Here is a 55990-nt window from a genome sequence, read left to right as displayed (position 1 = left end):
CAGGCCAAGGCGAGCAGAGTTCCAACGCTCAATGATAGATGAGGGACGAAGCCCCCCTCGGGCTCTGTCCGGATGCTTCTCAGCACGACGAGAGCGTAACAGAAGGTGCCGAGCAGCATCCCCAGCGTGAGTTGATTGCCGCGATCGCGGGTGAAATTGCGCAGCAGTCGCGGCCCCATCTGACCTGCAGCGAGAGACAACGCGGCAATGGTGATCGAGAACACGGTTCCCGCGACACCGATCGTCGCGCCAGCTACGGTGCCGAGCAGGGTGCGAGCGCCGGTCGCGCCGCCGTCGTACATCCAACTCTGTAGATTTGAGAGGTAGACCGTGTTGCTCTGGTCAATATGAACGAGCGTGAAGGCACCGATCAGGCTGCAAAGCACCACGACCATAGGCACCAGCCAGAATGTCTCACCAAGGTCAGCCAGCAGTTTTTCAGCGCGGGCGAGCATATTTTGAGCCGCATAACCACGTCGAACCTGGAACCAACAGCCGGGAGGTGCAGCGGTTCCGCCCAACCGCTCCATCTCAGAATATTACCCGTTGCTGGGGTACTTGAATTCAGGCGCCGACTTCAACTGGTCGGCCGTCGTGTCCATGGTCGCGGTCCACTTGTTGACCGCATGATCAAACTTCAGATTGATTGCGGAAGGCCGCACCGCAACGTAGTGGTCGCCAATGCCAAGGAACCCTCCGACCGAGAGGATATAGCCGTCGATGCCGTTCTCGTTTAGCGCGACGTCCTTGATCGTGCCAATGTCCTGTTTGGTGTTGTTGTACACCTGCAGACCCATCAACTGCGAGCTCAGGCCGTCCTTCGGCGGCACCGAAGTGAAGGCTCCGCCGGGGCGATCCGAAGTTGCGTTAGCGCTGTTGGTGGACGAGTTTGTATTCGAAGAAGATTTCTGCGCGTTAGCGCCGATCGTTTTCACCTCGGCGAAAGTATTTGGACCAACGAACATTGTCACCGGATTTCCTGACCGATCTCTGGCCTCCACCAGGAACGACTCCGGCCGTACCTTGACGTCGGTGAAACCTGCCTGCTGCAGGTCGCTGACCATCTGCTGCCGAACGCTCGCTTGACTAGCGTCGGACTGGACCGCGTCGCCCTTGTTGCCCCCCTTGTTTGCCATGCTGTTTTCCGTGCGTTGGTCGGCCGACTGATTGCGGCTCGAGCTCTGCACGGCGCTATGGTCCCCAGGACCGGTAGCTTGCGGAGAACTTTGTGCCATCGCAAGCGATGATGCGCCGACGAGAGCTGCCGCCGCCAAGAATGAGGTCGCTTTCATGTATGGATCTCCTTGCTCGAGTTCAAAAGTTGATGGCGTTCGTAATGGCCGGCCCCGGCAGAACGCCGTGTTGCTCAGGGACATGGATGCCGTACGCCGTCGTAACCCCTGTAAGTCCCGGAGCTCGGGTCGTACGACTTGTATCGCTGGGAGCAGTAGGCGTTGTTCTCGGCAGCTTGCGCCCGGCTGTTGGCGACGGCGCTTCCAATCGCCGCACCTGCCACGAAGCCGCCTAACGCTGGACCCCAGCCGCCGCGATAGCGGTGCCTGTAGCCGTCGCGCCAGTTATGACGATGCCAAGCATGGTCACGGTCATGCCTCCATTGAACTTCCACCAGGCTCGGGTCGTTTTTGGCTATCCCGCTCGCAGCCAACATGGGTGCGGCTTGCGCAGTAGTTCCGACCGGGATCGCGAGCGCCAATACGGCCACGGCGACGTGCCATCCGCTTGTTTTCATAAACTCATCTCCTCGTTTTCATTTGCCTGAAGGAAATGCGCGAGCTGCTCTGCCGTTGCAGAGACAGTTGGTACATAAGTGTACCCCGGCCGGGAGCACCTGTTTACTGCAGCAGGAGTAACGCTGCGGTCAAAGTACTACTGGCCCCGTGCGGCAGCGGACCAAGTTATGCGTCTACGATTCGGGTCCAGGTTGATCACCGCGGCATCACTGATAGGATAAGCGAAAATCTCGCAGGGGCTTGCTGCTACGTCATTGGAGTCCCAATGCGAATAGCCATAATCGAAGACGAATACTTCATCGCCGACGATCTCGCGACCGAGATCCGGCGCAGCGGTCATGAAACAATTGGCCCATTTGCCGAGCTAAGCCCTGCTTTCCATGCAGCGGGTAGCGCAGCTATCGACGCCGCGCTTCTCGACGTCGACCTGCACGGGCGGGCGTCCTTCGAATTCGCAGATCTCCTTTTGAAAAGAAGCATCCCGTTTCTGATTTACACGGGATACAGCCGCGAAGTCATACCCGGCCGATTTGCCCCGTACGTGGTTGAAAAGCCGATTCCAGCTCGCGATGTGGTTGATAGACTATGTCGCCATGTGCTTGTGCACGGCTCGCTAGGACCGGTACGTCGTCCGTGATTGCCCAGACATCAGCCGATAGGGTTGGGTGCAGCAACGCTACGGCGAGACTTGCTTCATGAGTTCAGCTGAAAAGGACTTGAGGCGCGCTCGCTTGTGATCCACGGACAAAGCTGCGTTTTGTCGCACCAGAGGGCAGTAGAGGGTTAATACAAAATTGGTGATCTGTGCTGCCGACGCATTCGGATGAGCCATGCGCACGCTGCTGACGATGCTGCGTGTTGCACGATCGCCGCGCGCTGCAAGCGTAGCTTCGAAGGTCTCCGTTTGTGCTCTTGTTTCCTTGATCGCGGCGTCGGTATCGCTCGGATGGTAAACGGGGCATTCGAGTGCGGAAGCTGGGGTTGGGTGGCCGAGCAGGAGTGCGGTGGCGAGGGCCAGCCAGGGAAGAACGCAATCAGAACGAAACTGCATCTGGGACTGCCTCGCTCGTTGAAGTTAAGAAGATAATACGCATTCACTTGTCAAAAAAGACGTCGAGACCCCGATGACTGTCCAGTCGCGGACAAACATTTCAGTTCGCTTGGCTTCTGACGCAGCGCGTACGCAGGCGTGCCGACTTTCTGTCGGACATGAAACGTTCTGATCGGAACGCCGAATGCCTGGAACGATTGTCGGCAGAACGATTGTCGCTAGGCAAGTCCGAGAGCACCTTCGAACTGGGTGGGATTGCAGACTTGTGCGTACCTCAACTGTAGATAAGGCCGCAGGAGCTTGGCATGCTGAAGTGGGCATTGATCTTCTTTGTGATATCGATCGTAGCCGGATTGCTCGGATTCAGCGGAATCGCTGCCGGTGCGTCCACTATCGCCAAGTGGCTATTTTTCGCAGCTGTTGCGATTTTTCTGGTGCTCGTGCTCCTCGCCTTTTTCGCGGGGGAGGTGATTTTTTAGGCTGATCGACGGGCGCTCGGCGCGGCCGGTAACCGCGAGGGTCTGCTCCGAAAGGGGGCCCACTTCGGTCTTGGAGAGACGGCGGGGCGATGGCCGGCGGTGCCTCCGATCTGCCAAGACGCAACTACTTTGGAGCCTGAACGGTTGCCACTGTTGAAGCCGCCTGGCGTTTCATTTCAAGAAAAGAAGTATGCTAGGGCCAACACGACGTAAACTCCAATGAGCATTACGCCCACGAACCAGGTCGTCTCGGCGTCTCTCGTGATGGCATTCACGATGAACGCGGTGCCGGCGATTGAAAAGAGGTCGACGGGATTCCGGAAGACAAGGGTCATCGGCTTCCCGATCACCCCTGAGAAAATGACGAGAAGCGGGGCAACAACCAGCGCAATCTGAATGGCGGATCCGATGCAGAGCGTCATCACAAGTCCCATCCTGTCGCGCCGAGCGAACCAAACGGCCGCAAAGATGTCCGAGCTGGTGCCCACAAGAGCGAGCACGACGACGCCAAGAAAGAGTGGTGTCACACCCCTCGATTTGGCCGCTTCGGTCAGAGCGCCCGAGACAAATTCGCTCTGAAGGGCCGCCGCGCCGGTGCATGCCAATAACACGATCAACATGTGGTTGTAGACCACGCCGATCTAGCTGAAGCCTCCTCATTGGTCGCGAAGACATTCCGGTGAGTGATGAGGGTGAAGACAAGATTCCCGGAGTAGAGAACTAGCAGCACCATTGACACAGCCAGGCTAAGCAATTCGTCGGAGGCATTCACGTGATTGACATGACGGATGTTGCGACCCGCGTAGTCGAACACTGCGGGCAGAATGAGAGCGATCACCGACAGGACGAGCATGCTCGACAACAACCCAGCGCGCGCTTGGGTGAAGCTCTGGCGCTCGCGATTGAACCCGCCGGCAACGATGGCCAGACCCAGCCCCAACAAGGAGGTCGCCGCTATGGACCCGGTGATCTGGGCGTGAACCACCTCGACATGGCCGCGCGCGAGAACAAATAGCGCAAGAATGAGTTCGGCCAAGCTTCCAAGACTGACGGTCAGGAGACCGCCTATGGCAGGACCGGTGTGGGAGGATAGCTGGTCGGTTGCTACGCGAATCCATTCAGCGAGTACAGCTATTGCGAGAACGCCGGATCCGAATATCCAGATCGGAGAAAGGTGAAAAACGTACTCGCCCATCGGGGTGAGCAGAACCAAGACCAGCGGCGCAACGCGCGCGATGGTACCGTACTGCCCAAAGATAGTCGTTGCTCTGGAGACGTTAGACTTCGGCAAGCTGGCGACTCACTCCTGGCGATCCCGCAAGGCTCCTACCGTCGATTTTAGCGGACAGATCGGGCCATTCCGCCGCCGACAGAGCGTGGCTTCTGCACCCAAAGCGCCTCGCATTCGATTCCCGGGCAGCTTGCGACGATTAACGAGGTGGGACACTTAGGGTTCGCTGCGCCGGCCTGAACTCGGTACGCAACCGGGCAAGGGAAGCGCATTGCGATGCCCAAGCCCTCATTCTCTTGAGCCATCATTCACCAATTGCTTGTGTATCGGGCATTGGCTGCACCAAGGGAGTTCTCATGCGCAGATAAAATCACGCGATAGCAGCTGCAGGACAATTGCTCGAGCTGCGACTGATCCAGAATCTCGACTTGAGCGCGGCCTTGCTTGATGATGCCTCGCGCTTCCATTTCGCCCATTGTCGACGTGATACCTGCGCGGCGAACTCCAAGAGCCTGTGCAATGCATCGATGCGTGAGCGGGATTTCGCGGGAGAACAACTTATCCTCTGCAACGAGAAGCCACCGAGCCAATCGTTGCTGCAAGCTGTGACGCGAGTTACATGCAGCCAACTGCGAGCTTTGGATCAGGGTGGCCTGCACGTACCGTAGCAACAGCTTCTGGATCTCGACATCCCCCCTCAGCAGCTCGAGCAAAGCATCGACCCCGATGCGCAAGGCTCTCCCGGCAACCTGAACCATGCAACGGTGAGGGGAAACGCGCATGCCAAGGATCAGGGGGATGCCGATGAAGTCCTTCGCTCCAACAGTCTGTATCTCGACGGGGAGGCAATCTCCAGCCCTAGCGGTCAGCGAGGCCGCGCCATGTTCCACAAAATAGGCATACTGCAGTGGTTGATTGCGCTCCTGCAGCATTTGCCTTGGTCTCAGTGTTACCTCCTCGCAGAGCTCGACTAGCCGGCGGCGTGATGATTGTGGGAGGTGGCGGATCAGATCGTTGTTTGCGGGGTGCGCGTGCGGCGTTTGATCGCGCTCTCGTGACCGTTGCAGAGATGGCGTCGCACTGTGCGTCCGCACGACGTGTTCGGGTTCGTTGCTGAGCATTTCGCGTCTCCTTGGAAACGGTTATTCACCAAGATGTGGGGCGCGCGCGGGCCTCCTCACAGTCAGGCTTAGGTGAAGACCCGTCAGGAGAAGCCTGACCAGCTCCTCAAGGCCTGGATCGTGAGCTGCCTCTGATGCGCGAGCAACGAACGAAGTACGTCGGCCGAGGCATGTAATAGCGTTTGCCAGGATGTGCACGCGTGGATCTGCGGTGCGTTTTCCAAGGGCCAGGTATCCGATTGATCGCTGCACCTTTTCGTTGGCACGGCAGCGGACCATTCGCTTGATGGCCGGCCAGAACTTCGAGCTTCGGAAATGATTATACGAGCAATGATATTGTTGGCACGTGGATCGCAGGAGCGTTGAATGGACGCAAAGAGCAGGATCACCCTTGCAATTGTCGTAGGTACAATCTCGACCTCCGTTCTGTTGGGTCCCTCATGGGCAGAGACGGCGACGCAGACTGCCACGGAACAGTCGGCGCAGTCCGAGCAGTTCGTCAACACGGTCTATAATGGCTACCGTGCTTCGCGACTGCTTGGGAGCGCGGTGTTCTCGTTGAAAGGTGAGTATTTGGGAGCTGTCCGGAACGTGACCTTGGCAGACGCCGGGCAGATTGATTCTTTGCTCGTCGAAGGCTTCAGAACGAAGGATGAGCCGGAGTTCATCTCCCGAATTCCTTTCAACCGGGTGCTGCGCCCGCTTCACGAAGGAGCTATCGTGGCCGACTTTTCCGATTTGAGGTCGCGAGAATACGGCCTCTTTGTTGACCCTGATCAGGCCCAAGCAGAGCCGCACGAATTCTCGGTCTCCAAGGTCATCGGGGATTATGCGCGGCTGCAGGCAGGCCAAGGCTATGGCTATGTCTCCGACCTCGTTTTCGACAGCGGCGGAAAGCTCGCGGCGGTTGTGATATCCCGCGAGGCGTCCGTTGGCGGGGGCACCTATGCCTTCCCTTACCCGGGCCAAACGGGGCGATGGAGCCCGAACCTAAGCTATTATGGTCTGCCTTACGTCACAGCAGAGCAAGCAAACAAAGCCGGTCTGCGGCTCGATATGAAGGAGTTTCAGAACTCGTGAGCCACCAACGTCCGCCTGATGGTCCCCGGCGGTGTGCCTCACGGAGAGGCGCATGGCTTCACGAGCGAACTGGTGCAGTCACCTTTTTGAGCGCAGCGAAAGTTCTCCTCTCCCAAGCTTGCGTTCGAAGGTGGCTGCATCAGAGCGCTTCAATGCGTGCGGGGTAGCAGAAGGTATCCAAAAGTGAGGGCTCCCGTGCGTTAGATGCGTACGAGAACATCAGCGAAGGTCAATGCGAACATCGCGATCACGAAAACAAGCCCCGAGATCGCCGCGATCCGGATCAGCGGCTTCGCTGAGGCGAGTTGCATGAAGAGCAAGACGACGAGGGTCGATTTCACCCCCGCAATGATGATGCCGCTGGCTGTTGTCATTCGGCCCATGGGAACATAGGCGACGACGAGGCTGAGCAAGAGGAGTGCGAGGAGCGCTGCCCAGATCAAGAGGTTCCTCGCCCATAGGCGGCGCACAATACCGCCTGATTCACCTTGCCTGTTCATGATGCACGCCCCGGCAAATAGATCAGCGGATAGAGGAAGATCCACACGATATCGACCAGATGCCAGTAGAGGGCTGTGACCTCGATCTCGGGATTGTCTTTCGCCGGGAGTTGGTGCCGGAGCAGCACCCAGAACAAGCGGCTCACGAGAGCAATCCCGATGGAAAGGTGGATCGCGTGGACGCCCGTGACCAGCCAATAAAATCCATAAAACAGCTGCGCTCCTGGCAGAGACAACGCAAACCCGGCTCCCGGTACGAGCTGCTTATGGATGTCCTCCTTGTACTCGAAGCCCTTGATGACGATGAACGCGAGCCCGAGCAACGCGGTCAGCATGAGGCACACGAGGACGAGCCGTCGCAGTCGCGCAGACGTTTCGGACGCTTGCGAAGCCATGGCCATGGTGAGGCTGCTCGTCAACAGCACGGCGGTATTGATCGTGCCGTACCAGATATTTGTCTCCCTCCCGGCTGCAGCGAACGCCTCTGGATGCTCGATTCGACAAACCGTGTAAGTCAGCATCAGCGCCCCGAAGAACAGCGTCTCGCTGGCGAGGAAAACCCATATGCCGAACTTGCCTGCCTCGCGCTGCCGGCCGAAATCCAACCAGGGTTCTCTCAGCAGTGCGCTTTCGTCGCTCATCGCGTTTCTCTTGCGTTTTGCATTTCGGGGGGATCGGTTCCAGCCGACATGCCTTCGGCGTGGTAGTCATACGGCGCGCGATCTACTCGGGGCTTCCTGTCAAAATTCTTCGGGGGAGGCGGAGAACCCGTGGTCCACTCCAGCCCTGTCGCGCCCCAAGGGTTCTTCGCGGCCTTTCCGCCGTAGAACAGGGACCAGGTGAGATATCCCAGAGGCAACAAGTAGGCGATGGCGAGGACCGCCGCTCCCGCAGACGACATGACATTGTAGATCTGAAACTCCGCCGGATAGGTATGGTAGCGGCGTGGCATGCCGAGGTACCCGGCGAAGAATTGCGGCAGGAATGTCATGTTGAAGCCGGCATACATGAGGATGGCCGCGAACTTCGCCCAGCTCTCCGGATAGAGCTTGCCTGTGACCTTGGGCCACCAGAAGTGGAGCCCGGCAAAGAAGGCGGACACCGATCCGCCCACCATGATGTAGTGGAAGTGCGCGACGACGAAGTAGGTGTCGGTGACATGGATGTCCACCGGGATCGAGGCGAGGAACAGCCCGGAGAGCCCGCCGGTCGTAAACAGACCGACGAAGCCAAGCGCATACAGCATCGGCGATTCGAAGCTGATCTGACCGCGATACAGCGAAGCGGTCCAGTTGAAAACCTTGATTGCCGACGGCACGGCGATGATGAAGGAGAGGAAGGAGAACACGAGGCTGGCCAGGGCTGACTGTCCGGAGACGAACATGTGGTGGCCCCAGACGAAGAATCCGACGCCCGCAATCGCAAGCATGGCATAGACCATGAAGTCGTATCCGAAAATTCGCCGCCTCGCGAAGCATGGGATTATTTCGGACACGACGCCCATCGCCGGCAGGACCATGATGTAAACCGCCGGATGCGAGTAGAACCAGAACAGGTGCTGGAACAGGATCGGATCGCCGCCGCGAGCCGGATCGAAGATCGGCAGGCCCAGCACACGCTCCGCGATCACGAGCAGGAGCGAGATGGCGAGCACCGGGGTGGCAAGCACCATGATCAGCGACGTCGCGTAGATCGCCCAGACGAACAGCGGCAGCCGGAACCAGGTCATGCCGGGAGCACGAAGCATGTGGGTGGTCGCGATGAAGTTCACTCCCGTGGCGATGCTGGCAAAGCCGACAACGAACACGCCCGCGGCCGCAGCGAAGACGTGGCTGTTGGAGAACATCGACGAATAAGGCGTATAGAACGTCCAGCCGGTGTCGACGCCTCCGGCGACGAGGGCATAAACGGTGAAAGCCCCGGCCGCGACGGTCAAATACCAGCTGAAAAGATTGAGGCGCGGAAACGCGACATCGGGCGCGCCGATCATCAGCGGCAGCAGGAAATTGCCGAACGTATTCGGGATCGACGGCACCAGGAAGAACCAGACCATGATGATCCCGTGGAACGAGAACAGCTTGTTGTAAGTGTCCGACGCCAACAGCCATCCGTTCGGCTGGAACAGCTCGAGCCGAACGGCGGTGATTGCGGCTCCTCCCATGAAAAAGAAGAACGTAATGGTGATCGCATAGAGGATTGCAATGCGCTTGTGGTCGGTCGTGGCAAGCCAGGACGAGATCGTCGAGCCGTGGCGGAGATAATCGGGGCGTGGCGGAAGCGGCAGCTCCCCGGCGAGCAGGGCGTCAGTCATTTTGCTGCTCCTCCCTGAGCGAGCGGATGTAGGCGGTCAGGCTCTGGATCTCTCCGTCGTCGAGCAGCCCTTTGAAGCTCGGCATGATGGGCTCAAAGCCGGCCACGACGTCGCGGTTCGGCTGCAGGATCGAATCGCGGATGTAGGCATCGTCCGCGGAAACGGTGCGTCCATCCGCCAGCTGCACCGCGCGGCCGTAGAGACCCGTCAGGCGCGGCGCGTGGACGTTCGAGGAGACGGCGTGGCAGCCCGAACATCCCTGCGACACGAACAGCCTGGCGCCCTCATGGGCAAGATCGTCGCCCTCCGGCTGCTGGACCAGCCATTTGGCATAGTCATCCTGTCGCATGACCACGATCTTGCCGCGCATCATGGAATGGTTCGTGCCGCAATACTCAGCGCAGAGCAGTGGAAAGGTGCCGGTTTTGCTGGCTTGAAACCAGATGTCAGTGTCGCGGCCAGGCAGCACGTCCTTCTTGACCCGAAACGCGGGGACGAAGAAGGAATGGATCACGTCCTGCGAGCTCATCAGGAGATGGACGGGCTTATCCAGCGGCACGTGAAGGGCATTGATCTCACGCGCGCCGTTCGGATGTTGCGTCTTCCACATCCACTGCTTGGCGATGACGTGGATTTCAAGTGCGCCCGTGGGCGCGGCAAGGCTGCTGAGGTCAGCGGAAGATGCCCACCAGAATAGGAAGGCGAACGTCAGCAACGTCGCGACCGTCCAACCGATTTCGAACTCACGGCTGAGAATCTCAGGCATCGGGCCGCGCTTGGCGGGAGATCCGCGCCGATATCGAACGGCAAACAGCAGGATGAGCCCGAAGACGAGGACCACGGTCGCCCCGGAAAGGAAGAGCAGAAGATAGAAGATGTGATCAACCGTGACGGCGTGTGTGCTCGCTTGCGGCAGCCTGAATAACGAATTCATGCCGAGGCTCCCCGACGCCTGCTGCGGACCAGCATCAGCCCGACGAGGGCGGCCATGACGGCAACCGTGGATGCTCCGAAAATCTGCAGGACCGTTGTGATCCTGCGGGTGTAGATTCCGTGTACCGCGTCAAATCCATAGCAGAGCAGCGCGATGCGTCCGGAGAGTCCACCGATCCGCCCGTCACCGGCATCCAACAGAGCGAGGCGAAGGTCACCGGGCTGCAGCGCGAGGCTGGACAGCGCGCGGACGACCCGTCCGTCGGGCGCGAGCGTGACGAAGGCTGCCGGATGCGCAATCGCGTTATGCTTGTCGTCGGTTTCGGTATGGTATCCAATTGCACCGAGCAGCGCGGCAACAGTCTCCTGCGATCCTGTCAGGACCGATGTTCCCGTGCCCCCGATCTGTCCCTGGGTAAAGCGGCGGGCGTCGTCAATGGTGTCGCGCGGATCGATGCCGACAACGACGAGGCTGTAGTCGCGTCCTGCGATAAACCCGGTCTGCTGCAGCGCCGAGCTTGCGATCGTCAGCGCAGGCCCGCAAATCTGCTTGCAGGTGAAGTCCGCTGGAAGGAGCAGGGTCGGACGTCCGTCGATCGCATCGCCAAGGGTGACGGTGTAACCGCCGACGGCCCTAAACTGCAGGGATAACGGAACGCGGGCGCCCTGAGGAGGATCGAACCCGACGCGCCCGATCTGCTCCTCGGTCAAACCGGCATGCGCGAGCCCCGGCCAGAGCGCAAGGGCCATGATGAAGATGGACCGCCTCATGGATTGCCTCCACTCGCACCTGGCGGAGGTGCGGGTGCAGGTCGAAGGGCGTCGTAGGCGTGCCGGCCCCGTCCTGCGACCAGCTGCATCGCCTGATCGATCGGGATGCGGGCGATGTTGTGGTCGCGATCGACCCAGGCATAAGTGGTGAGCCTCGCTCGCTGGGCGGCCTCGAACCGGGTCAGGTCGTCCTCCGGCGAGGTCTGGAGCTCGGGCGAGGGAAACCGGCTTTCTGCGCGGGGCGTGAATGCGCCCGGCGCCTCGCTATTCAGGAACAGCAGAATTCCCGCAATCGCGGCGCCCACGAAGAGCAAGAAGCTGCCGACGATGGCGAGAACGGCGCGGTTGTCTATGCCGGCCGTTTCTGGCAGCGCGCGGCTGCCCATCTCCTCATTCGGCATGGCGCACCTCTGCGAATGGGGTGCCCTGCCCAAAGAGTACCGAAGCAACGGTCAAGGTGAGGAGGGCGCCGAGAGCGGTGAGTGCAACATGAACTTGCGCGGAAAATGCCGGCACCAGGAGCCAAGCGAAGTGCATGACAGTGCCGAGGAACAGCAACAAGCCGACTATGCGCAAGCCTGCAGGGCTGCGGCGCACGTCCTCCAACAGCAACATCGCAAACGGAAGCACGGCTCCGGTGACGAATGCCACGAGCAGAATGTTGGTCCATACGTCCGTGCTGCGCCTCAGGAACCACTCGGCCTTGTGAGGTAGATCGCCGTACCAGGCCACCACATATGTCATGTATTCGAGGTAGACGACGCCCAGCAGCGTTGCGATCAAAAGGCTGCCGATATCGCTCAGCGCTTTGCCATCGACGTTCGACGTTGCAAGCACGGCGACAACGGCCAGCGCGGCGAGCAGCTGCTGTATTGCAATCATGAAGGCGAAGGCGGTGGAAACGTAATGCGGTTCGACGGAGAGGAACCAATCGACCGCAACCATGCTGATGGTAAGCCCGAAGAACGCAAGTCCGAGCGCGGCCAGTAGCCGTCCACCTCGTTTAAGACCGAAAGTCACTCCGAGCACGGACCATCCGATCAATGCGATCACGGCACGCAGGACAAACCACGGCTGGCTGAGGTACCAGCGCGCAATGTCGGGCTTGATCTGGCTAGCATCCGCGGCCCAGGGGTAGATGTCAGTCAGTCCGGCGAGAACGGGGATGAAGGCGATGGCGACGAGGGGCACCATAAGTGAGAGGGGTCGCAGCACGGGTCCGGCCGCAAAGCCCCAGCGGCCGCCGGTCAAGCGATGAATCAGCAGCAGCGTCATGCTGCCGATGGGGGCGCAGCTCCAGATCGCAAATCCCAAGAGCCAGCCCTGGAGCAGGCTCGGATAGGGGCCGAGTCTCCCGGCCGCGAGCACGAGGCCAGAGGCGAGCAAGATCACCACGAGGCCCGCTGCAATTCGCGGCGTCCAAATTGCTCTGAGGGCAGGGCGGCGGAGCACGGCGGTCACGGCAGCTTGCTCCTCAGCTCCGGGACGTCGGCGACGTCGGCGTGTTGCGACTGCTGCAGCGCGCGGATATAGGCGATGATCGCCCAGCGGTCGCGCGGCTCGACGCGCGCAGCGTAGGAATACATCACGCCGTAGCCATGAGTGATCAAGTCGAAGAAGTGTTGAGCATCGGCCGAGCGGAGGCGCGCGGAATGGTAGGACGGGGGTGCGGGAAAGCCACGCTGCACGATCATGCCGTCGCCGTGGCCGGAGAACCCGTGACACGGGGAGCAATAGATATCGTAGCGCTCGCGGCCGCGGGCCAGCAGCGCCATGTCGACCGCGGGCGGCTTGGTGATCTGCTGCAAACGGTCGAGATCGCCCTGTGCAACGACCCCTGCCGGTAAGGTCTGGGCTTCGGTGCCATCCTTGAACAGCGCAGCCTTCGAGAACGTGCCGTAGCGATTCTGCTGAGACATGGAATGATCGCCACAGCCGGTGAGCGCCGATGATAGCAACAGCAGCCATGGCAGCGCGCGGGCGGTCATGGCGTGCGCAGCTCCGTGATCGCGACGGCGCCGGCGTCGCGGAGGACCGTCCTCAGCTCGTTCGGGTCGCCGTCAGAAGCGGCCAGCAGGAAGTAGCGATCCTGCGTTGCGCGTTCGAAGCCCGGAATCTCGAACATTGCATCGTGGAGACGAGGCAGGCGGCACGACCAAAAAAAGGTGATGGCGCCGGCGAGCGCGGCCGCGAGGACACCGACCTCAAACGGCACCAGCAGGAACACCTGCCAGGAGTTCAGTGGCCGGCCGCCGCTGTTGATGGGATAGTCGATCACCGCGCTGTACCATTGCAGCACGAAGGCGAATGCCGCAGCTCCGAGGCCGCCGGCGAGCATCACAACGCGAATTGCGGATCGGCCCTCAACAAGCTGTTCGGCAAGCCCTTCGATCGGATACGGCGCGAATGCTTCGAGTGCGGCGTGTCCCGCCGTACGCACGCGCTGCAGGGCCGCCTTCAGCGCTTCACCGTCGAGGAATTCGCCAACAAGCTTTGCCGTCATGCCGCGGCCTCCTGATGAGCGAGCTTGCGCACGTCGAACATTGAAATGCTCGGAACCAGCCTCACGAAGATAAGGAACAGGAAGGCAAAAAAACCGAGCGGCGCGACAAGAAAGCTCCAGTCCCAGAACGTGAAGTGAAACGTGCGCCACAGGGACGGCATGTAACCGTGCGAAAGCGTGTTCCAGATGATGAGGATACGCTCCAGCCACATTCCGATGTTGATCGCAATCGCGATCGGAATCAGGATGAGCAGCGATCGCCGTGCGAATGGCCACCAGAGTAACTGCGGGATCAGGCAATTGCAGGCCAGCAACGCCCAGAACAGCGGCGCGTACGTTCCAGTGAACTCGAAGCGAACCACCTCACGGTCGGTATGCTCACCGCCGTACCAGCCCATGAACCATTCCGTCGCATAGGAATAGAACATGACGATCGAGGCCATCAGCAGGATGCGGGCTATGACGTCGAAATGGCGGCGGGTGATGATCGCCTGAAGGCTGAGGCCCCAGCGGATCGCGGCGGCCAGCACCACGACCATCGCGAATCCGGAATACATTGCCCCGACCACGAAATAGGGTGGGAAGATGCTCTCCTGCCAACCGGGCATCAGGCTCGCCGCGAAGTCGAGACCGACGATCGAGTGCACCGAGCAGACCAGAGGCACGCCGAGGGCGGCCATCGTGGTATGCAGTGTCTGCAGGCGCGACCACTCGCGCGACGAGCCGCGCCATCCCAGCGCGAAGGCGCCGTAGAGCAGCTGGCCGGCACGGTAGGGCATGCGGTCGCGCATGGTCGCTAGATCAGGGATCAGGCTGACATACCAGAACAGAATAGAGAACAGCAGATAGCTGACGATGGCCCAGAAGTCCCACACCAGGGGGCTGCGCCATTGCGGCCAAAGCGCCATGGTGTTCGGATATGGCGCGAGCCAATAGGCGTAGATCGGCCGACCGAGGTGAACGATCGGCATCAGCCCGGCGATGGCAACCGCAAACAGCGTCATGGCTTCCGCGAAGCGGTTGATCGAGGCGCGCCATCTTTGCCGGGTCAATAGCAGCATCGCCGAAATCAATGTGCCGGCATTGCCGATTCCGATCCACCAGACGTAGTTGGCGATCGCGACTCCCCAGACAATGGTGGAGTTGATGCCCCAGATGCCGATGCCCTCATAGAACAGCCACGCGATTGCAACGAACAGCCAGAGCACGAACGGCAGGGTGATAAGCAGGGCCAGCCACCATGTTTTGCCGAACCCGGTGAAGAGCGGATCTGCCACGGCCTGGGTAACTGCGGCGTCTCCTGCCCGCGCGGCCGAGATCCAGCGGTGCGCCGGGGGATGCTGGGGAAGGAGAACTTCGCTCATGTCCGCCCCTCCGGCTCCGAAGGTGCGGGATTGCGCACATCGGCAAGATAGGTGGTGCGCGGCCGCGTGCCGAGGTGGCCGAGCAAGGCATAGTGGCGCGGGTCGGCTTTCCTGTGGTTGATCTCTGCGTCAGCCTGGTTCAGGTCTCCGAAGCTGATGGCGCGGGTCGGGCACGCGTTCTGACACGCCGTCTGCACCTCGTGTGGACCGAGCGGCCGGTTCTCGCGTTCCGAGGCGCGACGTGCGCCGCTGATGCGCTGGACACAGTAGGTGCATTTTTCCATGACGCCGCGGGCGCGTACGGTCACCTCCGGGTTCTTCTGGCCGCGATAGGATTCCGCGCCGAGATTGCCGTATTCCTCGCCGTCGGCATAACCGAAGAAGTTGAAGCGACGAACCTTGTAAGGGCAGTTCGCCTCGCAGAAGCGGGTGCCGATGCAGCGATTATAGACCTGCGCGTTGAGGCCCTCACTGTCGTGAACGGATGCGGCGACAGGACAGACAGGCTCGCACGGGGCGTGCTCGCAATGCATGCAAGGTACGGGTTGAAAGCCGATCTGCGGACTGTTCGCCGAGCTATGATCGTAGCCATCGACGCGCATCCAGTGCATATCGCGCCCCATCGCAACCTGCTCGGGACCCACCACAGGGACGTTGTTCTCGGCTTGGCAGGAGACCACGCAGGCATTGCAGCCGATGCAGACCGAGGTATCGATTACCATCGCCCAGGCGTGCCCGTCGCCGGGCTTCACGCTGGGCGGCATCAGGCTGGGTGGATCCGGGTGGACTGGCCCTGGCAGCGGCTGGCCGAGCCGATACAGCGGATAGAGTTCGCGCACGTCTTCCGGCGACCGGACGATGTTCTGAGTCGTAAGGACCGGCTCACGGCGCCCCGTCGGCTGGATCGAGACCTGCGGAAGGTGCCATCGGTTCCCGGATGTCCGGAGTGTATAGGCGTTGGCACCGACGCCATTGCCGATCGCGCCGGCCTTCTGCCGCCCCCCGCCGAGCGTGAGCGCGCCGACGCCCATGGCCATCCCGGGTTCAGTCAGAACGGGTACCTCGATCGATCGGCCGTTCGCGGCGATCGTGACGACGTCGCCGGACGTGAGACCGAGGCGGGTTGCCTCATCCGGATGCAGCGCGAGCGCATTGCCCCAGACCTGCTTGCTGAGCGGTTTCGGACACTCCTGGAGCCAGGCGTTATTGGCGTATGAGCCATCCCAGAGGCAAGGATCAGGACGCAGAACCAGGCTGATCTCGTCATCACGCAGATCGTGAGGTTCGGCGTCCGCGAGCGCCGGTAGAAGCGGAGCAGCCGTCGAAGCAGCAGTGGCGCCGCTTCCCGCAATGATCCCTTCGTGCAGCACGCGCTGCCACCATCCCTCGAAATCCGCAGCGGCCGCGCTCCGCCAGGTCTGCCGCACCAATTCGTAAGCGCGCGCGTCATCTGCGCCGTTCAGCCAGGCGAGAAGCTCGTGCTCGCTGAAGCTCTCGTAGAGGGGATTGATCAGGGGCTGGGAGATGCTTGCCGTCCCGTCGCCGGCCCGCAGATCCGACCACGTTTCGAGCCGATGACTTTGCGGGACATGCCAGTTGGCGATAGCCGCGGTTTCGTCCAAGTACTCGCCCATATGAAGGCGAAAGGCTGCTTTCTGTGCGCGGGCCCCGAAGTGCAAATCGGATGGTGCGTCATAACCGGGATTGACGCCGATCATGACGAGCTGACGCACGCGGCCGGAGTCCAGATCACCAGCGAGCTGTTCAAGCGTTCCCGCCTGCTTGCCGGACGGCGTACGATCAATGGGATCGATGAGCCGAACGGGCGCATTGAGCTGGGCATTGATCCAATGCACCAATGCGTGAACTTCCCGGGACATTGCCGGGCCCGCGATAACGAGCGCCTCACCCTTGTGCGAGTTCAAGTCGGCGGTGATCTTCCGAAGGAGCAGACGCTCGCGCTCGGCAAGTTCGGTGACGCTTGCACTCGCGCCGAGCTCCCGCGCGAGGCTCGCTGCAAACCGCTCGATCGCCTCGGGACGAAGCGCCAGACGCTCGTCCGCCTTTGCTCCCGTGAGAGTGAGTGCGCTCTCAAGACAATAGAGACGCGAAAAGGCATTCGCGTCGCCGCGGCCGGTTGCGTAACCACGGCCAATGCGTATTTGATCGGGGCCATGCCCGAGCGGATCGGCATCGAGCGCGACGATCACCCGGGCCTTTGCGAAATCGGCAATGCTGCGCACAGGCTGGCCATAAGCGAGCTGCGCACCTTGTTGCGCGTTGTCGTCGTCCGTTGGATCGTACGCGTGCCACGATGCGGCCGGGAACGCCTGAAGCAGAGCATCGATCTGGCGCAGCAAAGTCGGGGAGGTGGTGCGCCCGGTCAACAAGCGCAGGCCTTTACCCTGGCTGCTGCGGGCCTCGGAGAGTTCGGTCACCAGCGCTCGGTTCAACGCTTCGCGCGGCGCTATCGCGGCATTGTGCAGGATCGTGCGCGAGCGGTCGGGATCGTAAAGCGAAAGAACGGCTGCTTCAGCGAAAACGTCGGTGGCACCCAGGCTGCCCGGATGACGCGGGTTGCCTTCCACTTTGATCGGCCTGCCGTCAATTGAAGTCACGACCACGCCGCGACCGATCCCCGCCAATGCGAGCGTCGTCGCAAATTTCAGCGGTTCGCCGGGGACGATCCGCTCGGGCATCCTGACATAGGGCAGGATCTGCTCGTCCGGCTTGCTGCAGGCCGCTAGTCCACCCGCCATGCCGGTTGCCAGCAAGCTGAGGGCCTGACGGCGATTGAGCTTGCTACGTCCGACAGGACTTGGCCGCGTCGGCAATTCCTTCAGCGGTGGCATATCGTGCAGTCCGTCAAATGACCCGTGTTGATGTGATAGCCTGCGGCAAGCTTGGGCCCGATCTCGGCCTGATTCTTGGGCGCCTGCCAGTTCGGATCGAAAACCGCTTCGCGTGGACGCAGGAAACGTTCAGGAGAGCGGTGGCAATCGAGGCACCATTGCATCGTCAGCGGCGCGGCCTGGCGCATCAGCCGCATCCGTCCGACGTCGCCATGACAGGTCGTGCATCCGACGCCTTTCGCGACGTGGACGGAATGATCGAAATAGACGTAGTCGGGAAGCCGGTGGACGCGTTCCCAGGCAATCGGCTGGTTCTTGGCAAGACTCTCGCGCACCGGCGCCAGCATTTGCGCGTTGGTCCATATCTGCGAATGGCAGGTCATGCAGGTCTCGGTCGGCGGGATGCCGGCAAAGCGCGCCGTCTCCACCGAGGTGTGGCAATAGCGGCAGTCCAGGCCGAGACCGGAAACGTGATGCTCGTGACTGAACGGCACCGGCTGATTTCGCGTGATGTTCAGGTTGGTCACGTAAGGGGATCGCATCACCTCATAGGACAACCCAACTGCAAGCACTGGCGCTGCTCCAATTGCCGCGATCATCACCGTCGCAATCGTGTTCGCGCCGGGGCGGAAAACCTGCATTCATCGGCCCCCTTCCGCGCCATCGCTCACGCGCGGATTCGGACCGGCACCGATTTAGCGGCCGGCGTCTTCGAATGGATGTCGTGGTGCGAGAGCGGGATCAGGGGGTTCATTTCCGGGTAGTAGGCCCCGACGCAGCCATCCGGCAGTTTGAACGGGGTCACCTTAAGAGGACCCACCTCGCGCAGGATGCCATCCTCCGCGTCGCTGACGAGGGAAACCATTTGGCCCTCCTGAAGTCCGGCGCGTGCGATTTCATCGAGATTCATCAGCAATACGTCCCGTGTGCCCTCAATGCCTCGCATCCGATCGCTGTAGCCGTAGATCGTCGTATTGAACTGGTCGTTGCTGCGCATGGTCAGCAGCCGGAAGCGGCCGGGCGCATCGGAAAAGCCGGTCGAGGTGAGGGTTTCGGGCGCTGTAAACTCTGCCTTGCCGCTCTCGGTCTTCCAAATCCGTTCGCGGGCTGAATTGCCACGATAGAACCCGCCCGGCGTGAACATCCGCGCATTGAAGTCGTGGAATTCGTCCGGATAGGTCTCGGCGATCTCGTTACGGATGAGATCGCAGTTGCCGACCCATTCATCCCATTTCAGTTTGGGATTGGGGGGCAGGGTTGCTTTGGCCAGACCTGCGACGATCGCCACCTCGGATCGCAAGTGCTCGCTGGCGGGCTTGCGCAACCCGATCGAGCCCTGGATGCAGCTGAACGTATCCTCCATGGTAACCGCCTGCTGGCCGCTTGCCTGTACATCTTCTTCGGTTCGACCAAGGCACGGCAGCAGATAGGCGGCCTTGCCGTGCACCAGGTGGCTGCGGTTGAGCTTGGTGGCAATCTGGACCGTCAGCTCCAGCCCTCGCCAGGCCGCTTCCATCTTCGATCGCTCCGGAATGGCGCGGAAAAAATTTCCGCCGAGGCCGACGAACGCTTTGACCTTGCCGGCGAGAACGCCCTCGCATGTCTCAACGGTGTTCATGCCCTTCTCGCGCGGCGGTTCGAACCCGAACTGCCTGGCGTATTTATCGAGCGGAACCAGTTCGGGCTTTTCCGAGATGCCCACGGTGCGCTGACCCTGGACATTCGAGTGTCCACGCACGGGCGAGATGCCGGTGCCGTCTCTCCCGATGTTTCCCTTTAGAAGCAGCATGTTGACGAGCATCGCCACGTTTTGGAAGCCGTGTACGTGCTGGGTCAGGCCCATGCCGTAGATCCCGATCACGCGATCAGCCTCGACGTAGACCTGCGCGGCGCCCTCGATAACCGAACGGCTCAGACCGGATGCGATCTCGATCTCGTCCCAGGACGTCGCCCGGACCCTGGCTTCGAACTCTTCGAAGCCATGTGTGTGCTGCTCGACGAAGGGAGCGTCGATCACACGTTTGCCCTGCTGCTTGGCCGCGTCGTCGGCCGCGAAGACGTGCTTGCAGATTCCCACAATGACCGCGATGTCGCCCCCCACCTTCACTTGATGGTACTGGCTGCTGATTTGTGTGGCCTTGCCCGTCAGCATCTCTGTCGGATTCTGCGGATTGATGAAGACTTCGAGACCCTTTTCGCGGACGGGGTTGAACGTAATGATCTGGACGCCGCGCTTGGCAGCGTCCTGTAGGGGATGAAGGAAGCGTGGACTGTTCGACCCGGTATTTTGCCCGAAGAAGAACATCGCATCGCAGTTGCTGAGGTCGTCGAAGACCACGGTCCCAACGCCCGCCCCGATCAGCTTCTTGAGAGCGACTGAGGTCGTTTCGTGGCACATGTTGGAGCTGTCTGGCAGGTTGTTGTTGCCATAAACCCGCGCGAACAGGGCATAGAGGTAGGAGGTTTCGAGGCTTGCGCGGCCCGATGAATAGAATACGACCGATTTCGGATCGAGCGCCCTCAATTGCGATCCGATGGCATGAAATGCCTCGTCCCAGGAGCAGGGAACGTACTTATCAGTGGTACTGTCGTAACGCAGTGGATGTGTCAGGCGCCCCTGCTGCTCGAGGTCATAATCGCTCCATGACAGCAACTCGGTCACGGTATGCTCGGCAAAGAAGTCCGGCGTACAGCGGCGCGACGTCAGCTCCCAAAGGGTCGCCTTGGCGCCGTTCTCGCAGAATTCGAAGGCATGATAATCCGCAGGTTTGGCCCATGAGCAGGAAACGCACATGAAGCCTTTCGGCTTGTTCTGCCGACGGAGGGTGTTCAAGGCCGCGGGCGAATCCCACTCCTTGCCGAAGATCCGCGCTATTCCTTTCAGGGACCCCCATCCGCCAGCTGGGCCGTCGTATTCAACCGTGTCTGGAGTGTGGTCACCAGCTTCGTTGGGTCGCGCCATGATCTTGCTTCTCTTCGGGAACCGGCCAGCCTGTGCATCGGCAACGTATGTTCCCCGCGCGGGTTCCTGAGCAGCCGCTTCTCGGCGGGACGGCGGCTTGAGCGGCAAGCGCGTGAAAAAACTCAGCACCTGCAAGACCATCGACGGACGGGCGACACACGCATTCTCCGCTCAGGAAATCTGTGCGCGGTGCCGTACCAAGGGAATGGTTTTGATCGCGCGATGTTGAACAGCGGGAGCGGGGCCCGACAATGGATGATGGCCAGGGAACGCGGCCCGATGGCTGAGGTTGCCAGAAGCCAACCTCGGAGCGGGATATGCAGGATCGTTGTACGCGCGACAAACCAGAGCTGGTGTGGCGCGGGCGTAGCCCGATTCCATCCTCTCGCAAGGTCGCAGAGGAACGGCCGATAGCGCTCACGTACAACGGCTCGACTTACGCGGTGATGATGGCCTCTCCCGTTGACCTCGTGGATTTCGGCGTAGGCTTCAGCTTGAGCGAGGGCATTGTGGAGCATGGTGGGGACATCATCAGCATCGAAGTCGTCGAGCTCGAGCTCGGTTGCGAAGTGCGGATCTGGCTAGACGATTCCTATGGTGACCTCCTCGCCAACAGGCGGAGGGCGATGGTCGGGCCGGTCGGCTGCGGCCTGTGCGGAATTGAAAGCCTAGAACAGGCTTGCCCGCGGCCGACGCGCGTAGTCAGCGAGGGCGGGTTTCGCCCCTTCGACCTTCTGGAGGCGATGCGCTCCTTGCGACCGCTCCAACATCATAACCAGGCGACGGGCGCGATGCACGCTGCGGCCTTCTGGGACGGCCATGACATCCGATTGGTAAGGGAGGATGTCGGACGCCACAATGCACTGGACAAACTCGCTGGTGCGGCGGCCAGAGCCGGCCTCGAAACGTCCCGGGGGGCTGTCCTCATAACCAGTCGGGTCTCCGTCGAACTGGTCCAGAAGACGGCCCGAATGGGCGTGCCGTTGCTCATCGCCGTGTCCGCGCCGACTTCGCTGGCGATCGAGACCGCTGAGCGTGCCGGCGTAACGCTCGTCGGGGTCGCGCGCGATGATGGCTACGAAATATTTAGCCACGCAGGCCGACTTAGCTTTGGAGAGGAAGAGTTGGAGTCCGCCGCGCTGGCCGGCTCTGAATTGTTTTCCGCGAGACCTTAAGAACCAGCTCCGTCCCAAAGAACGTCGTATGCCTTCGTCCGGTCTCGTACCGACATCGCATCGCTCCAACTCCTTGGGTCGGAACGTCTGAAGCCCTCCGGCGCTGTGGTGGTATTCCGTCCAACAAAACCGAAGGAGACAGCGATGAAGACCACGCTCTTGGCGGCCCTGTTGCTCGCCGCAACGGTTTCCGGTCCGGCGCTCGCGCAAAGTGGCACTAACTCCACGAGTACCTCGCAGTCTGCCGCAACCTCGGCCCAGACTACGGCAGCACAGAAAATTCAGGATGATCTTAAGAAGGCAGGCTTCACCGACATCAAAGTCGTGGCCGAATCCTTCGTTGTTCAGGCGAAGACGAAGGATGGCAACCCCATGGTGATGACCATCGGTCCTCATGGCATGTCGGTGTTTGAAGCGATGAACACGACCACGACTGGATCTGGCTCGGCAAACAAATCTCAGGGCACCACCGGCTCCAGTCCGTCGAACGATGGCGCTAACTCAAAATAGGTTCCCGCACCCGCGCCGAACATTGCGGTCCACCAGAACGAGCCCGCGATGTTCGTCAGGTGGTGCGAGCATCGATGAGCAAAGCTGATGCGTACGCGAGCGTACGAACATCCAGGGCACGATCAGGCAAGCTCCGAAACGTTCTGATTGTCTGATCGTTGCTCCAGCGCAGCGCGCGAAAGAACATGAGAAAATCCAATGAACGTCAGCGAATTTGTTTGGCATCGGCTCTCGGAATGGGGTTTGAGCCGGGTGTATGGGTACCCGGGTGACGGCGTCGGAGGACTAGATGTCGCCCTCGAACGCGCGAAAGACAAGATCGAGTACGTGCAGGTCCGGCACGAAGAGATGGCGGCCTTCATGGCTTCCGCTCACGCGAAGTTCACGGGGCAGGTGGGCTTTTGCTATGCGACCTCTGGGCCTGGCGCAATTCACCTTCTCAACGGACTGTACGACGCCAAGATGGACCACGTTCCGGTGGTTGCGCTCGTCGGCCAGCAGGCAAGGAGTGCAATCGGGGCGAGCTATCAGCAGGAAGTCGATCTGCAAGTCCTGTTTCAGGACGTCGCCGAATACGTCGCGCAGGCAAGCGTCCCCGAGCAAGTACGTCACCTGATCGATCGGGCCGTACGCATTGCAGACAACAAGCGCGCCGTCACCTGCGTGATCCTGCCCAAGGACGTGCAAGAGTTGGACTACCAGGACCCGCCTCTCGCACATGGTGCGACCCACACCGGCATCGGCTATGCCGAGCCGGCGAAGCAGCCGCGAGACGATCTGGTACGCGCGGCCGCCGAGATCCTGAACAACGGTAGTAAGGTTGCCATGCTGGTTGGCGCGGGGGCACTGGATGCCACCGATGAAGTCATTGCGGTGGCCGAGCGCCTCCAGGCCGGGGTGGCCAAAGCCCTGCTTGGAAAGGCAGTCCTGCCGGACGATCTCCCCTTTGTGACGGGTTCCATCGGATTGCTCGGCACAAAGCCCAGCTGGGACCTCATGAAGAACTGCGACACCTTCCTGATGGTCGGCTCGGCGTTTCCTTACAGCGAGTTCCTGCCGAAGCCCGGATCGGCGCGCGGCGTTCAGATCGATATCGACGGCGCCCGGTTGGGCCTGCGCTATCCGATGGAGATCAACATCGTTGGAGATAGCTCTAAAGCCTTACAGGCACTGCTGCCACACCTTCAGCAGAAGCAAAACTCGTCGTGGCGACGGGCCATAGAGGAAGGCGTGCAAGAATGGTGGCGCACGCTCGAGAAGCGCGCCATGGATTCAGCGGAGCCCCTCAATCCGCAACGTGTATTCTGGGAACTCTCGCCCCGTCTGCCTGAGAACGCGATCATAACCGCGGATTCGGGGTCGGTCGCAAATTGGTATGCCCGCGATCTGAAAATGCGCCGGGGAATGAAGGCGTCGCTTTCCGGAGGTCTGGCTTCTCTCGGTGCGGGGACACCTTACGCCATGGCCGGCAAGATGGCTTATCCAGACCGGACAGTGATCGCGTGCATGGGCGACGGCGCCATGCAAATGAACGGACTTAACGTCCTGATCACGATCTCGAAATACTGGCAGACGTGGTCAAATCCACACCTGATCGTCCTTGTTCTCAACAACCGCGATCTCAATCAAGTCACGTGGGAGGAGCGGATTCAGCTCGGGGTAGGAAAGACGCTATCGACCCAGAGTATTCCGGACTTTCCGTATCACCGCTACGCCGAGCTGATCGGCCTCAAAGGCATCTTTGTCGACAATCCGGAACGCGTCGGTGCCGCCTGGGATGAAGCGCTGTCGGCGGATCGTCCCGTCGTGCTCGAGGCGTACACGGATCCAAACGTGCCGCCCCTGCCGCCCCACATCACCCTGAAGGATGCCAAGAACTTCATAAGAATGATTCCTTCCGAACCGGAGCTTGGCAGCGTTCTGAAGAACAGCGCCAAGGAGCTGCTGACGACCGTCCTACCCGGGAAGGAATGATGGCCGATCTCTCCATCGATGCTGTAAAAGCGCGCACCTTCCAAGTTCCAACCGATAGGCCCGAGGCGGACGGGACCATGAGTTGGAATTCCACGACTCTCGTCGTGGTCGAAATCGCCGCCGGCGCCAAGTCAGGGATCGGCTACACGTATTCCGATCGCAGCATTGCCGCGCTGATCGCAGGCAAGCTCGCGTCGATCGTCCGTGGCAAGGATGCCTTGGCACCTCAGGCCGTCTGGAGGGCGATGCAGCGCGCGGTCCGCAACCTGGGTCGCGACGGTCTGGCTGCAAATGCGATCTCTGCCGTCGATTTAGCTCTCTACGATCTGAAGGCGCGGCTCCTGGATGTGCCGTTGGTTCAATTGCTCGGAAGCTACCGTACGACTGTGCCGATCTATGGAAGCGGAGGCTTCACGACTTACTCTGACGGCGAGCTGGCCCGGCAGCTCGGCAGCTGGGTTGCCGACGAAGGGTGCAAGGACGTCAAGATGAAAGTGGGCTCCGAGCCGGACCTCGATCCTCACCGCGTGCAGGTCGCATGCCGCGCGATTGGCGAGCGCGCCAATCTCTTCGTCGATGCAAACGGCGCCTACTCGGTGCAGCAGGCGCTTCAGCTTGCGGATGCATTCGGGCAGCACGGCGTCAAATGGATCGAGGAGCCGGTGTCATCCGACGATCTCAAAGGTCTGCGCGCGGTTCGCGCCCGTGCCCCGGCAGGCATGGAAGTCGCTGCAGGCGAGTATGCCTATACGACCGACTATGTGCGCGAGATGCTCGAATCCGGCGCCGTCGACGTGCAGCAAGCGGATATTACACGGTGTGGCGGCGTGACGGGTTTCCTGCAGATAGCCTCGCTTTGCGAGGCGCACCACATCGACCTGTCAGGTCATTGCGCACCCGCTCTGCATCTTCACGCCGCTTGCGCGGCGCCGCGGCTGCGGCACCTGGAATGGTTTCACGACCACGTTCGCATCGAGCACATGCTCTTCGAGGGCGCGCCGACGCCACGTGATGGGGCGATCGAGCCCGACCTGGCGCGACCAGGGAATGGTTTGATATTCAAGGAAGCGGACGCTGCACGCTATGCGATCTAACCGAGCCGAAATTGAGAGAGCGCGCCGTGTCCCCCACGTCGCGGGAAGCAAAGCAGAGCGCGCACGGGTGCAATCGTCGTTAACTCGTCCGGCCTCGCGTCTGAGATGGGGCGAGACAGAGACCGTCATGGCGGCGCGGCGGTTGAATCGAGCGGCGGGTACGCTGGCTGCATCGGTGCTTGCAGACAGTGCCGTTGAGCATTACCGGGGGTCGTTCAAGAACAAGGCGATGTTCACCCCGCTCGTCGTTGCCGGGCTGACACTGGCCATGAGCCTGCACGGCACGGCTGACATGCGTCCGGCCGCGCATAGGGCACGCGATACATCGTATCTGTTGGCAGCTGCCACTGGCCTGCTTGGAACCGGCTTTCACATCTACAACGTGAGGAAGAAGGTGGGCGGGTTTAGCTGGCAAAATTTCTTCTACGGGGCCCCCCTCGGAGCTCCCATGGCTATTCTGCTTTCCGGGCTGTTGGGCTTCTGCTCGGAACGGGTGCGCGCCAATGGACGTCAACGACCTCACCGGGTGTTCAACCTTCCTGCGGGCGAGACGGTCGCTACCGTAACTGCGCTGGGCCTGCTCGGCACCACGGGAGAAGCAGGTCTGCTCCATTTTCGCGGTGCCTTTCACAACCCCTTCATGGCCGTTCCCGTCACTATCCCGCCCATCGGGGCCGGTTTGCTCGCCGGTGCCGTGTTAAACGGCGGAGGGCGGACGCGCGGCCTCGCGCGATGGTGGATGCGATTGCTTGCCGCAATGGGTTTTATCGGCGTTGGCTTCCACGCGTATGGAATCTCACGAAACATGGGAGGCTGGCGCAACTGGAGCCAGAACATTCTCAATGGACCGCCCTTGCCGGCGCCCCCCAGTTTTTCAGGCCTTGCACTGGCGGGGCTCGCGGCGCTCGAACTGATGAGAGAGGCGCGGGATGCTTGACAGGAAGGCGGAGCGCCGCGCTGGGGACCCTTACCCTGGCTACGACGTCCTTGCGAAATGGCGGAGCCCGTCCTGGAATGACAAGACCCGGCAGGTGGTGGCAGCTCGCCTGAGGGTAGCTGACGAGCCGCGCTTTTTCACCAGGGAAGAATTCGAAACCCTCGCCGCTGTCGCCGACCGCGTCGTACCGCAACCTTCATCAAGATCGCCGATTCCCGTTGCTGCGCTGCTTGACCGAAAGCTCGACGATGGTGTCATGGACGGTTATCGGACCGCCGGTCTGCCACGCGACGACGAAGCTTGGCGAACCGGGCTGAAAGCTCTCGATGCGGAGGCGCGGGCCCGCTATGTGAATCGCTTCACGGAAATCGATGACCCCGAGCAAGACTCTTTGCTGCGCTTCTGCGAAGCTGGGGAGTTGAAATCACCCGAATGGGCGGGCATGCCGTCGAGAACCTTTTTCAAGCACCGACTTCTGCGCGACATCGTTCTGGCGTATTACGCACACCCGATCTCCTGGAGCGAGATTGGCTGGGGCGGACCGGCCAGTCCGCGCGGCTACGTGCGCCTCGATTTCAACGATCGGGATCCGTGGGAGGCGGCCGAAGCAAAGCCGGGTCGCGAGGCTGACGCTCTGAGGGTCAATCGCAATGTCCGATGATCCCCGGCACACTCCCCGCGCACGCCACGGTCGCGCGCCCGACGTCTTCCGGCCCGGCGGCTGGGTGAGCATGAAAGGATATGCCGACCACGAAACGGTCGACTTCGTGATCGTCGGGACGGGCGCCGGCGGTGCGACACTCGCCTGCAAACTGGCCGAATACGGCTTCTCGGTGGTTGCCCTGGATGCCGGACCCTACTTTCGCCCTTTGGAGGATTTCGCCTCCGACGAGTCCGAGCAAACCAAGCTTTATTGGACCGATGATCGTATCGTCGATGGCGACAATCCCCTGCAGCTCGGAAGGAATAACAGCGGCAAGGCCGTTGGGGGCTCGACGGTGCATTTCGCAATGGTGTCGCTTCGGTTCCGGCCGGAATGGTTCAAAGCAAGGACCAAACTCGGATACGGTGCGGACTGGCCCATCGATTGGCGCGAGATGTGGGCTTACTATACGGAGGTCGAGCAGGCCCTCAAAATATCCGGACCTGTCAGCTATCCTTGGGGGCCGCCGCGTCCGCGCTATCCCTATCGCGCCCATCCGCTCAACGCTGCAGCCCGCGCGCTCGCGCGCGGCTGTGAAGCCCTCGGTATTGCCTGGACGGAAACACCGCTTGCAACCCTCTCTGCGCCGCGTGGTCTCGCGCATCCCTGCGTCTATCGCGGCTTCTGCGTGACCGGTTGCTCGACCAATGCTAAGCAAAGTGCCCTTGTGACCTGGATTCCGCGCGCTCTGTCTGCCGGCGCCGAGATTCGCGATCTCGCCATGGTCGGCCGGATCGAGACCGACGCGAATGGCCTCGCCGCCGGTGTCCATTATCACCGTCAAAACAAGTGGCACTTCCAAAAGGCACGCAACGTGGTGGTGGCTGGCTATGCGATCGAGACGCCGAGGCTCTTGCTGAATTCGGCAAACAACAAGTTTCCTGACGGCCTGGCAAACAGTACCGGACTTGTTGGCAAGAACCTCATGGCACAGGCAAACCAGGCCGTGTGGGGCGAGATGGACGAAGAAGTTCGCTCGTACAAGGGACCTCCGTCCCTGGCAATCACCGAGCACTGGAATTACGAGGACGAAGGGAAGGACTTCTTTGGCGGTTACGCCTACATGAGCCAAGGCCCTTTGCCGCAGCTCTGGGCCAACACACAGGCAACGGCGCACGGTCTGTGGGGAGCACGGCTGGTCGAGGAGATGAAGCGCTACAATCACGTTGTCGGCTTGAAAATCGTGGGCGAGATGCTGCCCCAAGAAAACAACCGCGTCACTCTGGCGGACGAACTAGATCAGTACGGGCTCAGAATTCCGCGCGTGACCTATTCCTGGTGCGACAATGACAAGCGCCTGATCAATCATTCGATCGCCTTCATGAGCCGAGCTCTGGGCGCAATTGGCACCAGAAACATTTGGGTCCAGGAAGACGACACCTGTCACCTCAATGGAACGGCCCGGATGGGCGATCGACCGGACAGCAGCGTTGTCAACGCAGATTGCCGCAGCTGGGACATCCCCAATCTGTGGATCTGCGATGGCTCCGTTTTTCCCACCGTGGGCGGCGCGAATCCTTCCCTCACGATCCAGGCAATTGCATGCCGCACGGCAGACCGAATCCGTACCCTGTCCCGACTGGGAGAGATCAGATTGAACTAGGAGGATGAGGATGAGGCACAAGCTTCTCAATGACGGCCCGCAGCGAACCTTTGCGGTCGTCCTCGACAGCGGCGATGAGGCGATGGAAAGCCTCAAGTCGTTTGCGGCAGAGCAGCGGCTTTCTGCAGCGCAAGTGACCGGCATCGGAGCATTCAGCGGTCTGATGCTGAAATACTTCGATTGGGAAAGTAAATCTTACCTCGAGAACCGTGTGGACGAACAGGTAGAAGTTGCCTCGCTTGTCGGTGATGTCGCGGTTTCGCCTTCGGGCGAACCGTCCGTGCACATTCATCTTGTCGTCGGCCGGCGCGACGGTACGGCTCTCGCCGGCCATCTGGGATCGGGCTGGGTGCGTCCCACCCTCGAGGTGATCGTAACCGAAAGCCCCACGCATCTTCAGAAGGAGCGCGACCCAGTGACCGGGCTGGCGTTGATCAAGCTGGAGCGATGACAATGCAGAGTATCGGACGCACGCTGTGGGCCATCCCAGAAGGCTATATCCCAAGCGACAGCGTAAGCGATGCGCATGATCTCGTGTCTCACGAAGCTGCTTGCTTTCTGAACGTTGGCGAGAAAGATGCCGACGTTCAGATCACTCTGTTTTTTGAGAACAGAGATCCGGTCGGCCCCTACCGGGTGAAGGTGCCAGCTCGGCGGACGTTGCATCTGCGCTTCAACGACTTGACGGATCCGGCGCCCGTCCCACGCGACACGAGCTACGCCTTCCTGATTGAATCGAGTGCGCCGCTCATCGTCCAGCATACCAGACTGGACTCGCGCCAACCCGGGATGGCGCTACTCTCGACCATTGCCTACCCGGCCGTGCCGCAATGAAGAGGTGTACCTATGCGAAGCGAAGAGAGCGGGCGTGAGGTACCAGGCCGATCACGCCCAGTCGTCGTGATTACCGGGGCATCGGCCGGGGTTGGACGGGCCATCGCCCATCGTTTCGGCCGCGCCGGTTACGCCATCGGTCTGATCGCCCGAGATGCGGACGCTCTCGAAGAGGTGCGGCGCGAGATCGAGGGCGTGGGCGGACGGGCTGTCGTGATGCCTCTCGACGTTGCGGATGCCAGCGCTGTCTTCGCGGCCGCAGATCGTATTGCGTCGACGCTCGGTCCGATCGATATATGGATCAATGATGCTATGGTGACGGTGTTTTCGCCGGTCTGGCGCATGACGCCGGATGAATTTCGCCGCGTCACCGATGTCACCTATCTCGGGTTCGTGCACGGCACGATGGCGGCTCTGGGCCACATGCGGCCCGCCAATAGGGGCACGATCATCCAGATCGGATCGGCGCTGGCCTATCGTGGGATCCCGCTGCAGTCGGCCTATTGCGGTGCCAAGCACGCCATTCGCGGCTTCACCGATTCGCTCCGGAGCGAGCTAAGGCACGAGCAGAGCAGGATCAACCTCGTGATGCTTCAGCTGCCGGCGGTGAATACACCGCAGTTCGATTGGGCAAGGGCGCATATGTCTCATTCCCCCCGTCCGGTGGCGCCCGTGGTTGAGCCCGAGGTGATCGCGAATGTCGTATATGATGCGGCTCAAACGCCCGCCAGGGAGTATTGGATCGGTTTCAGCACTCTCAAGGTCATTTTCGGCAACATGATCCTGCCAGGGCTGCTGGACCGCTATCTCGCCCAAACCTGTATCAGCGGTCAACAGACGGATCGCCCAATAGACGGAAGCCGGCCGGACAATCTCGACCGGCCGCTGCATGGTCTCCATCGTATGAGGGGCAGCTTCGATTCGGAAGCGACCAACAGAGCGTTCGTCGGGTCTGCGAGCATGCTGCGACTTGCTCCATTGGCGGCGCTGCTGGGGGCGGTTGCACTGGCTCTGACTGCACAGAGGCGCGCCTCTCGCAGGCGTGAACGCAATGTGCGGTTTGGATGAGTGCTTCCCGTGGCGGTGAAGCTCATCGAGGACTACGGCCTGATCGGAGACGGCCAGACGGCGGCCCTTGTTCACCGTGACGGCTCGATCGATTGGCTGTGTTGGCCGCGCTTCGATTCGGATGCGTGCTTTGCGGCGCTACTCGGTACGAGCTCACACGGATGGTGGAAGCTCGCACCGGTCGATGCCATCACTTCATCCAGCCGTCGGTATCGAGACGATACCCTCGTCCTGGAGACGGATTTCGTGCTGACAACGGGCCATGTCCGGCTGATTGATTTCATGCCGGTTGAGAACGACGCCTCTGCCGTAATCCGGATTGTTCGGGGCCTTGCCGGGATGGTCAGCTTGCGCAGCGAGCTGGATCTTCGCTTCGACTACGGGTCGTTGAGACCTGCCCTGGAAATCGGTCACGATCGAGCCGTGGCGTTCGTGGGTCCCGATGTTGTCGTTCTACACGCGCCGACGCGGGTTTCGCAGCGGGGCACGTGCATCGTTTCGGAAGTGGAGGTGAGTGAAGGCGAAGAGATCGCGTTCTGTCTGCGATATGGCAGCGCAACTGCGGCACCACCTCCGCCGATTGCGGCGGACGCAGCGCTGCGATCGACAGAAGAATATTGGCGCAGCTGGATCGCGAAGTTCACGATCAAAACGCGATGGCCCGAGGCCGTCAGGCGCTCGCTCCTGACCCTTAAGGCGATGATCTATCGCTCTACAGGCGGCATCATTGCCGCTCCGACTACCTCGCTTCCAGAGGCGCCCGCCGAGGACCTGAACTGGGATTACCGCTATTGCTGGTTGCGTGATGCGGCGTTTACGATAACCGCTCTGCTCGACGCGGGGTATCACGAGAAAGCCAAGGCATTCCGCGACTGGCTTCTCCGGGCCGCTGGTGGCGAACCCGAGAAGATCAGGATCATGTACCGGGTGGACGGCTCGCGGCGGTTGGAGGAGTGGACCGCATCCTGGCTACCCGGTTATAGAGGAGCGAGGCCGGTCCGAATTGGCAACGCCGCCGCCGCCCAACGGCAGCTCGACGTCTACGGCGAACTGCTGGATGCGGTGGCTGCGGCGGCGAAGGCAGGCATTGCCCCGACCGACCGTGAAGGCAATCTGGTTGCGGCCGTGATCGCTCACGTCGAGCGGGTCTGGAACGAGCCCGACCACGGTCTGTGGGAATCGAGAGGGAATCCGCAGCACTACACCTATTCCAAAGTCTCTGCATGGGCCGCGGTGGATCGGTTCGTCCGCCGTGGGGATCTCTACCAATCTACAGACGGCGGCTTTGTTAGGCGAATGAATGGACTTCGGGACCGGATGCATCGCGAAATATGCGAGAAGGCGTTCGACTCTGAACGACAGGCGTTCGTGGAGTGTTACGGATCTGACGGAGTGGATCCGAGTTTGCTCAATCTTCCGCTTGTGGGTTTTTTACCAATCACGGACCGTCGCATCGACAAGACCATCGCGACGATCGAGCGCGAGCTCGTACATGAGGGCTACGTCCACCGCAGGACGTCGGATGGGATTCGTGAGGGAGCATTCCTCACATGCAGCGGATGGCTTGCGGAATGTCAGCTTATGCAAGGCAGGCGGGTGGAAGCGGAGCGCACCCTTGAGCACCTCTTGCGGGCGCGAAACGAACTGGGACTTCTGGCCGAGGAGTTCAGCGTTCGTAATCGACGCCTTGCCGGCAACTTCCCGCAGGGATTAAGCCATTTGGCATTGGTCCGAGCAGCCCTTCGGTTCGAGCAGAAGGCCTCAAACCGGGGTGATGGACACGGACAATAGTTGTAATCCTGAAAAAGGAACCGCCGATGACCCGATGCGTATTCTTCGCAGACCTGTGGACGGTTCCGATCGATCCCGGGGTGCGGGGAGCACAGCAATGCAGGACGGTCAGGCGACAGGCCTAGTTCCGACATCGACTGCACCTGAAGGCCGCGTTCGCCCCTTGGCAGCACGTAACAAGCTGCTGCGCTGCATCCCAGAAATGGAGCTGACAGTGCTCCGGTCGATCGGGATGGATGTCGAACTCAAGCCGCGTCAGGTCCTTCACCATTGGCGCTTGCCGATGGAATATGTCTACTTTCTTGGCAGCGGTCTGGTATCGGTCTCGGCGAAGGTCGATGACGGGCGCTTCGTCGAGGCTTGGCTGGTTGGCTCCGAGGGAATGATCGGCGCCCCCTGCGTTTTGGCGCCGGAGGATCCGATGCCGCCGCACCGTCGGGTCGTTCAGGTGGGCGGAACGGCACTGCGAATTCCGACGCCGGCCTTTCTCGCCGCGCTTGACGATCTTGGGGTCCTTCGTGGAGTGATCCTCTCCTACATCAATCTTGTCTTGTTTCAAACGTCACAGGTGGGAGCCTGCAACTCGCTCCATTCCGTCAAGCAGCGACTTGCCCGCTGGCTTCTGGTCGCGGCAAACGCAATGGACTCTGGAGAACTGTCGATCACGCATGCTGTTTTAGCTCAATTACTCGGGATTCGTCGGGCCAGTGTCAGCGAATGTCTCGAGACGTTCGAACAGGCCGGCATCATCCGCAACACCCGAGCAGCGATAGCTCTGGTCGACCGGGCTCGACTGGAGCATTTTGCCTGTTCGTGCTCTGGATTGATACAGCGCGAGTATGATAGGCAGATCGGCCGCCGTCTGCGGAGTTGAACATCGAATACGACTTCTGCAGAGAGCTCGCTCGCGATAAAGCTCTTGATCCTGCCCAACTCCGAGGCTCGATTTGAACGAAAGCGATCTTCAGAACGTTTGCTTCTCCGAGCAACGGAGGAGCCATGATTCCAATTTGGCTTAGAGATATGGCGCTGGCTAGTCTGGCCGTCGGACTTGTCTGCGCGATCGTAATCGCGATCGACCTGATCCGGCATCCACAGCGCATGTGGATCATGAATGTCGTCTGGCCAGTCAACGGTCTGTTCGGCACCGTACTGACCTTGTGGATGTACTACCAATTTGGGCGGCTTGCAGCGCGTGATGCGGCTGAGATAAATGAGCACTCCGATAGCAAGAAGGGCACTCCTTTCCCTGTCATGGTGGCAAAAGGTGCCATGCACTGCGGAGCCGGATGTACTCTCGGGGACATCATCGCTGAAACCATTGCGCTTGCGTTTCCGGTGATTGCAATCTGGGCCGGATGGAAAAGCCTCTTTTCAGAGAAGATGTTCGCCATCTGGGTGGTGGATTACCTGTTCGCCTCGGGCGCATAGTGACTGTGTCGAACAGCAAGGTGTTCGACGAGCCGGTCTACAACTACACCCGCGAATTCCCGTTCATTTGGGATGAGATTAAACTGCCGGTGCGGTACCAGGATGACCGAGCAAAGGTTGAGCAGTTGCTGGTCGATGCTGCGCAGGCACATACCGCAGGTTTTAGGTCGAGGGCCGAAGAGTTCTCCGACGAGATGAAGCGCGTCTATGGTCACACAATGTCGGACTTTGAGCCCCGCGTTTACTGGCGCTTGACCGACAATTGGCTTGAGCTGACGCTTCGCTTTCTTGCTCCCGTGCACGGTGTTCGCGAGCTGAAAGACGCAATCAGCCGGGAGATCTTATCGGGCCTTGATCAAGAGGGAATCTCCGTGGCGTCCGCAACTTATGACGTTGTGGGAATGCCAGCTTTGCGGATCTCGGCCGATGCTCGTCTCGGCGCCCCGCCTGCTTCTTAGGTGCGCTTCAGCCAGATCTGCTTAGGAACGCGGCTGTTCAGGTGGCGTTGCGTTCGGAGTGGCGTCGAACAGGCCGGCGAGCGGTCGACGGTCGCGGGACGTCCAGTGGTGGCTCCGCCAACGCGAGAGGCTTGATTCCTCGATGTCCCTAGCGCTCACCGCCGGCTTGTGGGGACTGTTGGGAGCCTCGTCGCTGATCGCAGGTGCTGCAGTAGCCTTTCTGCTGAAGATGCCCCGAACTGTTGCCGCCGGAATCATGTCGTTTGGTTGCGGAGTTCTCATATCGGCCGTGACTTACGATCTGCTGGAGGATGGCTTCGGTGAGGGCGGTATTTGGCCAATCGTGGGGGGCGCACTCGCTGGATCGGTCTCTTACGCTGTCGCCGACTGGATCGTCTCCCAGCAAGGCGGCCATTGCCGTAAACATTCCGGCAACGAGCAGAGAAAGGCGGGCGAAGGAGGTGGCCTCGCCATAGCCATCGGCTCACTACTGGATGGAATTCCCGAAAGTGTTGTCCTCGGCCTCGGGCTACTCAGCGGCCGAGGCGTCAGCATCGCCATGCTCGCCGCAATTTTCCTCTCGAATTTTCCCGAAGGGCTGTCCAGCGCGCTTGGAATGCGATCTGCCGGAAGGTCGGCCGGCTACATTTTCGGATTGTGGAGCGCTATTGCGGTGCTTTCCGGGTTGGCATCAATGGCTGGTGCTGCGTTTCTGGGCGGCGCGCCGCCGGCAGTTGTGGCGACGGTCGACGCGGTTGCAGCGGGCGCACTGCTGACGATGGTCGTCAATACGATGATCCCCGAGGCCGTCGAGGGCGATCGCAAACTCACGGGAGTACTGGTCGTTTTCGGACTCCTGGTGGCCTTTGCGCTTTCAAACGGTTTTGGTCCGCCCGACTGAACTGCCAAAGTGGTGGTGCGGATTGACCATCATGAGGGCCGTTCATCGTCCCTGACGTCTAGCAGTGCTGAAGCGCCTGAATGAACCGACTTGAGAACACTGAGAGAACCATTGGATTCGAGCACGACCGCATCAACGTCTTCAATGCGATCGATCCCCCGCGAGCGCACCGCGGCACGGACATCCTGCTCCGCAATCCGGTGTCTCTTCATTTTTGAAGCGATGAATTTGCCGTGACGAAAGACAAGCTCTGGGGGAGGGTTGAATATGACCCGAAGGCGCGGCCAGCGGGTGTAGATGGTGGCGAACATCAGCTGCAATCCCAGGAGAAGAGCAAATGCCAGGGTACTTTGCAGGATTGAAACGCGTGCCGATAAGATGCCCGTTGCCATCGCAGACCCGAGCGCGATGGTGACTATGAATCCGAAGGCATTCCATTTTGCCAGCGCGCGCTGACCGAAGGCGCGGATCAGAATGATGATCACGAAATACGAGAGCACAGCGGCCACTGCGGTGTGGATGAGCGCCTGCCAACTCGGAGCAAATTCAGCCATAAAGTAATTTCCAACAAAGTGCCTGTTGCCCAGCGCATCTCTCCTATGACTGAATGCGCCGGGCACTTCGCTCCAACTGCGGCGCATCACCACCTATGATGAGCGCGGACGACGCCGTGATGATGATGCCGGTGGTACCTTGGCGCCCAGCCGTAGCTATGACGCCAGGGATGTGCGCGCCGGACGGTATATCCCCACGGTCTCGGCGAGGACCAGCCGTAGCTATCGCGCCAGGGGCGCGGGCCCCAGGCGTATGGCCGCGGTCTCCAACCATAGCCACCCCAGTAAGGTGTGTAGGTGTAAGCCGGATAGTACCCACCGTAGCCGTATGGGTATGTGTAACCATAGTACGGCGGATATTCCTCATAATACGGGGTCGCAATGGCGGAGCCGATCAGCGCTCCTGCCAGCAGTCCCGCGCCGATTCCCCAGCCGCCGCGCCAGCGAACCTGCGTGAGACTATCCTGCACTGTCGACGTGTGCTCCGTCGGGCTCGCGGCTGCCGAGAGCGGTGTCAGGGGCGCAGCCTGGGTACTGCTGATAGGAGATATCGCGATCAGGCCGGTGAGAGAAAGGGCAAGTGTGAGTCTCCGCATCTGTGGCTCCTGTAATTTCAGAATGCCGTCTCAACATCAGCCTGCAATCTTGGTTTCTGGAGTCAAGGGTTCGGGACACTATGTCGCGCCGATTGCTGGTCAGACACACGAGTGTACGACACCGTACCAACTCCATCGCCTCCGTACCTTTTCAGTAGTATTCCTGAACTAGGCAGCCTGTTTACTTTCGCGCTCCAGGAAGCCTTCGACGTAGATCATGCGGACAGCAACGAGCAGGACAGCGATCAAGGGCGTGGCAACGATCAGCCCGATCAAACCAAAGAGAGTGCCAAGGATCGTTTGGGAAAGGATCGTGAGTGCGGGTGGCAGCGAGACCGTTCGTTTCTGGATCCATGGTGCGATAACATTTCCTTCCAACAGCTGGATCGTCAAAAACAAGAGCCCGACCCAAGCGGCAAGGGCAGGAGACTGTGCCAGAGCCACAAGGATCGCCGGCACTGCGCCGGCAAGTGCCCCGATGTATGGCACGAAGTTCAGAAGGGCCGCCAGTAGGGCCAGTGATAGTGGCAAGGGCGAACCGATGAGGAGAAGGCCAAATCCGAGGAGCAGACCAACGATCAGCATGTCGACGAGTTGACCAAGAAACCAGAGCCTAAGCGTAGCACCGAGCTCTCCGGCAACTTCTCGGCCGCGAGGTCGCCAGGCCGTTGGAAGCAAACGAAGCGCGCCTTCGAGGTACAATTGGGGCGACGCAGCGAGGAATATCGCTGTCGCCGCCGTCACGACGAGAGTGCCACCTATGCCGAGAACGGAGCCAACGACGCCTGTGACGTAGCCGGTCAGGCCGGTGCGCAGAGACTTTCCGGCGATCTGCAGCTGTTGAGCCAAAATCGAGCCCCACGGGTTGTTTTGCAGTTCGCCCCATATCCGTGCCAGCTGGGTTCTCAGTTGCTGGCTGATCTCGTCGGCTTGATTGAAAATGGCGCTGCCCCTCCACCACAGTAGCGCACCGAGTGCGAGGCCTGTCACGAGAATGACGAAAATCAAGGACGTGTACGGCCCAAGGCGCGTTACGCGACGGACCGCGTTGCTGGCACCCCGCAAAACGCAAGCGATGACCACGGCGCTGAACAAGAGCAACAGTATGTCGCGAAGCAGCCAGACCGAGAGGGCGAGAAATAGAGCCATTGCGCTTACACGGAGGGTGCGCTCGATATGCCTCACATGAACAGTCAATTTGTCTTCCAATTCGTCTCCTTTGTCGGAACAGTCCAGATTCCGAAGCTCGACATTGAAGTTGCGCTGGCGAGACCACTCGGAACATCATCGCGGCGATCGCGTCGCGATGTATGTAATACTCTGTTGCGGCCTCAAATGTTCTTGTAGGCAAACGAATAATTCTCGTCCGAAGACCGCCGAAGCACTAGAGCGAGCTCGGGCATCGTGTTGCTGATCGTCGTTCGCTTCTGAGGAGATGGCATGAACAGCGTTCTAATCTCCGGGGTTGGAATTGCCGGACCCACGCTTGCCTATTGGTTGAAAGCAGCCGGCTTCCAGCCGACGCTCCTCGAGCGCGCCTCCGCTCTACGGAGCGGAGGCTATGTCATCGACTTTTGGGGGCTGGGCTACACCATCGCTGAACGGATGGGATTGATGCCGGAGATCAATCGCGACGGCTACTACGCCAGAGAGCTTCGGATCGTAGATGAAGCTGGCCGTCGGCTGGCCGGCTTCGGTACCGACGTCTTCTCCGAGTTGACGAATGGACGATACGTTACTCTTCAGCGCAGTGACCTCTCGCGCATGCTGTTCGAACGGACCAGCGGCGTCGAAGCCATTTTCGGAGACGAGATCATTCTCGTCGAAGAGAAACCAGATTGCGTCGAAGTCCAACTGAAGCACGGCGGCAGGCGCAGGTTCGACCTTCTCGTCGGGGCAGACGGCCTGCATTCAGCCGTGCGCAGTCGGGTCTTTGGACCACAGGCTCAGTTCGAGCGGCGTCTGGGGTATATCGTGGCTGCATTCGAAGCTCACGGCTATCGACCGCGCGACGAGGATGTGTACCTGATCTACGGTCAGCCGGGCCGCATGGTAGGCCGCTTCACGCTGCGTGACGATCGCACCTTGTTTCTCTTGGTATTTGCCGAGCATCACTCAGTTTTTCCGGAAACGCCGATCTCGCAAAAGGCGCTCCTTCATGAAGTCTATGGCGGAGATGGCTGGGAGTGCGATCAGATGCTCGTCGAACTGGAGCGCGCCGGTGAACTCTATTTCGACACCGTCAGTCAGATCAGGATGCCGAACTGGTCACGAGGTCGGGTGGCGCTCATTGGTGATGCGGCTTTCTGCGTCTCGCTCCTGGCAGGGCAGGGATCGGCGCTGGCGATGATTTCAGCTTATGTCTTGGCCGGTGAACTCGCCATGTCCAGTGGACGATGTTTGGAGGCGTTTGCGGGATACGAGGCGCGGCTGAAGAGCTATATAGGCCGGAAACAGCGAGGTGCGGAGCGCTTTGCCGGGGCCCTGGCGCCGAGAACGCGTGTGGGAATGCTCTTCCGCAACGTCGTGGTCAGAAGTTTCTCGATCCCGGGACTGGCGAGGCTCGCAATTGGGCGGGACATCGCCGACGAACTGGAGCTTCCTGACTACCGCTGGGCGGGGACATGAATCGACGGACAACCACTAAGGGCGTCCAATGGCGGTGACGTGGGGGCTCGGTGGGCGCGGATTGTCGCCATGCCTCTTGGAAGGAACTGCCTTTCGGAACCAGAGTTCATATCGGTGTCTGTGCGCAATAGTGGTCAAATGCCCTCGGTCCTGACTTACGGCACGCGAAAAGCCCTGATCGGCAGCAGCATCAAGCCGTTTGCTGAAGAGCGGAAGGTCAGCCTTCTCGTGCTTTGCGCGCTCGCCTTGGTCATTGGCGTCATGACCGGACTTGGCGCCGTCGGCTTTCGCGCGCTAATCGGCCTCATGCACAACTTGTCTTACAATGGCAGGCTGAGCGTCGTTTACGACGCAAACGTCAGTGAGGGCCCCAGTCCTTTCGGCGACTTTGTTCTTCTTGCGCCTGTGATCGGCGGCCTCATCGTCGTCTTTCTCGTCCGGCGGTTCGCTCCAGAAGCAAAGGGACATGGCGTACCCGAAGTGATGGACGCCATATTCTACAAGCGCGGCAAAATTCGGGGTTCGGTAGCTTTGATAAAGGCGCTGGCGTCCGCAATATCGATCGGAAGCGGCGCCGCCGTCGGGCGCGAAGGCCCTATCATTCAGATAGGCTCAGCCCTGGGCTCAGCCTTTGCTCAATTCATCGGGCTCTCGACCCGGCAGAGGATCACGCTGCTGTCCGCGGGCGCGGGCGCGGGCGTCGCCGCGACCTTCAATACTCCGCTGGGCGGCGTGCTGTTTGCTCTGGAAATTCTTCTGCCGGAAGTTTCAAACCGGACATTCCTTCCAGTCGTCGTGGCCACGGGGGCTGCGACGACGATCGGGCGCATCCTGATCGGTCCGGACCCGGCCTTTTCGGTTCCGGATGTGCAATTCAGCATGGTTGCATCCTTCAATGCGCAGGAAGCTCTCGCATTCGTCCTGCTTGGCCTGTTGTCTGGAGCGGCAGCCTGGGCGTTTATCCGTCTGCTCGTCTTCATGGAAGACGGGTTTCCGAAGCTGTCTGGCAACGAGTATGTTCAAAATATCATCGGCATGTCGTCAATCGGCCTGACGATGCTGGTGCTCACCAATGCCTTTGGCCACTCCTACGTCGACGGAGTGGGCTACTCCGTCATTCAGGAGATACTGGACCACAAGATGACGGCGGCGGGGTTACTGGCCCTGCTGTTTGTGCTGAAGCTGTTGGCAACGACGGTCAGCCTCGGCTGCGGGGCGTCGGGCGGGATCTTCTCGCCATCACTATACCTTGGCGCCACGCTGGGGGCCGCCTTTGCCGCTGCAACCAATTCAATCCTGCCTCATTCAGGGCTAACGCCATCTTCGGCCGCGATCATTGGAATGGCGGCCATCGTCGGTGCAGGTACGGGCGGCGTCATGACGGCGATCGTGATGGTCTTCGAGATGACCCGCGATTACGCAATCATCGTTCCGGTGATCGTTGCGGTGGCGTTGGCTGCAGGCGTCAGGCGTGCACTCGTCAACGAGACGATCTACACGGTCAAGCTGCGCCACCGCGGTCACCGCATTCCAAAGGAGCGGCATATAAACCTCTATCTGGTGAAGCAGGCCCAGGACATCATGGAAAGGCGCTTTATCGTCGCCGGAGTAGGAACGACACTAAAGCAGGCCATGGCTGCGGAAGATATCGATGACGCACTTCCTATCGTGGTTGAGCGCGAAGGCCGGATTGTCGGGCTGATCCCGCCACGTTCCGGATTATGGGCGGAGTCGCAATCGAATCCAGCTCTCATGGTCGAGCAATTCGTCGAGCGGCGGATGGTCATTTGCCGCGATCAGGACCATCTAAGCTTGGTGTTTGCCAGGTTGAAGCGCCATCGGGCCGGCGCAGCAATTGTTGTCCGCTCTGCCTCGCGCCCGCGCGTTAAGGCTATCGTCGGCGTCCTGACCAAACGCGTGATCGCAGATGCGGTCATCGACAGCTATGAGGATTGATCAGTGCAAAAATGAGACGCTTGTCGCCTGCGCTTGAAGGGTCATTGGAGACGAGACCTATTGTCCGACAGTCCGCTTTGCCACCCAGCCTAGAGTCGAGCCTTGAATGATGATGCTGAACAGGACGACCGCATAGGTTGAGGCGAGGATGGCGGCCTTGGCCGGGCTGTCCGGCATTGATAGGGCGAGTGCAACTGAAATCCCGCCTCGAACGCCCGCCCAGGTGAGAAAGGGCGCGTTGCGCAAGGAGAGCAGCCGAGTCCATCCGAATAGAAATGGTTGAACCGAAACAGAAACAAAGCGGGCGAAAAGAACGACTGGCACCGTCGCTGCTGCCAGACCGAGGCTGCGAGGGTCGAAGCGCAGTATCAAGGTCTCCAGCCCGATGAGCAGAAAAAGGACCGAATTGAGAATTTCGTCGATGAGGATCCAGAGCGCGAACAGATATCCTTGTGTCCGCTCACTCATTGCGTATCGAGGTCCTCGGTCGCCGATGAGTAGGCCCGCGGCGACCATGGAGAGCGGGCCACTGACGTGCAGATGCAGCGCAAGTGCGTAGGTTCCAGTGACGAGGGCAAGCGAGATCAGCACCTCGATGGCGTAGTCGTCGATGAGCCGCATCGCGCGATACGCAACATAGCCAGTCAACAAGCCCAACATTATTCCTCCACCAGCTTCGCGAACGAGTAACTCAGCGACATCGGCGGCCGAAACCTGACCGCCGTCTCCGGTGCTCGCAAAGCGAAGCATGATCGTGAACAGAACAATCCCGACGCCGTCGTTGAACAATGCCTCGCCTTCCGTCTCGATCTGTAGCTCTTTGGGCACTTTGGTGTTGCGAAGCGTACTCAGGACAGCAACGGGGTCAGTCGGGCTGATCAGTGCGCCGAACACGAATGCCCAAGCCAAAGATACGGGTAGGTTCAAAAGGCCGCAGATGAACCAGAACATCAGGCCTACGAGGACGGTTGAAATTGAGGTGCCGAGGACGGCCAGAATAAATACCGGAATGGCGCGGCTTCTGAGTGTGTCCAGATCTACGTGCAACGCGCCGGCGAACAGCAGAAATGCAAGCATCCCATTCACCACGACTTCGGCAAAGTCGATCTGCCGGAGCCCATTGGCAAGCTGGTCTAATAGTTGAATCGTGGGAAACGCCGCATCCAAGCCGATCAGGAGCAGTGACGTCAGGACGCTCATCACGAGAAGACCTACGCTGCGGGAGAGCGGCAGGAACTTGTGATTGAGCCAGCCGAAGACGGCACACAATGTAAGCAGAACGGCAGCGATATCCATCAGCGAAAGCACGACAGGCTCCCTTGTGCTCTGGCGAGAGTGCCTGTTCACTCCCTTCCATTAAGGCCGCTGCTCGCTCTACTCATTGAGGGCAGTGCGTTCGAGATGGCAACTTTTGAAACGTGAATAATCAAAAGCAACTTCGGCAGTTCCTGCGGGACATGTAAGCGGACTGAGATGCGCCTCAATCCCAACCCGTCTCCGCGACCGAGTCAGCTGTCGGTTTTGCATCTGCGGCGAAAGATCGCGACGACGATTGTCAGTATCGTCGTTCACTCCGCATTCATTGGACCGACCTAGAAGTGCGGAGGGGGCGTACAACAAGGAAGAACTATGAAGAAAATCGCCTATGGATTTGCGGCCGCTGCTATGCTTGCGGGCACTCAGTTCTTGGTTCCTGCCAATGCGATGATGGCGCCACCTGTCGGGGCCGCGGCAACATCCGAGACGATGCAGGCTGGCTATCACTATCATCATCATCGGAGGGTCTGCACCGTGCGGACCGTAGTCAAGCGCGGCTATCATGGTCGGCGTATCGTCAAGCACGTGCGTGTCTGCCGATAAACGCAAACTTGGAGGGCCGTCGATCGAGGCGGCCCTCACCTTGCATAAGAGCAATCTTTGCGCAGGAGATCGGTGCGCCGCACGTTACATCGGAAGCTGACGCTCAAGAGTCCGGGAAAATCGACGTGCCGCGATCTCCAGCGCCGCGATACAAAGAGCCGTGAACAACATACCGAGGACCAGGAGCACCACGACTGTATCCATGATCGAGCGAGTTCCTGCAAAGGATCGGGGCGACGAATCTGACTTCGTCATTCCTCGATTTTGGTTGCCACACGCCTATTGCCGTCAAGCAATCGCGTATGCCGAGAACAGAAGGCAGGTGAGATAGATGCAAGCGAGGCAAATGCCAGCGGTTCTCGCCGTGCGGGCATCTAGCCGCGAGCTCGTCCGAGTGGCGAGCCCGGGCAGTTTCTGATACTGTGCAAAGAGCTGGCGACCGGCACGTCCTCGAAAAAGTACATTTCTCATGTGTGCCTCCACACAAACCTGATCCGATCCAACAAGGTGCGGAGTGCAGAAGCCGGAAAGAACGGTGTTCCGGCCGGCGACCCGCGTTGGTTCTCTCGTCCGCTTCACGCAAGATAGTGGACGGCGTCCCATCGGGCAGTCAGGAGATGAGCGGGGCTTGTCGGGATAATCCTGACGTCCGCAAGCCACGCAGGGCCGTTTGGCCCACCTACTTCCCGCTCAAACTTGATCCGCACTCTTTCCCGAATGGCACAACCAGCCAAGGGCCACGCCGTAGCGCACTATGTCGGCACGCGTGAACAGTCCGAGCTTTTCGACCGCCCTGGCCTTGTAAGTTTCGACGGTCTTGATGCTGATGCTTAGCTGAGTGGCAATTTCCTTGTTGCTGAAGCCCTGTGCGATGAATCTGAGGACCTCACTCTCGCGCGGTGTCAGCTCGCCGGCTGTGGAAGCGCCGGAAGACGAGTGGGCGCCCTGCGCGGATGGAAGTGCTTTCTCCGCTATTGCTGGATCCAGATACAAACCACCTCCAGCGATCGCGCGAACTGCGCGCTCGAGTTCGTCGGCCGCAGAGCGCTTCAGCAGATAGCCGCGAGCTCCCGCTTGCAGCATCGGCTGAACGTAGGCGTGATCCTCGTGCACGGTCAGCGCCAGAAGACGAACTTGAGGAAGCTGCGTCGCTAGGGTACGAGCAACTTCGAGGCCACTGATACCGGGAAGTGAAATGTCCAGGATGGCAATGTCCGGTGTGGCCTGGCGAATGATGTCTAGGGCGGCCTGTCCATCCGTTGCTTCCCCGACGATCTCGATGTCATGCACGTCCTGAAGCAACGCCTTCATTCCGGCCAGAACAAGCGGATGATCGTCAGTCAACGTGATCCGGATCGGGCACATAGCCCATCTCCTCTATTGGCACCGGTATTCTCATGAAAAGAGAGGTGCCGTGGCCGGGTTCAGATTCAATCGCCAAAGATCCACCGAGCAGCGTGAGGCGCTCCTCGATGACGGACAGGCCCAATTTTGCGTGGCGGCTCTCACCCTGCGAGAATTCCTGAAAGTCGAAGCCGTTCCCGTCGTCTTCGACGACGATCCTAAGCTCAGCTGTGCGTCGGTCGATGACCACGCTGACGTTTCGAGCTTGCGCGTGTTTGACCACGTTGTTCACGGCCTCCTGGACGGCGCGGTAAACCGCGATTTCGACGTCCTGGCCGAGACGATCTCTTCTTCCCAGAGGCTGAAAATCAACGCTGATCCCGAACCGGCGCCGGATCTCCGCGCAGAATGCCTCCAGCGCCTTGTAAAGTCCCAGGTCATCAAGGGCGGTCGGGCGCAGGTCAGAGGCGATTTGATGGATATCGCGCCCAATCCCTCTCGCGAGTCCTTGCAGCCAATTGAGCCTCTCCAATCCAAGCTTGCGTTTGGGGCTCGTGCCCAGAAGCGGCTCCAGGTTCTTCAGACCGAGAAGTAGACCTGTGACCGTCTGGCCGATCTGATCGTGAAGCTCTCTTGCGATTCTACGGCGTTCATTTTCTTCCGCTTCGGAAAGACGTCGAAGCAGTTGCTGTCGCTCCAGCTCGGCTCGCTTGGTCTCGTCGATATCCAGAATGACGCCATACACGACGTCCAAGTTCTTATCATCGATGCGAGACAGCCGCCCGCTGGCCCGCAGCCACCGGCTGTGAGGGGGAGCGGTCCGGAAATCAGCAATCGCCACGTTTCCCGAACGGCAACTCAGCAAGGAAGCCTCAAAGTTCCGCTGGTCGGCGGGATCAATACAGCTCAGTATCCGATCGATCGGAAGGATCGTATCTCCTTCGGAGCGCGAACCGTCTATCCGGAGCATCTCTCGGGCGCGGGGCGACACGATCGCTTCTCTGCTCGCAAAATCGCAGCTGAACACGCCGAGATCTGCGGCATCAATCGTCAGCCTCCGTCGCTCTTCACTTGCGCTGAGTGCCAATGCTGCCTGCGCCTCTTGCTCGCGCCGGCGAAGCGAAATGTCGCGTATGGTGTACCAGGCCAAAGTCAGAGCCAACACGAAGCTCAATACCCCACCCCCGGCAAGGAAAATGGCTGAGCGCTGGACGGGACCATTCAGTTCCTGCGTCGGTATTCCGAAATGGACCGACCATCCGCTGGTTCCGGGTATGACTTTGTAGATCGAGTCGACTTGTTCGCCGGCAGGCGTGGTGTTGACGTAGCTTCCCTCTGGCGCTGAGGCTATCGCCTGGCGGACCGTAGCGCTGGCAGATTGTCCGAGTTCGGATTGTTCACCGAAGGTGCGGGCGACGATGTTCCCCTTGGCATCGACCACGAAACCCACCCAGCCGGCCGGGGCTCCTGCGCTCTTCAAAATCTGGCTTATTGCATCGGGCACCAGGGCCACCGTGAGTACAAACTTCAATTGCCCATCGCGCTCAACGGGGGCCCTGACGGCCACCACGCGTTTGCCGGTGATGGGACCACGTGGCCCAATTCCGCCGATCGCCGGCTTTCTCGTTTTCAGGATCTGTTCGAAATTCTCTCGGTCGGCGGTGGCGCGCATCCCATCTCCGAGTGGACGGCTGACATCAAGCACCTGATTCCCGTCAGGATCGACGAGCTGAATCGTCTGCCAAAGAGGACGTGCTTCGTTGACACGCGTCGCTTCTCGATAGAACGCGTCAAGGTCCGGCTTGTCGAGTGTTGCGGAAGCCGCGACGGTCTCGGCGATCTCGAGCTGGAGGCTGATCTCGGAGGCAAGCCGGTTGACGACGCTATCGAGCGTCTCCACGGCGGCAGCCTGAGAGCCCCTGCGCTGCTGCTGCGCGTTCAGGAAAACGACCCAACCCGCAAAAAGCGCAAGAGGCATCGCTGCCGCGATGAAGACGAGGATCAAGGGGCGGCGGGCTGCGCGCCGGGAGATTGAGGTGGGCGCCTCCTTGCGGGTGGGTATCAAATGAGACAGCAAAACGCCCACGTGCTGGCACTTCCCCGATATTTCTGGTTCTTGTCAGGTTTTTCCCGACAGTTCTATCGGTCACCCTGACTCCCAGGATCGCTCCATCCATCCCATCGTACAGGTAATCATTGTAGCGGTCTAGAATTGGGCTTGACATGGAACATTCTTCATCGCCGCTGCGGTTGATCGAAAACGAATTCAACCCGAAGCGGCTTGGTTTGGACGAGCCCTTCTGCGGTACTAGCCGCAACGAACTCGTCTCCCGACTGTCGGCTTCATCGCAGTGCCGTTTGCTCGAAAGCTGCGAGACGGTGTCTCTGAACAAAGGGCAAATTCTCTACGATCGCGGCACTCCTCTTCGCCATGCCTACTTCATCGAGTCCGGCGGGTGTTCTGTCACGACCCGTGCGGGCGACTGCCTGCCGGTCGAGATCCATACGCTCGGGATGAAGGATTTTGTCGGCGTGCCGTTGGTACTGGGCATGCACGTTTCACCGCACCGCTGCAGCGTGAGAGTGCCGAGCCAAGCGCTTCGGATCCACTCCGATCAGCTGATTTCTTTGATCAAGAAGGACGTCGAGCTTGAAAAGATGCTTTTAGGCTATGTTCAGGCGATCCTGATTCACAGTTCGCAACTATCAGCCTGCAATTCCAGGCACACGCTGCACCAGCGCCTCGCGCGGTGGCTCCTGGTTGCCAGCGACAGGCTCGGGTCTCGCGAGGTACCTTTCACGCACAGTTACATAGCCAATGCTCTCGCGGTCCGGCGCGCCGGCGTTACGGTCGCTCTCGGGAGTATGATGCGCGACGGAGTGATTGGATGTCGCAGGGCGGGGGTCGTCGTCATGGACGAGGCCAGGTTGAAAGCGATGTCTTGCGATTGTCATGGGATCATCCTGTCGGCGCACAACCGTCCTTGTGCGGTGCCGCCCCTCCGCATTTCGTATTCGTGAACGCGATTCCCTGCTGCCGTTAAGGCGACTGTACGGCAGCCAACAGAGTCTAGATATTCTTGAAGCGATAGAGGCGGAGATGTCATCGCAAGAAAGCCGGATCCGAACCGATACCGAAGTTCTGGTGGGAGCCTTGGAGGAGGCCCAAAGGCTTCTTGCCGTTTACGAGAACCCCTGCTGCAATCGCACCAGGGACGACATTATCGCTATGGTCGAGTTCATCATATGCAACCCTTCCGTGACACGTGCAATGCTTCATCAAAAGATGCGCAGCCGCCTCAAGCTGGTCGGATAAGTCTCGTGCGGCAGCGTACCTTCGCATGCAGGCAAACGAAACTTGCGAGCGTGCGATGAGTTGACGATGATCCAACACAACTAGGAGCAATCGTCATGAAGACATCACTTTGCATTCTTGCCTCCGCGATGCTGCTGGCTACGCCTGCCATGGCGCAGTCGTCCCAGAACAACGCGACGATCGCGGCGCCCAACATGCAGCCGGCTGCCTCGACCGCCTCCATGCACAAGGAAGGTGAATGGCGTGCATCGAAACTCGTTGGTGTGAACGTCTATAACAACAGCAACGAGAAGATCGGCGACATCAATGATCTGATCCTGGATTCCAGCGGGCGGGTTGCCAACGTGGTGATCGGGGTGGGAGGATTCCTTGGAATGGGCGAGCACAACGTCGCCGTAACATTCGATCAGCTCAAATTCGCCAAGGAACCGGTGAAGACCGTGTCCAGCGATGGCGCTGGAAAGACCGGCAATGCCGGTTCGACGAGCACGACGGGAAGCGCATCAACGTCGGCCCACCGAAGCAACAATTGGTATCCGGACCACGTGGTGCTGAACGCCAACAAGGATCAGCTGAAGAAGATGTCTGAGTTCAAGTACTGAGCCGATTTCGGTCGGTATTTCCAACATGCTTATCGGCGGTGTCATCTGAGATGGCGCCGCCTTTTCTAGTTGTCTTTGATCCGGTCGGCTAGATTTGTGTAGCAGGAAAAGCAGTCTTGAATTTCCGCATTGAATCGATCAGCTTGCGTGCCGCTGGCTGAGGTCGACGATGTCTGATGAAGCACTGCCGGAAGAGGTAGAGGAGCTTGTCCGACGCTACATTCGCTCTGTGGCGCAGCTCGAAGCCCTTTTGTTCTTCCACAAGCGGCCCGGCGAGCGGTTCGACGTGGAATCGCTCGCTGCACGTCTTTACGCGGGCAAGATCGAGATGGCCGATGCTCTAGCGTCCCTGAGGAAGGATGGCTTCCTCGACGGCGAGGCAGGGATCTATGCGTTTGCGCCGCGGCCCGAATTGCGGCCAGTGGTCGATAGCTTGGCCTTGGCGTATTCGCGGCATTTGATCCCAATCACACATATCATCCACAACAGCCCACACCGCATCCAGGCATTTTCAGATGCCTTCAGGATTCGAAAGGATTAGTCATGGCTGCGGTGATTTACACACTTTGCGCGATCACGAGCGGCTTTTGTGCATGGCTGCTCATTCGGGCATATATCGGTAACAGGTCGAAGTTGCTCCTATGGAGCGCCGTCTGTTTCGCGGGTCTGACTTTCGAAAATGCTGCTCTCTGGATCGATAAGATCGTATTTCCTCAGGTTGATCTTTCCGCCGTGCGTCTATCGATCGGCCTGTTCGCCATGACGGTCCTGCTTATCGGCATGATCTGGGAGGCCGACTGATGGACCATTTGAATCCCGTTCTTTCAGGTGCGACGGCATTCGCATCGCTCCTGGCGAGCATATATTTCCTGAAGTTTTGGCGTAAGACAGACGACACCTTTTTCCTGCTCTTTGCGGCTGCGTTTGTGATCGACGCCGTTGCGAGATTTGTCCTGGCTGTGGTGCAAGTGACGAATGCGAGCGAGCCGGTGTACTTCATCCCGCGCCTGATCACATTCGGTCTGATTGCGCTTTCGATCGTCGGGAAGAATGCGCTGCCGAAGAAGCGCAAGTGAAGCGCGAATTCAAGAGGCGCTGACTGGCAAGATTGCTCGGGGTGCAACCGTACAACCGGTTTCGCGCTTTGAACGACGGGCAGGGGAATTGACCACTGACCTTACCCGGGACGGATGGAAAGGTCATGCCGTCAGGAGAGGCGGACCCCAGCCGAGGAACGCTGGGATCCCAGCTCCCGCCGCGCGCTAATTCACCCGGAGGTTGGCGGGCTGCTGTGTGGGACAGGAGTGATCTTCGGCAGAGCGCGCACAGCTTGCCACGCGACGAAACACGGTACAGTTCTGTACAATTGGCAGCCGATCTGCCCCGCTGCCGCTTGCTCGCGGGCGACCTCCGAAGGATATTGTGCAGGGGGCTTTCATGATCAGCAAATCGAATCAAACGGCACTCGATGTGTTTCCGCAAGCGTACTGCCTGTCTTGCGAGGAAAAGACGCCGCATCGGCATGAACGGCTGGCAATCCACGGTACGCAAATGGCACGTGCGACTTGTCTCACCTGCAACAACGAGCGTACGGGCTTTGAGGCGGGGAAGCGGCTCGCCAATCCGAGCTAACAGCAGCCGTCCTTTGGTCTGGTATATATTCGCTTACTACCGCTTAGCGCAATCGGCAGTGCCCAATGCGCCGCGAGAGCTGCGCCTGCTACTAGACGGCTCGAGCAAATGGCTGCGGACAGTCGGGGTAGCTCCGGAGTGACCCCGATATCGTACAAGGAGTTCTTCCGCTATGGCATTTTCGGCCTGGTGGTAGCCGCAGTCGTGGCGTTCGGTATCTCGCCATTTACCGGAGGAATCGTACAGCAGTGGTCGCGAAGCGATGTTGAAGCCAGATCCAAGCTGGTCTTCAACGCCATCCAGCCGTTGCTTAGTCGTGATCTGGAAGACCAGGCGTGGGACCGGCTCTCGGACCTTTTCAAGAGAGTCGCGCTCGACAAGAAGATTCTCGCGGTTGGATTTTGTGATCCGGAAGGCTCGTTGCTCGCGCCAACTCCGGAGATGCCGGCGAGCTTCTCCTGCGAAAAGTCAGCCAAATCCGAGAGCGACAGTTTCGCAAGCATCGCCAGCGGGGGGCGACGCATTCTTGTAGCTGCGTTTCCGATCTCGAGTAGCCGAGGTCGTTCCTACCTCGTCATTCTAACCGACCTCAGCTTTGCGGCGGCCAGGTCCAGCCAGGTGCTGGCGTATCTGCTCGCCGCGCTTGCCGGCGTCGTTCTGGTCCTGACCGTTGGCACGATCATTTTCGCCGTCCTCATGATGCGCGGCTGGATGAAGGCATTGCGACGCGCGGTCGAGGAGGTCCGTCGAGGTGCTCAGGGAGTGCACCTTCAACTCGGTCGCTCGTCTATCGATCGAGAAATTCACAAGCTGTTGCGTAGCGCCGAACAAGTTACGTTTACAAGCCAGATCGAGTGGACGCCGAAATCGCTTCAAGAGGTGCTGCAAAGCGTCTTGCCGGGGGCCGAAGTTCTCGTCCTTTCCAATCGGGAGCCTTACATTCACAACACTTCGGAAGCGGGGACTGTGGTGCAGCGGCCGGCGAGTGGATTGGTCTCGGCCCTGGAGCCGATCATGCGTGCCTGCGGTGGCACTTGGATCGCACACGGCAGCGGCAGCGCCGATCGGGAGACTGTCGACGACCACGATAGGCTCCGCGTCCCCGAGGCAGCCCCGGCCTACACGCTTCGGCGCATCTGGATCTCTGAGAAAGAACAGGACGGATATTACTACGGTTTTGCCAACGAAGGGCTCTGGCCATTGTGCCATATCGCTTTCGTGCGCCCTACGTTCAGGTCCAGCGACTGGCAGATGTATCGGCAGATCAACCAGCGCTTTGCCGATGCAGTCGTTGCCGAGGCGCGGACCGAGGACCCCATCGTGCTGGTCCAAGACTATCACTTCGCGCTTGCTCCGAGAATGATCCGTGAGTGCCTGCCGAAAGCCACGATCATAACCTTCTGGCACATTCCGTGGCCGAATGCAGAAACCTTCAGCATCTGCCCATGGAAGGCCGAGATCATTGAAGGAATGCTCGGCAGCACCATCGTGGGATTTCACACCCAATTTCACTGCAACAACTTCATCGAGGGTGTCGATCGCTTCGTGGAAAGCAGGATCGACCGCGAGGTGCAGGCGGTTAGTCTCGGTGGACATGAGACCAGAGTACGTGCCTATCCGATCTCGATCGAATGGCTATCAAGAGAGGTGGAGAAATTGCCAGCTCCCGCGGAATGCCGATCCGGTATCATCTCGCAGTTTGAGTTGGCGGAAGGAACGAGACTGATTGTCGGTGTAGAACGCTTCGACTACACCAAAGGCATCCTTGATCGTATGCAGGCCGTCGACGCGCTGTTGTTGCGCAATCCGGCCTGGAGGGACAGGGTTGCGTTCATCCAGATCGCAGCACCGACGCGCAGCAAACTCAGCGCGTACTCGAAGCTCCAGGCTGAAGCGGAGGCGCTCGCTGCCGAAATAAACGAGCGGCACCGCGGTCGCCAACCCTTGATGCATTTGGTCGCGCGGCACTACGAGCCGTCAGACGTGTTCCGGCTGTTCAGAGGGGCCGATGCCTGCGTCGTCAGCAGCCTGCACGACGGAATGAACCTCGTCGCGAAGGAGTTCGTTAGTTCGCGAGAAGACAACGCTGGGGTCCTTATCTTGTCGAGCTTCACCGGGGCGTCACGAGAATTATCCGAGGCTCTCATCGTCAATCCCTATGACACCGAAGAAATGGCATCGGCTATCGAGCTTGCACTTACAATGCCAATCGAGGAGCAGGCCGAGCGCATGAAGCTCATGCGACAGCAGGTAAAGGAGCATAACGTCTATCGCTGGGCAGGCACGATGCTGGTGGACGCAGCGAGAAGTCGCACCCGCGAGCGGGTTCTTGGCCTGGCCACCAAGGCCCGTAATGGCGTGAAGCAGATCTGAACGGGCTCTCCTCAGGTGGCGGTCCTCGAGAAAATCAGTACCAAAGCGTACGGTTGGTTCTTTCCAAAACGACAGCTCGGTCGCACTCTCGTGCTTGCGACTTTTTGCTCCGTGATGTGGAGGAGGGCGAATATGAACATGCTGATCGGAGCTGCGACGCTTGCGGTAGCAGGCATCCTGATCTTCATTGGGCTTCCCGATCGGACCGGCGAGCAACCGAAGTTCCTGCGCTTTGAAGCAGCGCTGGTTCTGTATCCTCCAATGATCTTGTCGTTCATTGGCCTCGGCGCTGCGGCCCTGATTTCAGGCCTGCTCACCAGATAGTCGCCTTTCCGGACATAGAGACGACCCTACAAACCCGCCCAAAATGCAATCGGTCACGGCGTGACTTGGAAGCCATCGTCCAGGAGGCGAATGCGTAGCCCATGCCGGCAATCCCAGGCATCAGTCAAGCCGGAGTAGAGTCTGCTCGCGGGCTTAGCCGTTGGAATTCGGCCCGCCAGAGTGCCGAAACGACCTCAGCAGGCGATTCAGTGCCGGGCTCGCGGCGCGGCGGAGCTCCTGAAGATTTCTCTGCGATAGTGCCCGCAGTTTCTGTTCACCTCTCCCGGTCAGTTTGAGGTGCACACGTCTGGCATCCTGCGGGTCGGCAACCCGGCCTACTAGCCCAAGCTTGGCCAAACGATTGATCAATTCAACCGCTGAGTGAGGCCGGATCAGCAGAAAGCGCGCAACATCACCGACTGTCGCAGGACCCGGGCGCACGAAGCCCTTGATCCCAAGCAGCGCCTGATGCTGCGTCGGCGTCAATCCCTGCTTTGCCGCGGCTGCCTCGCTGAAGGCCAGAAAGCTCCGGATCTCGTACCGGAACTGCGCAAGCGCAGCATAGTCGGAGTCACGCATCGGCTCGGTAGCTGAGGACCGCCCGGACCTGGCCGCAGTCGCCCGTTGCGTCCTCTTCATCTGAACCATGCCGTGCCGCCTCCGTGCTTCCTACCCGGCAACGCGAGCCGTTAGCCAAAAGTAGCAAGCAGGAGCGCCCGGACCAAGCAGCGGGAATTCCGGATGCACAGCTATTGCGCCCCTATTCGAAGCTCGACAGCAGGATCTTCACCAGGATGATTTGAAACGCGATCGGGATCCGGGCGCTCTTCCGCCTGATTGAGCGCTGCAGCGCACCGGCGATCTCGGCGCTGGTCAGGCTGCCTGCCGAGGCATTGGCGATCAGCTCGCTCCACATCTGCGACAGCGAACCGCCGGGCGGGATTACCGGCTTGATAGACACGCCGCAGCCCTGCGCCCATTCCACGATCTCCCGCATCGTATGCGGCCCGCAATTGCGCGCCGTCGCGAGACGTTCGGCCGTGAGCGCCCGCAGCAACTCGCGCGATGGCGACCAGTTCCCTTTCGGCGGCTGCTCGCCCTTGAGCTCGACTGCGAGCTCCTTCAGAACGTTCTGGGCACGCACGCTCAGCCGCTTCATCGGCCCGGGCACACGCTTCGCCTGAACAGAGCCGACTGCCGGTCCCCGCTCACCTGTCGTTCGATTGCGAGGCTCGGGCATGCGCGAGGCATCGCCGGACTGTGGTGTCGCCCCCTGTCCGTTCACCTCTTCCACCGACCACGCCGCGTCCTGCCGCTCCGCACCTTGCGGCCATGACCGTCGCTTCCGGGTACCCGCCACTCTCGTTCGCCGCGCCATTTCTCTCGCCGAACCCGCCAGTCTCGTACTCACAAAGGCTAATATATATCGGGATACGATATGTTTTCGCGACATAATTTTGGTCGTTCGACCAAAGACGGATTTGACAGAAGGCGTTCACAAGTAATGCTTGCGCCCAAGAGCTACACGCGGATGTGACGTGCCCGGCGCGGGCAGGCCCTCGATGCCGGCTGCCGCCGGACAGGTCGTGCTTTGCCTGCAAACAAGAACGATGTTCGGAGGAAATGACCATGACTGACAACATCCGCCGCGGCCTCTCGCGCCGTGGCCTGCTTCAGACCACCGCGGGCCTCATCGGCGGCGCGGTTCTGCCCGGGATGCCGGCATTTGCCGAGGACAAGCCGGCGATCGGCTCCTACCCTGCGGGGGTCTCGGGTTCCACCGCTTTCATCGGCATCTCGGTGCCGCGCACCGGCACGTATGCCGTGCAGGGTGAAGACGAGCTCAAGGGCTATCAGCTCGCGATCGAGCACATCAACAGCGGGCACGACCTGATCAAGAAGATATCGCCGAAGACCAGCAAGGGCGTGCTCGGTAAGGAGCTGAAGTTCGGCGTCGCCGATTCCGCGGCCAAGCCGAACGAGGCGGTGCAGGCGCAGCAGCGCTTCATCAGCGAGAACAAGGCAATCATGATCACCGGCGGCACGTCCAGCGCCGTTGCGGTGGCGCTGAACAAACTCGCCCAGCGCGAACACGTAATTTTTGTGTGCGGCATTTCGGGCTCGAACGATACCACTGGCAAGGATTGCGTCCGCTACGGCTTTCGCCAGAACTTCTACGGCCAGACTGCGGCTGCGGCGATCGGCCCGGTGATGGTGCGTGAGTTCGGCAAGGGCAAGAAGGCGGCGTATTTGACGCCCGACTACACCTACGGCCACACCGTTACCAAGTCGATGCAGGATTTCCTCGCGACGGCCGGCTGGACCACCGTGACCAACCAGGTCGCCCCGCTCGGCGCCCCCGACTATTCCTCGTACCTGCTGAATGTCGCGAATTCAGGCGCCGACGTGCTCATCAACGTCAACTGGGGCCACGACGCGGTACTATCGACGCAACAGGCCAAGCAGTTCGGCGTGCTCGACAAGATGAAGCTGGTCGTGCCGTACCAGGTGCCTTTCATTGCGCGCGAGACCGGCGGCCTGATGCAGGGCGTCTATGCCGCCACCGATTATTGGTGGACGATCGAAGACAAATTCCCGCTCGCCAAGATGTTCAACGAAGCATTCGAGAAGAAGTACGGCTACAAGCCCGAATGGGGCGCCGAGAACGCCTATGTCAGCTTCGCGCATTGGGCGCACATGTGCGAGCAGGCCGGCAGCTTCAGCCCGCCCGACGTGATCAAGGCCTACGAGAAGGGCGAGACGATCCCCTCCCTGGTCGGCGACGTCCATTACCGTCCCGAGGATCACCAATGCGTCCGGCCGGTGATCATCGTCAAGGGCAAGGAGCAAAAGGACATGAAGAACAAGGAAGATTGGTACGACGTGGTCGAGATCGTGCCGGGTGAAGGCCTGATGCAGAAGCCGGACGCCTTCGGCTGCCACCTCGGCGACTACAGCTGAGACCTGGCTAACCTCTTTGACGCCGCGGACTGCACTCCGGTCCCGCGGCGTCACCTTTTTCTGACGCGCACCATCGCGCGTCACAACAGCGATTGTCGCATGATAAGTTGGCCCAACCTCATTTCACAGCTTTTCAACGGGCTCGCGCTCGGCGCACTGCTCGCGCTGATCAGCTCCGGTCTGACCATCATCTATGGCACGCTCGGCGTGCTGAACCTCGCGCACGGCGCGATGTTCATGATCGGCGGCTATGCCGGCTTTGTCGCCTACCAGTATACGGAGTCGTTCATCCTCGCCGTGATCGCGGGCTCCCTGTTCGTAATGCTGCTCGGCGTTCTCATGGAACGCGTCATCATCCGCCATTTCTATCATCGTCCGCACGAGGATCAGCTGCTCGTGACCTTTGGGCTCGGCATCTGTTTCGTCGAGCTCGTGCGCCTGATCTTCTCGAGCCAA

Annotated in this window: 56 protein-coding genes and 1 pseudogene (1 of these 57 only partly in view); 30 read left to right on the top strand and 27 right to left on the bottom strand. The window is 60.2% G+C overall.

Translation table 11 applies throughout. From position 1 onward, the window contains the following. From IVB32_RS31265 to IVB32_RS31255, 3 genes are all read right to left on the bottom strand, one after another. On the bottom strand, window positions 1–455 hold the start of the coding sequence (locus IVB32_RS31265) for a DUF2254 domain-containing protein (protein WP_247412576.1). It extends 928 nt beyond the left edge of the window; the window shows 455 of its 1383 coding nt (coding positions 1–455); the start codon lies at window positions 453–455; its stop codon lies off the left edge, out of view. Between the two features lie 84 nt (window positions 456–539). Next, the gene (locus tag IVB32_RS31260; RefSeq protein WP_247412572.1) at window positions 540–1292 is read right to left on the bottom strand and encodes a PRC-barrel domain-containing protein; all 753 of its coding nucleotides are present in this window, start codon (window positions 1290–1292) and stop codon (window positions 540–542) included. Between the two features lie 74 nt (window positions 1293–1366). After that, complete coding sequence (locus tag IVB32_RS31255; RefSeq protein ID WP_247412614.1) at window positions 1367–1669, bottom strand: BA14K family protein; 303 nt, start codon at window positions 1667–1669, stop codon at window positions 1367–1369. A 347-nt stretch (window positions 1670–2016) separates the two neighbouring features. Between IVB32_RS31255 and IVB32_RS31250 the strand changes: the two genes are divergently transcribed. Next, complete coding sequence (locus IVB32_RS31250; RefSeq protein ID WP_247393499.1) at window positions 2017–2388, top strand: response regulator; 372 nt, start codon at window positions 2017–2019, stop codon at window positions 2386–2388. A 39-nt stretch (window positions 2389–2427) separates the two neighbouring features. On the opposite strand, the gene IVB32_RS31245 is transcribed toward IVB32_RS31250, so the two are convergent. Beyond that, window positions 2428–2802: a hypothetical protein gene (locus tag IVB32_RS31245; RefSeq protein WP_247412569.1), complete on the bottom strand. Its 375-nt coding sequence runs from the start codon at window positions 2800–2802 to the stop codon at window positions 2428–2430. Between the two features lie 305 nt (window positions 2803–3107). Between IVB32_RS31245 and IVB32_RS31240 the strand changes: the two genes are divergently transcribed. Beyond that, a complete protein-coding gene (locus IVB32_RS31240; protein ID WP_247391914.1) occupies window positions 3108–3281 on the top strand; it encodes a DUF1328 domain-containing protein in 174 nt (57 codons plus the stop codon). A 176-nt stretch (window positions 3282–3457) separates the two neighbouring features. On the opposite strand, the gene IVB32_RS31235 is transcribed toward IVB32_RS31240, so the two are convergent. From IVB32_RS31235 to IVB32_RS31225, 3 genes are all read right to left on the bottom strand, one after another. Next, window positions 3458–3901, bottom strand: coding sequence for a hypothetical protein (locus IVB32_RS31235; protein WP_247412567.1), 444 nt, complete (start codon window positions 3899–3901; stop codon window positions 3458–3460). Next, window positions 3895–4572, bottom strand: a complete 678-nt coding sequence (locus tag IVB32_RS31230; RefSeq protein WP_247412564.1) for a hypothetical protein — start codon at window positions 4570–4572, stop codon at window positions 3895–3897. Before IVB32_RS31230 ends, IVB32_RS31235 begins: the two co-directional genes overlap by 7 nt. 248 nt (window positions 4573–4820) lie before the next feature. Then, window positions 4821–5633 (bottom strand): Crp/Fnr family transcriptional regulator, encoded by an 813-nt coding sequence (locus IVB32_RS31225; protein WP_346731120.1) that lies wholly within the window; start codon window positions 5631–5633, stop codon window positions 4821–4823. Between the two features lie 366 nt (window positions 5634–5999). On the opposite strand from IVB32_RS31225, the gene IVB32_RS31220 reads away from it, so the two are divergent. Further along, window positions 6000–6713, top strand: coding sequence for a PRC-barrel domain-containing protein (locus IVB32_RS31220; protein WP_247412559.1), 714 nt, complete (start codon window positions 6000–6002; stop codon window positions 6711–6713). Window positions 6714–6913: 200 nt separating this feature from the next. On the opposite strand, the gene IVB32_RS31215 is transcribed toward IVB32_RS31220, so the two are convergent. The 13 genes from IVB32_RS31215 to IVB32_RS31155 all read right to left on the bottom strand — a co-directional run bounded on the left by IVB32_RS31215 (window position 6914) and on the right by IVB32_RS31155 (window position 20909). Continuing rightward, entirely contained in the window at window positions 6914–7156 is a 243-nt protein-coding gene (locus IVB32_RS31215) for a cytochrome C oxidase subunit IV family protein (RefSeq protein ID WP_247327365.1), read from the bottom strand. Window positions 7157–7209: 53 nt separating this feature from the next. Continuing rightward, complete coding sequence (locus IVB32_RS31210; protein WP_247412556.1) at window positions 7210–7854, bottom strand: cytochrome c oxidase subunit 3 family protein; 645 nt, start codon at window positions 7852–7854, stop codon at window positions 7210–7212. Beyond that, window positions 7851–9524, bottom strand: a complete 1674-nt coding sequence (locus tag IVB32_RS31205) for a cbb3-type cytochrome c oxidase subunit I (RefSeq protein WP_247412554.1) — start codon at window positions 9522–9524, stop codon at window positions 7851–7853. Before IVB32_RS31205 ends, IVB32_RS31210 begins: the two co-directional genes overlap by 4 nt. Beyond that, window positions 9517–10458 carry a cytochrome c oxidase subunit II gene (coxB, locus tag IVB32_RS31200; protein ID WP_247412550.1) on the bottom strand — a complete coding sequence of 314 codons (942 nt, stop codon included), beginning with the start codon at window positions 10456–10458 and terminating at the stop codon, window positions 9517–9519. The genes IVB32_RS31205 and coxB overlap by 8 nt, the downstream gene beginning before the upstream one ends. After that, window positions 10455–11228 carry an SCO family protein gene (locus IVB32_RS31195; protein ID WP_247412548.1) on the bottom strand — a complete coding sequence of 258 codons (774 nt, stop codon included), beginning with the start codon at window positions 11226–11228 and terminating at the stop codon, window positions 10455–10457. Before IVB32_RS31195 ends, coxB begins: the two co-directional genes overlap by 4 nt. Next, entirely contained in the window at window positions 11225–11614 is a 390-nt protein-coding gene (locus tag IVB32_RS31190) for a hypothetical protein (RefSeq protein WP_247412546.1), read from the bottom strand. Before IVB32_RS31190 ends, IVB32_RS31195 begins: the two co-directional genes overlap by 4 nt. Before the next feature lie 4 nt (window positions 11615–11618). Further along, window positions 11619–12503, bottom strand: a complete 885-nt coding sequence (locus tag IVB32_RS31185; protein ID WP_247412544.1) for a hypothetical protein — start codon at window positions 12501–12503, stop codon at window positions 11619–11621. Between the two features lie 182 nt (window positions 12504–12685). Further along, on the bottom strand, window positions 12686–13216 hold the full coding sequence (locus IVB32_RS31180) for a cytochrome c (RefSeq protein WP_247412542.1): 531 nt from the start codon (window positions 13214–13216) through the stop codon (window positions 12686–12688). Then, window positions 13213–13731 carry a DUF3341 domain-containing protein gene (locus IVB32_RS31175; protein WP_247391888.1) on the bottom strand — a complete coding sequence of 173 codons (519 nt, stop codon included), beginning with the start codon at window positions 13729–13731 and terminating at the stop codon, window positions 13213–13215. Before IVB32_RS31175 ends, IVB32_RS31180 begins: the two co-directional genes overlap by 4 nt. Further along, a complete protein-coding gene (gene nrfD, locus IVB32_RS31170; RefSeq protein WP_247391886.1) occupies window positions 13728–15095 on the bottom strand; it encodes an NrfD/PsrC family molybdoenzyme membrane anchor subunit in 1368 nt (455 codons plus the stop codon). The genes IVB32_RS31175 and nrfD overlap by 4 nt, the downstream gene beginning before the upstream one ends. Next, entirely contained in the window at window positions 15092–17947 is a 2856-nt protein-coding gene (locus IVB32_RS31165) for a 4Fe-4S dicluster domain-containing protein (RefSeq protein ID WP_247412540.1), read from the bottom strand. The genes nrfD and IVB32_RS31165 overlap by 4 nt, the downstream gene beginning before the upstream one ends. After that, window positions 17935–18588 carry a cytochrome c3 family protein gene (locus IVB32_RS31160; protein WP_247412537.1) on the bottom strand — a complete coding sequence of 218 codons (654 nt, stop codon included), beginning with the start codon at window positions 18586–18588 and terminating at the stop codon, window positions 17935–17937. The genes IVB32_RS31165 and IVB32_RS31160 overlap by 13 nt, the downstream gene beginning before the upstream one ends. A 26-nt stretch (window positions 18589–18614) precedes the next feature. Continuing rightward, window positions 18615–20909 (bottom strand): FdhF/YdeP family oxidoreductase, encoded by a 2295-nt coding sequence (locus tag IVB32_RS31155; protein ID WP_247412533.1) that lies wholly within the window; start codon window positions 20907–20909, stop codon window positions 18615–18617. Window positions 20910–21226: 317 nt separating this feature from the next. Here IVB32_RS31155 and fdhD point away from each other — a divergent pair, with 317 nt between their 5' ends. The 15 genes from fdhD (at window position 21227) to IVB32_RS31080 (ending at window position 35388) form a co-directional block, all read left to right on the top strand. After that, window positions 21227–22084 carry a formate dehydrogenase accessory sulfurtransferase FdhD gene (gene fdhD, locus IVB32_RS31150; protein ID WP_247412531.1) on the top strand — a complete coding sequence of 286 codons (858 nt, stop codon included), beginning with the start codon at window positions 21227–21229 and terminating at the stop codon, window positions 22082–22084. A gap of 144 nt (window positions 22085–22228) precedes the next feature. Beyond that, window positions 22229–22594: a hypothetical protein gene (locus IVB32_RS31145; RefSeq protein WP_247391873.1), complete on the top strand. Its 366-nt coding sequence runs from the start codon at window positions 22229–22231 to the stop codon at window positions 22592–22594. A gap of 198 nt (window positions 22595–22792) precedes the next feature. Beyond that, window positions 22793–24568, top strand: coding sequence for a thiamine pyrophosphate-requiring protein (locus IVB32_RS31140; RefSeq protein WP_247412527.1), 1776 nt, complete (start codon window positions 22793–22795; stop codon window positions 24566–24568). Continuing rightward, complete coding sequence (locus tag IVB32_RS31135) at window positions 24565–25662, top strand: enolase C-terminal domain-like protein (protein WP_247391868.1); 1098 nt, start codon at window positions 24565–24567, stop codon at window positions 25660–25662. The genes IVB32_RS31140 and IVB32_RS31135 overlap by 4 nt, the downstream gene beginning before the upstream one ends. A 127-nt stretch (window positions 25663–25789) precedes the next feature. Then, a complete protein-coding gene (locus IVB32_RS31130; RefSeq protein ID WP_247412523.1) occupies window positions 25790–26599 on the top strand; it encodes a hypothetical protein in 810 nt (269 codons plus the stop codon). Further along, window positions 26592–27260 (top strand): gluconate 2-dehydrogenase subunit 3 family protein, encoded by a 669-nt coding sequence (locus tag IVB32_RS31125; protein WP_247391862.1) that lies wholly within the window; start codon window positions 26592–26594, stop codon window positions 27258–27260. Before IVB32_RS31130 ends, IVB32_RS31125 begins: the two co-directional genes overlap by 8 nt. Then, window positions 27250–28905: a GMC family oxidoreductase gene (locus IVB32_RS31120; RefSeq protein ID WP_247412520.1), complete on the top strand. Its 1656-nt coding sequence runs from the start codon at window positions 27250–27252 to the stop codon at window positions 28903–28905. The genes IVB32_RS31125 and IVB32_RS31120 overlap by 11 nt, the downstream gene beginning before the upstream one ends. A 10-nt stretch (window positions 28906–28915) precedes the next feature. Then, the gene (locus IVB32_RS31115; protein ID WP_247391856.1) at window positions 28916–29356 is read left to right on the top strand and encodes a PPC domain-containing DNA-binding protein; all 441 of its coding nucleotides are present in this window, start codon (window positions 28916–28918) and stop codon (window positions 29354–29356) included. Further along, entirely contained in the window at window positions 29353–29739 is a 387-nt protein-coding gene (locus IVB32_RS31110) for a sensory rhodopsin transducer (protein ID WP_247412518.1), read from the top strand. The genes IVB32_RS31115 and IVB32_RS31110 overlap by 4 nt, the downstream gene beginning before the upstream one ends. Window positions 29740–29751: 12 nt before the next feature. Then, on the top strand, window positions 29752–30807 hold the full coding sequence (locus IVB32_RS31105; RefSeq protein WP_247412517.1) for an SDR family oxidoreductase: 1056 nt from the start codon (window positions 29752–29754) through the stop codon (window positions 30805–30807). A gap of 9 nt (window positions 30808–30816) precedes the next feature. Further along, on the top strand, window positions 30817–32598 hold the full coding sequence (locus tag IVB32_RS31100) for a glycoside hydrolase family 15 protein (protein ID WP_247412516.1): 1782 nt from the start codon (window positions 30817–30819) through the stop codon (window positions 32596–32598). Window positions 32599–32695: 97 nt separating this feature from the next. Beyond that, on the top strand, window positions 32696–33472 hold the full coding sequence (locus IVB32_RS31095) for a Crp/Fnr family transcriptional regulator (RefSeq protein ID WP_247412515.1): 777 nt from the start codon (window positions 32696–32698) through the stop codon (window positions 33470–33472). A 125-nt stretch (window positions 33473–33597) separates the two neighbouring features. Further along, window positions 33598–34029, top strand: coding sequence for a DUF4396 domain-containing protein (locus IVB32_RS31090; protein WP_247412514.1), 432 nt, complete (start codon window positions 33598–33600; stop codon window positions 34027–34029). Between the two features lie 5 nt (window positions 34030–34034). Then, window positions 34035–34487, top strand: coding sequence for a mechanosensitive ion channel family protein (locus IVB32_RS31085; RefSeq protein WP_247412513.1), 453 nt, complete (start codon window positions 34035–34037; stop codon window positions 34485–34487). Between the two features lie 142 nt (window positions 34488–34629). Continuing rightward, window positions 34630–35388, top strand: coding sequence for a ZIP family zinc transporter (locus tag IVB32_RS31080; RefSeq protein WP_247391781.1), 759 nt, complete (start codon window positions 34630–34632; stop codon window positions 35386–35388). A gap of 29 nt (window positions 35389–35417) precedes the next feature. Here IVB32_RS31080 and IVB32_RS31075 read toward each other — a convergent pair whose 3' ends face one another. Both IVB32_RS31075 and IVB32_RS31070 read right to left on the bottom strand, forming a co-directional pair. Next, window positions 35418–35942, bottom strand: a complete 525-nt coding sequence (locus IVB32_RS31075) for a YetF domain-containing protein (RefSeq protein ID WP_247412511.1) — start codon at window positions 35940–35942, stop codon at window positions 35418–35420. Between the two features lie 764 nt (window positions 35943–36706). After that, window positions 36707–37747 carry an AI-2E family transporter gene (locus IVB32_RS31070; RefSeq protein WP_247395329.1) on the bottom strand — a complete coding sequence of 347 codons (1041 nt, stop codon included), beginning with the start codon at window positions 37745–37747 and terminating at the stop codon, window positions 36707–36709. A 231-nt stretch (window positions 37748–37978) separates the two neighbouring features. On the opposite strand from IVB32_RS31070, the gene IVB32_RS31065 reads away from it, so the two are divergent. Together IVB32_RS31065 and IVB32_RS31060 are read left to right on the top strand one after the other, a co-directional pair. Beyond that, window positions 37979–39166, top strand: coding sequence for an FAD-binding domain (locus IVB32_RS31065; protein ID WP_247412508.1), 1188 nt, complete (start codon window positions 37979–37981; stop codon window positions 39164–39166). 138 nt (window positions 39167–39304) lie between these two features. After that, window positions 39305–41122, top strand: a complete 1818-nt coding sequence (locus IVB32_RS31060) for a chloride channel protein (protein ID WP_247412504.1) — start codon at window positions 39305–39307, stop codon at window positions 41120–41122. A 57-nt stretch (window positions 41123–41179) separates the two neighbouring features. On the opposite strand, the gene IVB32_RS31055 is transcribed toward IVB32_RS31060, so the two are convergent. Then, window positions 41180–42430 (bottom strand): sodium:proton antiporter, encoded by a 1251-nt coding sequence (locus IVB32_RS31055; RefSeq protein ID WP_247412501.1) that lies wholly within the window; start codon window positions 42428–42430, stop codon window positions 41180–41182. Between the two features lie 321 nt (window positions 42431–42751). Between IVB32_RS31055 and IVB32_RS31050 the strand changes: the two genes are divergently transcribed. After that, window positions 42752–42982, top strand: a complete 231-nt coding sequence (locus IVB32_RS31050; protein WP_247412499.1) for a hypothetical protein — start codon at window positions 42752–42754, stop codon at window positions 42980–42982. A 690-nt stretch (window positions 42983–43672) separates the two neighbouring features. Here IVB32_RS31050 and IVB32_RS31045 read toward each other — a convergent pair. After that, the gene (locus IVB32_RS31045) at window positions 43673–44347 is read right to left on the bottom strand and encodes a response regulator transcription factor (protein ID WP_247412497.1); all 675 of its coding nucleotides are present in this window, start codon (window positions 44345–44347) and stop codon (window positions 43673–43675) included. Beyond that, on the bottom strand, window positions 44319–46412 hold the full coding sequence (locus tag IVB32_RS31040) for an ATP-binding protein (RefSeq protein ID WP_247412494.1): 2094 nt from the start codon (window positions 46410–46412) through the stop codon (window positions 44319–44321). The genes IVB32_RS31045 and IVB32_RS31040 overlap by 29 nt, the downstream gene beginning before the upstream one ends. A 137-nt stretch (window positions 46413–46549) precedes the next feature. On the opposite strand from IVB32_RS31040, the gene IVB32_RS31035 reads away from it, so the two are divergent. From IVB32_RS31035 to IVB32_RS31005, 7 genes are all read left to right on the top strand, one after another. Next, window positions 46550–47347, top strand: a complete 798-nt coding sequence (locus tag IVB32_RS31035; RefSeq protein ID WP_247412492.1) for a Crp/Fnr family transcriptional regulator — start codon at window positions 46550–46552, stop codon at window positions 47345–47347. 390 nt (window positions 47348–47737) lie between these two features. Next, window positions 47738–48244, top strand: coding sequence for a PRC-barrel domain-containing protein (locus tag IVB32_RS31030; RefSeq protein WP_247412490.1), 507 nt, complete (start codon window positions 47738–47740; stop codon window positions 48242–48244). Window positions 48245–48413: 169 nt separating this feature from the next. Next, complete coding sequence (locus IVB32_RS31025; protein ID WP_007607493.1) at window positions 48414–48785, top strand: hypothetical protein; 372 nt, start codon at window positions 48414–48416, stop codon at window positions 48783–48785. A gap of 2 nt (window positions 48786–48787) precedes the next feature. Beyond that, window positions 48788–49045: a DUF5985 family protein gene (locus IVB32_RS31020; RefSeq protein ID WP_007607494.1), complete on the top strand. Its 258-nt coding sequence runs from the start codon at window positions 48788–48790 to the stop codon at window positions 49043–49045. After that, window positions 49045–49320 (top strand): DUF5985 family protein, encoded by a 276-nt coding sequence (locus tag IVB32_RS31015; RefSeq protein ID WP_247395144.1) that lies wholly within the window; start codon window positions 49045–49047, stop codon window positions 49318–49320. Before IVB32_RS31020 ends, IVB32_RS31015 begins: the two co-directional genes overlap by 1 nt. A gap of 664 nt (window positions 49321–49984) precedes the next feature. Beyond that, on the top strand, window positions 49985–52249 hold the full coding sequence (locus tag IVB32_RS31010; protein ID WP_247412487.1) for a trehalose-6-phosphate synthase: 2265 nt from the start codon (window positions 49985–49987) through the stop codon (window positions 52247–52249). Window positions 52250–52381: 132 nt separating this feature from the next. Continuing rightward, on the top strand, window positions 52382–52573 hold the full coding sequence (locus IVB32_RS31005; RefSeq protein ID WP_247412485.1) for a hypothetical protein: 192 nt from the start codon (window positions 52382–52384) through the stop codon (window positions 52571–52573). A 153-nt stretch (window positions 52574–52726) separates the two neighbouring features. Here IVB32_RS31005 and IVB32_RS31000 read toward each other — a convergent pair whose 3' ends face one another. Beyond that, on the bottom strand, window positions 52727–53221 hold the full coding sequence (locus IVB32_RS31000; protein ID WP_247400144.1) for a MarR family transcriptional regulator: 495 nt from the start codon (window positions 53219–53221) through the stop codon (window positions 52727–52729). Between the two features lie 112 nt (window positions 53222–53333). Further along, window positions 53334–53744 carry a hypothetical protein gene (locus tag IVB32_RS30995; protein ID WP_247412482.1) on the bottom strand — a complete coding sequence of 137 codons (411 nt, stop codon included), beginning with the start codon at window positions 53742–53744 and terminating at the stop codon, window positions 53334–53336. A gap of 458 nt (window positions 53745–54202) precedes the next feature. Here IVB32_RS30995 and IVB32_RS30990 point away from each other — a divergent pair, with 458 nt between their 5' ends. Both IVB32_RS30990 and IVB32_RS30985 read left to right on the top strand, forming a co-directional pair. Continuing rightward, a complete protein-coding gene (locus tag IVB32_RS30990) occupies window positions 54203–55534 on the top strand; it encodes a substrate-binding protein (protein WP_247412479.1) in 1332 nt (443 codons plus the stop codon). Window positions 55535–55633: 99 nt separating this feature from the next. Further along, window positions 55634–55990: pseudogene (locus tag IVB32_RS30985) on the top strand (branched-chain amino acid ABC transporter permease); the annotation flags it as partial.

Origin of the sequence: Bradyrhizobium sp. 23, assembly GCF_023073295.1 — a bacterium.
GTDB classification, from domain to species: Bacteria; Pseudomonadota; Alphaproteobacteria; order Rhizobiales; family Xanthobacteraceae; genus Bradyrhizobium; species Bradyrhizobium canariense_D.
This window is presented reverse-complemented; position numbering and strand designations above follow the sequence as displayed.

Excerpts from the sequence above, each read along its gene's own strand:
- IVB32_RS31260 (WP_247412572.1), bottom strand. The coding sequence starts at position 1,292 with ATGAAAGCGACCTCATTCTTGGCGGCGGCAGCTCTCGTCGGCGCATCA.
- IVB32_RS31255 (WP_247412614.1), bottom strand. The coding sequence starts at position 1,669 with ATGTTGGCTGCGAGCGGGATAGCCAAAAACGACCCGAGCCTGGTGGAA.
- IVB32_RS31250 (WP_247393499.1), top strand. The coding sequence starts at position 2,017 with ATGCGAATAGCCATAATCGAAGACGAATACTTCATCGCCGACGATCTC.
- IVB32_RS31245 (WP_247412569.1), bottom strand. The coding sequence starts at position 2,802 with ATGCAGTTTCGTTCTGATTGCGTTCTTCCCTGGCTGGCCCTCGCCACC.
- IVB32_RS31240 (WP_247391914.1), top strand. The coding sequence starts at position 3,108 with ATGCTGAAGTGGGCATTGATCTTCTTTGTGATATCGATCGTAGCCGGA.
- IVB32_RS31235 (WP_247412567.1), bottom strand. The coding sequence starts at position 3,901 with ATGTTGATCGTGTTATTGGCATGCACCGGCGCGGCGGCCCTTCAGAGC.
- IVB32_RS31225 (WP_346731120.1), bottom strand. The coding sequence starts at position 5,633 with ATGCTCAGCAACGAACCCGAACACGTCGTGCGGACGCACAGTGCGACG.
- IVB32_RS31220 (WP_247412559.1), top strand. The coding sequence starts at position 6,000 with ATGGACGCAAAGAGCAGGATCACCCTTGCAATTGTCGTAGGTACAATC.
- IVB32_RS31210 (WP_247412556.1), bottom strand. The coding sequence starts at position 7,854 with ATGAGCGACGAAAGCGCACTGCTGAGAGAACCCTGGTTGGATTTCGGC.
- IVB32_RS31205 (WP_247412554.1), bottom strand. The coding sequence starts at position 9,524 with ATGACTGACGCCCTGCTCGCCGGGGAGCTGCCGCTTCCGCCACGCCCC.
- coxB (WP_247412550.1), bottom strand. The coding sequence starts at position 10,458 with ATGAATTCGTTATTCAGGCTGCCGCAAGCGAGCACACACGCCGTCACG.
- IVB32_RS31195 (WP_247412548.1), bottom strand. The coding sequence starts at position 11,228 with ATGAGGCGGTCCATCTTCATCATGGCCCTTGCGCTCTGGCCGGGGCTC.
- IVB32_RS31190 (WP_247412546.1), bottom strand. The coding sequence starts at position 11,614 with ATGGGCAGCCGCGCGCTGCCAGAAACGGCCGGCATAGACAACCGCGCC.
- IVB32_RS31185 (WP_247412544.1), bottom strand. The coding sequence starts at position 12,503 with ATGACGCTGCTGCTGATTCATCGCTTGACCGGCGGCCGCTGGGGCTTT.
- IVB32_RS31180 (WP_247412542.1), bottom strand. The coding sequence starts at position 13,216 with ATGACCGCCCGCGCGCTGCCATGGCTGCTGTTGCTATCATCGGCGCTC.
- IVB32_RS31175 (WP_247391888.1), bottom strand. The coding sequence starts at position 13,731 with ATGACGGCAAAGCTTGTTGGCGAATTCCTCGACGGTGAAGCGCTGAAG.
- nrfD (WP_247391886.1), bottom strand. The coding sequence starts at position 15,095 with ATGAGCGAAGTTCTCCTTCCCCAGCATCCCCCGGCGCACCGCTGGATC.
- IVB32_RS31165 (WP_247412540.1), bottom strand. The coding sequence starts at position 17,947 with ATGCCACCGCTGAAGGAATTGCCGACGCGGCCAAGTCCTGTCGGACGT.
- IVB32_RS31160 (WP_247412537.1), bottom strand. The coding sequence starts at position 18,588 with ATGCAGGTTTTCCGCCCCGGCGCGAACACGATTGCGACGGTGATGATC.
- IVB32_RS31155 (WP_247412533.1), bottom strand. The coding sequence starts at position 20,909 with ATGGCGCGACCCAACGAAGCTGGTGACCACACTCCAGACACGGTTGAA.
- fdhD (WP_247412531.1), top strand. The coding sequence starts at position 21,227 with ATGCAGGATCGTTGTACGCGCGACAAACCAGAGCTGGTGTGGCGCGGG.
- IVB32_RS31145 (WP_247391873.1), top strand. The coding sequence starts at position 22,229 with ATGAAGACCACGCTCTTGGCGGCCCTGTTGCTCGCCGCAACGGTTTCC.
- IVB32_RS31140 (WP_247412527.1), top strand. The coding sequence starts at position 22,793 with ATGAACGTCAGCGAATTTGTTTGGCATCGGCTCTCGGAATGGGGTTTG.
- IVB32_RS31135 (WP_247391868.1), top strand. The coding sequence starts at position 24,565 with ATGATGGCCGATCTCTCCATCGATGCTGTAAAAGCGCGCACCTTCCAA.
- IVB32_RS31130 (WP_247412523.1), top strand. The coding sequence starts at position 25,790 with ATGGCGGCGCGGCGGTTGAATCGAGCGGCGGGTACGCTGGCTGCATCG.
- IVB32_RS31125 (WP_247391862.1), top strand. The coding sequence starts at position 26,592 with ATGCTTGACAGGAAGGCGGAGCGCCGCGCTGGGGACCCTTACCCTGGC.
- IVB32_RS31120 (WP_247412520.1), top strand. The coding sequence starts at position 27,250 with ATGTCCGATGATCCCCGGCACACTCCCCGCGCACGCCACGGTCGCGCG.
- IVB32_RS31115 (WP_247391856.1), top strand. The coding sequence starts at position 28,916 with ATGAGGCACAAGCTTCTCAATGACGGCCCGCAGCGAACCTTTGCGGTC.
- IVB32_RS31110 (WP_247412518.1), top strand. The coding sequence starts at position 29,353 with ATGACAATGCAGAGTATCGGACGCACGCTGTGGGCCATCCCAGAAGGC.
- IVB32_RS31105 (WP_247412517.1), top strand. The coding sequence starts at position 29,752 with ATGCGAAGCGAAGAGAGCGGGCGTGAGGTACCAGGCCGATCACGCCCA.
- IVB32_RS31095 (WP_247412515.1), top strand. The coding sequence starts at position 32,696 with ATGCAGGACGGTCAGGCGACAGGCCTAGTTCCGACATCGACTGCACCT.
- IVB32_RS31090 (WP_247412514.1), top strand. The coding sequence starts at position 33,598 with ATGATTCCAATTTGGCTTAGAGATATGGCGCTGGCTAGTCTGGCCGTC.
- IVB32_RS31080 (WP_247391781.1), top strand. The coding sequence starts at position 34,630 with ATGTCCCTAGCGCTCACCGCCGGCTTGTGGGGACTGTTGGGAGCCTCG.
- IVB32_RS31075 (WP_247412511.1), bottom strand. The coding sequence starts at position 35,942 with ATGGCTGAATTTGCTCCGAGTTGGCAGGCGCTCATCCACACCGCAGTG.
- IVB32_RS31065 (WP_247412508.1), top strand. The coding sequence starts at position 37,979 with ATGAACAGCGTTCTAATCTCCGGGGTTGGAATTGCCGGACCCACGCTT.
- IVB32_RS31060 (WP_247412504.1), top strand. The coding sequence starts at position 39,305 with ATGCCCTCGGTCCTGACTTACGGCACGCGAAAAGCCCTGATCGGCAGC.
- IVB32_RS31050 (WP_247412499.1), top strand. The coding sequence starts at position 42,752 with ATGAAGAAAATCGCCTATGGATTTGCGGCCGCTGCTATGCTTGCGGGC.
- IVB32_RS31045 (WP_247412497.1), bottom strand. The coding sequence starts at position 44,347 with ATGTGCCCGATCCGGATCACGTTGACTGACGATCATCCGCTTGTTCTG.
- IVB32_RS31035 (WP_247412492.1), top strand. The coding sequence starts at position 46,550 with ATGGAACATTCTTCATCGCCGCTGCGGTTGATCGAAAACGAATTCAAC.
- IVB32_RS31030 (WP_247412490.1), top strand. The coding sequence starts at position 47,738 with ATGAAGACATCACTTTGCATTCTTGCCTCCGCGATGCTGCTGGCTACG.
- IVB32_RS31025 (WP_007607493.1), top strand. The coding sequence starts at position 48,414 with ATGTCTGATGAAGCACTGCCGGAAGAGGTAGAGGAGCTTGTCCGACGC.
- IVB32_RS31020 (WP_007607494.1), top strand. The coding sequence starts at position 48,788 with ATGGCTGCGGTGATTTACACACTTTGCGCGATCACGAGCGGCTTTTGT.
- IVB32_RS31015 (WP_247395144.1), top strand. The coding sequence starts at position 49,045 with ATGGACCATTTGAATCCCGTTCTTTCAGGTGCGACGGCATTCGCATCG.
- IVB32_RS31010 (WP_247412487.1), top strand. The coding sequence starts at position 49,985 with ATGGCTGCGGACAGTCGGGGTAGCTCCGGAGTGACCCCGATATCGTAC.
- IVB32_RS31005 (WP_247412485.1), top strand. The coding sequence starts at position 52,382 with ATGAACATGCTGATCGGAGCTGCGACGCTTGCGGTAGCAGGCATCCTG.
- IVB32_RS31000 (WP_247400144.1), bottom strand. The coding sequence starts at position 53,221 with ATGGTTCAGATGAAGAGGACGCAACGGGCGACTGCGGCCAGGTCCGGG.
- IVB32_RS30990 (WP_247412479.1), top strand. The coding sequence starts at position 54,203 with ATGACTGACAACATCCGCCGCGGCCTCTCGCGCCGTGGCCTGCTTCAG.